Genomic DNA, 57,671 nt, shown 5'->3' with positions numbered 1-57,671 from the left:
TGCTGGATTTCGACGACGAGGACGGCAGCGGTGGCGGCGGCTACGCCAAGCAGATGAGCGACGAGTTCATCAAGGCGGAGATGGCGCTGTTCGCGGAACAGGCCGAAGAGGTGGATATCATCATCACCACTGCCCTGATTCCCGGCAAGCCTGCGCCCAAGCTGATCACCGCCGATATGGTGAAATCCATGAAACCCGGCAGTGTGATTGTCGATCTGGCGTCGGAACGCGGGGGCAACTGCGAGCTGACGGAGCCCGGCAAGGTCGCTCACCATCATGGCGTAACGCTGATTGGCTACACCGATCTGCCCAGCCGTATGGCCAAGGTGGCCAGCGATCTCTATGCCACTAACCTGGTACACCTGATCACTGAACTGACACCAGAGAAAGACGGCCAGCCCCAGGTCAACATGGAAGACGATGTGATCCGTGGCCTGACGGTGGTGCGAGAGAACGACGTTACCTGGCCACCACCTCAACCGGAAGCGCCGGTCAGCCCCAAGCCGGCGCCCGGCACTGAAGAACCCACGGCTGCCGACAAGGAGGCCGCGAGGCAAGACGCCAAACGCCGCAGCCAGTTTGGCAAGGGTGCGCTGCTGCTGGTCACGGCCCTGGCGCTCTACGGGGTTGGTGCCCATGCGCCAGAAAGCTTCCTGCAGCACTTCACGGTGTTTGTCCTGTCCTGCTTTATCGGCTGGCAGGTTATCTGGAACGTGACGCCGTCCCTGCATACGCCTCTGATGAGCGTGACCAACGCCATCAGCGGCATCATTGTGATCGGTGCCATTCTCCACCTGGCCCAGGCGGAGAATCTGGCCGTTGGCATCATGGCCTTTTTCGCGGTGCTGATTGCCAGCATCAACGTGGGGGGCGGCTTCCGGGTCACCCATCGCATGCTCAAAATGTTTCGCAAGTAGGAGGCGCCCGATATGAGCACAGGATTGGTGAGCGTGGCCTACGTGGTCGCAAGTATCTGTTTTATCCTCAGCCTGGGTGGCCTTAGCCATCAGGAATCCGCCCGGCGCGGGAACCTTTATGGTGTCGCCGGCATCATCATCGCTGTTGGCGCCACCCTGGCGAGCGTGGACGGTGGTGTTATCGCGATCGTGATTGCGGTGCTGCTGGGCGCCGGTATTGGTATCCCCATCGCCAACAAGGTGGAAATGACCCAGATGCCGCAACTGGTTGCCTTGCTGCACAGTTTTGTGGGCCTGGCGGCGGTATTGGTCGGTTTCTCAGGCTATATCGAGCCCCTGGTAGCCACCACGGGTGCCGAACACACCATCAAGCTGGTGGAAGTGTTTGTCGGTATCTTTATCGGCGCCGTGACCTTCACCGGGTCGCTGGTGGCCTGCGGCAAGCTGGATGGCCGCATCGACAGCAAAGCCCTGACCCTGCCGGGCCGACACCTGATGAACCTGGTGGCCATCATTGCCTGCGTATTGCTGGGCGCCTGGTTCCTCGGTACCGACAGCATGGCGCTGGGGCTGATTTCCCTTGTCATCATGACGGTCATCGCCTCGGTGCTCGGCATTCACCTGATCATGGCCATCGGCGGCGCCGACATGCCGGTAGTGGTGTCCATGCTCAACAGCTACTCCGGTTGGGCGGCGGCCTCTATCGGGTTCATGCTGGGTAATGACCTGCTGATTGTGGTGGGTGCCCTGGTGGGCAGCAGTGGTGCCATCCTCAGCTACATCATGTGCAAGGCTATGAACCGGTCGTTTATCAGCGTCATCCTGGGCGGCTTCGGCCAGACCAGCAGCAGCTCAAGCGCCGCCGATACTGACCAGTCCGTCTATGAGTCCTCCGCGGATGATGTGTGTGAGGAACTGCGCAATGCCGATTCAGTGATCATCGTGCCGGGTTACGGCATGGCTGTGGCGCAGGCTCAGAACGGCGTCAGCGAAATGACGAAAATCCTGCGGGACCGTGGCGTCAACGTGCGTTTCGGCATTCACCCTGTGGCGGGTCGACTGCCCGGACACATGAACGTGTTGCTCGCCGAGGCCCATGTGCCCTATGACATCGTGCTGGAAATGGACGAAATCAACGACGATTTCCCAAGCACCGATGTGGTGCTGGTTATCGGTGCCAACGACACCGTAAACCCGGCCGCCGCAGAAGACCCGGGCAGCCCGATTGCCGGTATGCCGGTGCTTGAGGTGTGGAAAGCGCGCCAGGTGGTTGTCCTCAAGCGGGGCATGGCCACGGGTTATTCAGGCGTGGAAAACCCGCTGTTCTTCAAAGACAACACCCGCATGCTGTTTGGCGATGCCAAGGAAAGCATCGACAAGCTGGTTGGTGGGTTAAGGGGCTGATTCTTCAGCCCCGGATTCCTTCTCAAAAAACCGCTCAATCTGCCGGGACTGGCTCTGGCCGTCCCGGTAGCCCAGCTCAATCAAATCGCGACAGAAGCGTTTGTCGAACAGCAGGAAGCTGGCGAGATTGGCGCTGGAAAAAGGCGCGTTGTCCGAAGCACCGGTCAACCGTCGCAACACCAGCGGCATGGCGTCAATGTATTTCATGGCGATTTCGTTGATGGGCTCGGAGGGGGAAATTTCCAGAATATCCACCGGGTTCAGGTCCAGCCCGGATTCCTTCAGTTTCTTCTCGGGGATCAGTTCCAGCAACTGGTTGATCAGCCGTGAGCGATCGATGTCGTAATCCAGCGTATCCAGGAACATGCCGTTGAACACGTGGGCCAGTACCTGGGTCAGCGTTGGCATACCGGGTTTTTCCGGGCGCCTGGACGGGCACATCGCGTTGGCACTAACCCCGATCACCAGCACCTTGCGCGCACCCAGTCGCAATGCCGGACTGATGTGGGCCATCTGGCGGGTCACGCCATCACCAAAGTACTCGCGGTTGATCTTCACCGGCGCAAACAGAGTGGGAATAGCCGCAGACGCCATGATGTGGTCCACTGCCAACTCTGTGCGGGTGCCGCCACGCTGTCCGACCGACCAGCCTTGCAGCCCTTCAGCCCCTTCAAAGAAACACACATTCTGGCCAGTCGCGTAACCGCAGGCATTCAGGCCCACAGCGTCGATGTGGCCCTCCTGAATGGTTTGCCGAATGCTCTGCAGGTCGATCTCCCGCTCCAGCAATTCCCGCAGTGGCGAATTATCCAGAAAGGAAACCGGCCCGCTCTCAATGGGGCGACTGATCATCTTGCGGGCGATGGCGCTGAAGCTGCGCATCAGGCTAAAGGTATCCGCCCGGAATACCCGGTCCATGGTCAGTTCCGACCAGACTTTATCGAGATGATCAATACTGTGGCGAAACAGCCCCCGGTTACCGGCAAGGGCCATGGCATTGATCGCCCCGGCCGAGGTACCGATAATGACATTGAACGGGTGGTTCCAGTCCGGATACATGTCAGCGATAGCGCGAAGCACGCCGACCTGATACGCCGCCCGCGCGCCACCGCCGGTGAGAATGACACCGTTCTTTGTCATGAAACCATTCCGTTTTGAACAGTGCCTCGCATCAGGCCTGTTTGATCTTATGCCGACGCCGGCCGGCAAACGGATTGTTAATGCTGGAATCCTTGCCCTGCAACTTGGCCTCGGGGTGGTTCTTCGCCATCAGTTCCTTGACCTTGGGAATGTGGTCCTTCGGGGCATCCACCATGATCAGGTACTTCCCTGCCTCAATATCATGATGGAACGGCTCGATACGGTAGTTTTCACTCTGGATACCACCAAAGCCACCAATCCAGGCGCCCGCTACCACCACAAAGATAAACAGGGCTATCCAGGCCGCCGCCGGCATGTTCAGAACTTCCAGCAAGGCCAACGGTACAAGGAAGGCCAGCGCCAGCACAAAGCCGGCTATGGCGCCGCGCTCCACGTACCTGGGCAGATCCGTTCGGTCCAGGATGGACGCGGTGTGTAACTGGTGAGTGTAGAGGCCGGCCTCGTCCTTGCTGACAATGTGGAAGCGCCAGTCAGTGACGTCGTGCTCGTGAAGGTCGTCGGAGATTTCTTTTGCACTGTCAATCGAAGATACCAGATAGAATAAACGTATCATGGTGTTTCTCCTCTTTCGCCTGTGAATGAGGCGTTCTTCTACTGACAATTTAGTTCATAACCCCCGACTTTACGTAATCTGGCCTTATTCAGCTGCCGATGGTTCGCACCAACATCACCGGCCCCGCCAGCGAAACACCCCAGGCAAGCACGGCAAGGAGACCATCTTTCGAAATCATCGCAAGGCCGAATGTCATCAGCGCCACGCCAGCAATACTGGCACTGAATGGCACGAGCTCCGTCGCCGGCATCACGATCGCAATCACCATGCACGCAAGCGCCATGGCGTAGAGGCCAGGACCCTTGACGAGGAAAGTGAATCTTGGGCGTATCAGGCGGTCGATCCGCCGTGCGGCCGGGCGCAGTAAATGGAGCCCCTGTACAAGCTTCTGGCGGGGAACCTGACGCCGGAGCAACAAGCTGGGCAGCCAGAACTGGGTCCGACCCAACAGAACCTGCCCCAACGTCAGCAGTGTGAGCAGGCCCAACAGGGTCGGCATTCCCGGCACGCCACTGAGGGGCGTCACCAGAATAAGGCCAACCAGAAGCACCAGCGGCCCAAAGGTCCGGCGCCCGACTGCATCCATCATTTCACCGATGGAAACGTGAGAACGACCAGCGGCCCCTGCTTCTATACGGTCCAGTAACTGTTCGATATCCGCCGGATCACCCTGGTCATCCATTCACCAGCCTCCGGAAATCTGATCGTTACTTGGTGGTGTTGTAGACGTAGGAAGACACTGTGCCATCTTCGTTGAATCGCACCACCAGGTCCGTTGTCTCGGCGTCACCGAAAGCAGACCAGCGATACTTGCCGTAGGTCCAGGTGCGCTTGCCGTCCTCGATACCGGTGCGCCAGGGCTCACCAAACATCTCCTGGATATCGGCGCGGGTGGTATCGCCGATCTCGATCTGGTCAACGTTATGGGTGGCAAAGTCCTGGCCGACCGTGGCGCAGCCGGCCATAACCAGAGTCAACGCAAGCAGGACAATGGCTGAAAGAGAAGTTACAGACTTCATGGTGTATCCCTTTAGTTGAAAACAAGAGCATTAATCATACGGGTTTCGGCAACAGGTTAAATTACAGCCCGGACAGACACAAAAAAGCCCCGGTGTCTCGCCGGGGCCTGTTGTCAACGCCTTGTCTGATCAGTAGAGCTTTGCCAGCGACTTTTTCGCGAACGGCTCGACCTCGCCAATACGGCCGTCCTTCACTTTCACCAGCCACTCGGGGTCCTGCAGCAATGCGCGGCCAACGGCGATCAATTCGAACTCGCTGTTGTTCATGCGCTCAACCAGTTCGTCGATGCCGGACTGCTCCACCGCTTCCTTCTTACTGGCGAAAGTACCGCTGATGAAGTCCTCCGTCAGGCCCACACTGCCAACGGACATGGTCGGCTTGCCAGACAGTTTCTGGGTCCACCCTGCCAGGTTCAGGTCAGAGCCTTCGAATTCGGGCTCCCAGAAGCGGCGCGTGGAGGCGTGGAAGATATCCACACCGGCATCCACCAACGGTTTCAGAAACTGCTCCAGTTCCTCGGGTGTGTTCACCAGCTTCGCTTCGTAATCCTGCTGTTTCCATTGGGAGAAACGCAGCATGATGGGGAAGTCCGGGCCTACCCGATGGCGGACCGCTTCAACGATCTCAACCACGAAGCGCAGACGGTTCTCCATGCTGCCGCCGTATTCATCATCACGCTGGTTGGTGCCTTCCCACAGGAACTGATCCAGCAAATAACCGTGGGCGCCGTGAATCTCCACACCGTCAAAGCCCAACGCTTTGGCATCCTGAGCACCGTCGGCAAACGCCGTGATGACGTCGTCAATGTCGTCCTTGCTCATCGCCTTGCCGTTGGGTTTGCCCGGTGAAAACAGACCGGACGGGCTGTAACCGGGTACTGCTGGGTCCGGCTCGGTGCCTTCCTTGCGTACGGCACCCACGTGCCACAACTGCGGGAAAATGGCCCCGCCAGCCTCGTGGACCGCATCAACCACATCCTTCCAGCCGGCGAGAGCTGTGTCGCCATGAAAGAACGGCACATTCGGATAACCGTTGGCGCCAGGATGATTCACTGTAGTGCCTTCGGTAATCAGCAAACCAACACCGCCTTCAGCGCGACGGCGATAATAGTCCACCACATCCTGGCTCGGGGCGTTGCCCGGCGAGAAATTGCGGGTCATCGGAGCCATCGCCACGCGATTGCGCAGGGTCAGGTTGTGGAGTTCAAAGGGTTCAAACAAAGGGCCAAGATTCATGCTCATGGTAGATCGCAACCTTACTAATCTGGTTTCTTTAAGCAACCATATTGAATCTGGTTTTAAAATGCAACCCTATTAGGTACACTCCGAAACATGGCCAGAAAACGTTTTGATGACTCCAATTGCTCCGTCGCCCGCGCCCTTAACGAGGTGGGTGACTGGTGGTCTCTGCTTGTAGTGCTGCACGCGATGTATGGCACCCGCCGCTTTGTGGACTTCCAGCAAGAGCTGGGTATTGCCCGCAACATTCTCTGCGACCGGTTAGCGAGGCTGGTGGACAACGAGGTATTGAAGAAGGTGGATGTGGGCGAACACGGCTCACGATTCGAGTACCGACTGACCGAAAAAGGCCGGGACCTGTTTCCGATTGTGATCGCCCTTCGCCAGTGGGGCGACAAATGGAATCCGGCGCCAGATCAAACACCGCTGGACCTGAGGGACCGCGAAACCGGGCGTGCCATTTTACCGGTTGAAGTTCAGGATGCCGACGGCAAGCCGCTGACCGTACGCGATGTGTTTGTGCCGGAAGGCGCCGACACCGGCCTCGAGGAAAAGACACCGGACGGCAAAAAGTCAGCTTGAGCCAATACCCAAAACGGGGCCCTGGGGCCCCGTTTTCAGTGGAGTAGGCAGGACTACGCGTTTTCGCGCTGGGGTGAGCGCCTTGCCTGACCACCGTTGCCATTCTGGCTACGGCCGCCACTGCGACCACCCGGCTTACCGCCAAAACTACGGCCATTTCCGCCGGGCTTACCATTGCCACCACCGTTACCGCCGCGACCACGGGCCCGGCTGGGGTCTGCCTTGGCTTTTGGCTTCAATGGCAGGTTGTTCTGGGGCTCGAAGCCTTCAACAGACTTGCGCGGCAACTGCTTCTTGATCAGCCTCTCAATCCCGGCAAGCATCTTGCCCTCGTCAGCGCTGACCAGCGACAGTGCATGGCCGCTTTCACCGGCACGACCAGTACGGCCAATGCGGTGAACGTAGTCTTCCGGCACGTTCGGCAATTCGAAGTTCACCACCTGGGGCAGCTGTTTGATGTCCAGGCCACGGGCTGCGATGTCGGTTGCGACCAGTACACGCACTTCACCCTGTTTGAAATCAGCCAGGGCGCGGGTACGAGCACCCTGTGACTTGTTGCCATGGATCGCAGCAGCGGTAATACCGTCACGCTCCAGCTTCTGGGTCAGGCGGTTGGCACCGTGTTTGGTACGGGTGAACACCAGCACCTGCTCCCAACCATTGTCTCGCACGAGCTTGCTCAGCAAGGCGGTTTTTTGGCTCTGATCAACCGGATAGACCGACTGCTTGATGCTTTCCGCAGCAGTGTTTCGGGCTGCCACTTCCACCTGCACCGGGTTATCCAGCAGGCCTTCGGCCAGGGTGCGGATTTCATTGGAGAAGGTGGCGGAGAACAACAGGTTCTGGCGCTTGGCGGGCAACAGCGCAAGAATCTTGCGGATGTCACGGATAAAGCCCATGTCCAGCATGCGGTCGGCTTCGTCCAGCACCAGGATTTCCACTTCGTTGAAGCGAACTGCATTCTGCTGATACAGGTCCATCAGACGGCCGGGTGTGGCCACCAGCACGTCCAGGCCCTTGCGCAGCTTCATCATCTGCGGATTGATTTTTACGCCACCAAACACCACGGCGGACTTGGTCGGCATGTATCGGCTGTAAAGGGCCACACTGTCGTGTACCTGGGCCGCCAGCTCGCGGGTAGGCGCCAGGATCAGTACACGCGGGCCTTTGCCAGTGCGGGGGTTTTCCGCCAGGCGCTGCAGCAATGGCAGGGTGAACCCTGCGGTTTTACCGGTACCCGTCTGGGCAGCCGCCATCACGTCCCTGCCGGATAAAACGGCGGGAATGGCCTTGGCCTGGATGGGTGATGGGGTTTCGTAACCCTGGTCGGCAGTGGCACGGACCAGTTGCTCGGACAAACCGAGTGAAGAAAAACTCATAGTGGATCAACTCTTGATTAGTCTGCCTCCACGAACTCCGTTCTCGGCGAATGCGGGCAGATGCCATGAAGATTCATGGAATAAAAGACGACTACGGCCACACACCGTTAACGGGGTGACGTCCTCTGACAGGTCGTATGGATGGTTCGCACGGGCTTGAAGCCTTGAATTGCGGAAATCCCTAGAGGCAGGATGCTGGGCACACTAACAGAGTGATTCGGGAATAGCTATAAGGAACTTTACCGGGCAGGGATCTTTGATGTGGTCCCCCGTCGGGGATAACCCTGCCAAGCCAGGCAGGGTTATCGGTCCGCCATTAACGATTAACGCACACCGTCCCGGCGTAACGCAGCCGGCGTGTATTCACGGGAGCGACGCTCGGTACCATACTGGTAAGGCTCGTCTTCCTCGTTGGTCAGCCCCATCACCAGATAGCGCCCTGACAACAGGTCATACAGAGTTTCAAAGGCATAGGCCGGAATGTTGGCATCGTAGATCTGCATCGCGTGCGCTTCGGCAACACGCCACAGGTTGCCACGGCCGTCGTAGTGATCCACCGCTGCAATCTGCCAGGTATCCTCATCAATGTAGAAGTCCCGTTTGCCGTAGACATGCCGCTCACCATCCTTGAGTGTCGCTGTTACATGCCATACCCGGTGCAGCTCATAACGCGTGAGGCCCTGGTCGACATGGCCGGGCTTTATGATGTCGTCATAGCTCAGGCTCTCGTCGGTCAGGCGATAGGAATTGTACGGAATGTACAGCTCTTTCTTGCCCTTGAGTTCCCAGTTGTAACGGTCTGGCGCGCCATTGTAGAGGTCCAGGTTGTCAGACGTGCGCTGACCATCTGCGGCGGTACCCGGCCCATCGTAGGCCACATTGGGAGCACGGCGAACACGACGCTGCCCGGAGTTGTACAACCATGCGCGGCGGGGCTCCTTAACCTGGTTGATGGTCTCATGCACCAGCAGTACGTTACCCGCGAGGCGAGACGGAGCGGTGATGGCCTGCTTGAAATAGAACATCACATTGGGATCTTCGCTTGGATCGAAATCCTCCAGCGCCACCCGCTCGGTAAACGATTCGGTGAACCTGACCGGGCTGAAATCGCCGTTTGGCTGTGGTGTTACCTGTGCCACATTGCGGGTAAAGGAACCGCCGCGGTAGCGGGTGATATGGTTGAAAATCACCTCAAGGCCATTTTGGGGGATCGGAAACGGGGTCGCTGTTTTGTAGTTCTTGAGACCGTTCCCGCTTTCCACCAACTCCACTTCGGTGGCATTGGCTTTGGTTTTCTCCAGCACGTCGGCAGGATAGGTCGCCGTTCTCCGGGTCTGGTAGATCGGCATAAAATAGTCGTCGTACGTCCTGATCATCGCAATCTGGCCGGGCGTCAGGTTGTCCGCGTACTGGTCAACGTTGCTCTGATCGATACGAAACAGCTCTTTGTCTTTGGGAAACGGGTCCACGTATCGGCCGTCGCCCTGGTACGCACCCGGTGCCTGAAGCAGCCCCCCGTCCCAGGCAGGAATTTCATCGCCATTACCGGACTTCTCGGCGCCCATTGGCGTGAGCGTATCTCCCAGTTTGGCAGCCTCCTGAGCCGACACCGCTGCGCCGGCTGACGCGGAATACAGCATCGAGCACGCTAATGCACTGTAAAGCAGGTTTTTTCGGTTAATCATGGATTACTCCTCGGTTTTCAGACAATGGTTCAAAATGAATAGGACACTGAGGCCGACACGAAATCCCGGTCATTGATGACGTTGTAATCACCCCCGAAATAGTTGGTGTAGCTCAGATTGGCTTTGTAGGCGTTTTGATAGGTGGCTTCGACGGCCAGGCCCAGTGACTTGTTGCCTTCCTGGAAGTTGCCACCAGGATCTGGTGCGTAGCCCTTCACGTCGTGAGAGAAAAAGAGCCGGGGGCGCAAGTTGACGCCAGCGACGGCATCCGGATAGTCCCAGACAAACAGCGTGCGATAGCCCCAGGAGAAGGACGTGGTAAACCCACCACCTCCACAGTTGCTGGGGTTGATGTTCAAACGCGGGTCACTGTCTGTGCCCTGGCTGCAGTAGTCACCGGTAAAGTTGTCACCCTCCAGCGGCACCGGCCCCACACCGTAGATGCCCGATCGCCCGTAGCGGGCTTCCGAGGTGCTGGGCAGATCGTGGATATAGGTGGCACCAACCTCACCAACAATGATGAAACGGGCGGCGCCCATTACCCGGTCAATGAAGTGAATGAATGTGGCCTGGGCCTGGGAAACGTTGTAACGGTCGTAGCCATCAACAGCCTTACCGGCATAGTTGAAATTGGGATCCTTCTCACGCTGGCGTTGCTCCAGCTTACTCACTACCTGTCCATCCGGACCACGCTGTTGCAAGCCTCCGTAGATCAGCTCAAACGTGTTCCACTGGATGGGAAGGTTTGGCCGGAAGCTGTATTCCGCCCCCAGCGAAGTGCCCGTTGGCAGTGTGGTGTTGATACTGATGCCATAGAGATCAATGTCTTCCGGATACTCGATGAAATAGCTGGGAAACCTGGAGTTGGGCAGGTTGGGGTCGCTTTTCTGGTTTGCCGATGGGTCCGAGGGATTGTTGACCACACCACTGATGTACGGAAGACGGCTGTGATAACGGGTGTAGTAGAACCCCAGCTCGGCCCCCAGGTCGGTCAGATACCAACGCAACGCGGCACCGAACTGATCCTTGTCCCCGGGCTCGCGATCGCCCAGGCGCGGAGACACGAATCCCTCTTCCAGCGCCTGGGAGTCCGGCACCTGGCCCGCCAGTAATACCGGGCCACAGCCATCGGCCGCCACGTCGGCGGAGGAAAAATAGGTACCACAGTCGTCAATCCTGAAGCTTTCCCAGTCGGTCTGAACAAACGCCTCCATGGTGATTTCAGGCGTCAGGCCAACCGACGTATACAACATCTCCACCGGTAACAATACGTCTTTCAGCTCCGCGCCGGGAGCACGAAACGCGGGAACGTCGATCGGATTGACCGCGTTGATACCGCCCAGGATGAACGTGCTTTCGCCCCAGTTCACCACCTGACGGCCGTAACGGATCGACACCGGCGTATCGCCGAAGTACCAGTCCGTAAACACGTAGGCGTCGAGAAGATCCACACCGGAGGCGTTATCTTTGGCCTCATCATTCAATTCACGTCGCTGGCCGACCGGGTCCTTGGCGCGACGGTTATCCTTCAGTTCGTGATCGTAATAATAAGTGCCTCGCACCAGCGCCCCGACCCGCGTCAGCGTGTCACTGTCGGGGGTGTAGTCCAGGAACAGTTCACTACGGCCACGCAGGATCTGGGAATATGGCTCGTTCTTTTCAAAGTTCAGGTTGCCGTCGTCGAAGTTGTTGGACGAGGCGCCCGTGTTACTGAATGCGAATTCCGGGCCCAGGTTGCCCTGGGAGATCAGATCTTTGTCCTGATCTTCCAACCGATAGGCAATCCCTGCCGTCAGGGTCGTTGAGAGCGAGGCGTCGATCTCGTAGATGTCGAAATCGAATGCCATCGCCGGGGCTGTGGATACGATTGCGCCGATAGCCAGCGCCAGGCGTTTACGGTCTCGGTTTTTTGTTGTCATTGGTCTGTAGCTCCAGTTTTTCAGGCAAAGCTTCCCCATTGATGGAGAGAATCGCCATCGACATACACGTGTTTATCGGGAACGGGCGCTCCGGGATCTCCGAAGCGCTGGTTGTCTGGCCGTTGGGTTTCTAGATCAGGCCGCCACCAATCAGGCCACCATCACCCCCACCATCTCCGCCGCCGTCCGGCTCACTGCCTGGATCGGTGTTGCCCTCGGCGGAGCAGTCCGTACCTGAGGTATCGGCATCCTTTACGACACAGGGGTTGCTGACAGAAACGGTGCCATCACTGAACAGCTCCAGCATCTGCGCGATCATCTCGTCGAAAACCCCACGTGAAGAAAAGGCATCCGCCGCTTTCTGACCGGCAGACACGGGGTTGCCATGTGACCCTTCCAGATAGCGGGTTATAGCTGGGAGGCCACTTGCCAGCGGCGTTGACTCAGCGCCCATACCCGCAGCCAGGGGATCCGTACCCGCCAGAGGTGCGCGCTCACTACTGATCACAAATCCGGTTTCCGGAACCGTGGTTTCAAGGGGCCCCATGGCGTAAAGCTGATCATCCGCGGCATTGGGAATCGTGTCGTCAGTTGGGCGCTCAGGGTCATCATCAACACCAACGATTTCAGTCAGCAACGTGTTGGTGTTCTGATAAAAGCCGGCATAGGCGACAGGGTCTGCCGAATCCAGCTGCGACTGGAACACATTGAAGTAGATGTTGAGTTCCGTACGTCCCTGCGCCAGCACGCCGTCAGAGGCGGCGTCCAGCACGGGAAGAAGCTGTGGTGCCAGTGACTGCGAGTTTTCGAACAGACGTGTGAACTGACCGCCGGTGTTCAGCAGATTCGAGGCCAGAACCGGGCTGAGATTGGAGTTGCCCGCAGCACTCGCTGCATTGTTAACCGGTGGGAAGGCCGCGCCACCCATACCACTGAGCGAATGGCTCATGAAATAGACCCGGCTCGGATCAATGCTCAGGCCCTGGGCACAATCGCCGGCGGCCTGACACGCGTTGATGGCGTCCTCGATCGCCTGCAACGAGGCGTTCACGTTAAGCAGGTCGAGGGTGCCCTGGCGCATGTTGTCACGGGTGTTGGCGTAGTTAGTGAAATTCAGGTACAGACTTCCCGATTCGGGCTCCTGCAGTTCACCCGCCGGTACCGGATTAAGATCCGCGTCAGCGGCGAAGCCAAAGTGACGCTCGACGGCGTCCGCCGAAGCACCATCCTGAGTGGTGATGGGATTAAGACCAACCACGCCCTCTCCGAAAATACCGTGCAGCGGCTGATCGATACCGATGGTGACGAAGCAGTCAAAGGTATTGCCAGGGTCTGCGCAGGACAACCCAGCGGCTGTCGCCAGAGGGAGGATCGCCGAACGGTCGGTGGTCACGGCATGCTGATAGATGATCACCGGAAAACCATTTGCCGGGGTCTGCGGGGCAATCAAGGCCTGGTTGGTGTCGGGCGCGGCAACCACAATGGGGACCGTTGTTTCACCGGACTTTTCAACAAACGGGAAACGGTAGGTCACCCGATCGGAGGGCGCCTGGTCGAGTGACTCCTCGGCGCTGAAGTCCGCCGGGAGCCAACTGGCCGAGCGTACAGCTGAACCATCCGTCGCCTCCGGCACGCCCTGAAAATACGGCAGGGTAATCTCGCCCTCATAGACATGGATATTAAGAGGAGTGCCCTGAACTTCCTGAGCCAACGCCGGATTTATCTCACCACCGTCGCGCTGGTTGAACATTCTTACTGTTCGCGGCTTCGGGGCATCAATAAGGTTGTCAGCGGCGGTTGCAAGCGCCTGCGCTTCACCCTCGTTGTCGGCGACAGTATCGACGGCCATCGCTGTTGCGGCCTGCAAAGCATAGGCGACCCTGCGGTCCGCCTGATCATTGCTGACAAGGTCCTGATATTGAACGACCATGCCAGCGTCCCGGGCATCACTGAGCAGGCCGGCGAGCTCGGCGTCGTAGAGGCGGAAATCTGTGTCCGTCAGCGTTGCATGGATTTCATCGTTGATGTTCTGCTGTTCCGCCGTCGCGGCCCCCTCCAGCGGCTGTTGAGTCAGGTTGTAGAATCCGGAGATCAACTGCTGGAGCCCTTCCTGTCGGGCAGCAATACCCAGGCTGTTGCGGAAGAACGTCACCGGGGCTGTATTTGCCAGCAGCACGTCGTCTACCGCCGTTGTGGTGATCGTTGTGGAAAACACAACGTCATCGAACGTCTTTGGGAATCCAGCGATGGAAAACGCCTGCTTGAACTCAAAATAGTCGGAAGCGAGTCGGCGGGCAGGTAACAACGCCTCGCGGAATGGCTCGAACGCAACATTGGAAAGCACCGCTTCCGGGTCCGCCACCGACTGGTAGGTCGGAGCGCCAACGAGCGGGTCGCCGTTGGTGTCTACAATGTCGTCGGTGATGGCCAGGGCGTACCGGGTTTTCTCAGCCAGTGGCTTGACCGGCAGAATCCGGATCATATTGTTCTGGCCACCATCGATATCCAGCAGCTCAACCCGAAGTCTGTCCTCAACCAGGGCATCGAAAATCGCATCGGCTTCGGCGGTATTACCGCTTTCCTCAAGTGCCAGTGCCCGCCGGTACTGAATCGCCGATGAAATTCCGGCGACCTCTCCGGAGGTTTGACGGAGGCTATCGCCACCGGCATATTCCAGGGGAATCAGGAACACATTCTGATCCGGGTTGGGGACAACTTCGCCCTCCACGGAGATAAAGTCACGTGCATCAAGGGTCTGCTGGCTGTCCAGGCTGCCACTGATCTTGATATCAATGGGTGCCAGCACTGAATTTCCATCGAGAAATCCAATGCCCGTGGTCACTGGGTTGGCAGGATCGCTGCCGTTCAGCATGGTGCCGTCGTCAACCTCACTGAGATAGAAAAGGGAATCGCTTGGAATCGGGAATTGGGTGGTCAACGGGTCAAATAATGGGTGAGTTCCCCGCTCCACGGCCGGATTGGTAATGTCGTAGTCTGGGTCCGCATTCTTTGTAGTCTGGCTGCTGCTTTCAAAACAACCCGTCAGGCTGACCGACAAAATGACCATCGACATCAGTCGCGTTTGGCGCATGAACATACTTGTTTACCTCTGTACGTTTTTTTGTAGTTCGAGACTCGTCCTGTGTCTTTCGGCCTAACACGGAAGTCTAATTGCGGTGGTTCCAAAAAAATTTTCCCGAATAGACGAGAATTCGCAAAAGGAAGGGCTAACTGGTTCTTGTAGCGAGAAATTTGTCTCGAACAAAAGGCAATAATGATGGTATGTTCAGAATCTGACATCCGAACACCTACAAGAATGGCCTGAGGACGGGGCACCCGCCAAACCGTGCCAACCACAGACCGAGGGAATCAGATTGGCTTTGCTCCCATTTCGTTCGTCGTCGTCAAAGCGATTTGACCGGCTGATTCTGCCTTACATGAAAGGCATGTATATTTTCGCCTACCGCCTGACTGGCCAGAAACAGGACGCAGAGGATCTGGTGCAGGATGTCGTGGTCAAGATGTACCCCCGGCTGGACGAACTGGAAAACGTGCAGCAACCCCAGCCATGGCTCAACCGTGTGTTGTACCGGCACTTTGTTGACCTCACCCGAAAACAATCCAGCCAAAGAGAAATCAGCGTCAGTACACTGGTCGCTGCGGAGAGCCAGACCGCCTTCATAGAATCCCTCGGCGAGGCAAGCCCGGATGCGTCCGCCGGTATCGACCAAACGCGCATTGGCGAAACCGTCAAGCGGTTACTGAATACCCTGCCACCAGACCAACGAACCCTGTTATTGCTTCACGACGCGGATGGCTGGCGCCAGGAGGACATTGCAACGGTTCTGGATGTGCCTGTCGGTACGATAAAATCACGCCTGCATCGCAGCAGAGCGTTTATGCGGGAACGGTTGAAAAAACAAATGGAACCTTTCGAAAAGCAACAACGTGAAGGGTGAAGAGGTGAATGCCATGACGTGTCGTCAGTTCCATCAGGAGGTCGACAGCCTGGTTCGCGGCGATCTTCCGCTGCATGAACAGGAAGCCCTCCAAGCTCACGCATCGACGTGTGCCAGTTGCTCAGAACTTTGGGAGGATGAACAACGCCTGCAAAAAGGCATCATGGCCCAGACCGTTCCAGAGCCCAACGACGATTTCGAATCCCGCGTTCGTGCAATGGCACTCGCTGGCGAGACACCTCGGAATTCCACGTTACGCAAAACGTCACTCTGGGCTTCATCAATTGCCGCCGTGCTGGCACTCGGTATCTTCATCGGTATGCAGGTCGGCCCGGCAGATACGGGATTGCCCGAAGACATCGCAGATGCTCCCGGGCAGACAGCAACAGAAACCGTTGCTGAACCCGAAAGTGGAGCGGAACTGAAAACCGTCAGGCTGGCGTTCAATTCCCGCAAGGCGATGGACAACGTCACCCTGACCCTGGAACTACCGCCCAACGCAGAACTGGCACCCTTCCCGGGGCGCCAGACCATCAGCTGGACGGTGGATCTCAAGCAAGGCGATAACGTATTGGCGTTGCCCATCAACGTACTGTTCCCTGGTTCCGGCAAACTGGTTGCGCACCTAGACGATGGAACCCGGCGCAAAACGTTCAGCACCGCCATTCCAGGAAACACGGAGCCTTCATCATGAAAAGACATATCCATATACGCTGGCTTGCTCCGGCCATGCTCGGCCTTCTGCTTGCTACACCGGCTCTGTCCTGGGCTCAGGACGATCTTGATGTGACCATGAGAATGGTCGCGGACGATCAGGAGCTGGACGATTCCTTTGTGCAACAACTTGAGCTTCCGGAGTCCGTGGACGCGCCCGCCGGCGCAAACGGGTTCGGTGATATGCAGACGGATTCCGGCGACTTCGCTTCCGATACCCGGGAAGACATGCTGGATATCGAGAGCACTCTCTCCGAACAGTCACGGGAGTCTCGTGACGCGCTCGGCATCGAACTGCCTGGCGAGATCATCCAAGACGAACCAGAACTGGACCTGCCGGGCATCGAAGACCCTGGACTGGACCTGCCAGGCACCGGCGATACCGATCTGGACCTGTTAAACGACAGTGGCCTGAATCTGGAGGAAACCGGACAGCAGTAGATTAGATACAGACGTCACACCTGATCCCTTCAGGACTGGCGCTCGCCCGTCCAATGGCTGTTATACTCTGAGTCCGAGTTCAGACTATTCCGGAGAGAGTATTTGCGCCGTCTTCTGACCATCGCACTGGTGTTGTGTCTCGCGCTGTCAACCGCCCATGCTCAGGAGCATACGACCGAGGCTAAGACGCTCTTCCGTGAGGGTATCCAGGCGTTTAACGCCGGTGACCTGGATGAAGCTCGCCGCTTACTTGAGTCCGCCGTCTCGAAGGGGTTGAGCTCCCGCTCACTCAATTACAACCTGGGCGTTGTCTATTACAAACTCGGGCTTTACGAGGAGGCGGAGCAAACCTTCCGGACCCTTATCCCCACCCGTCAGAAAGCGCTTGCCTACTACAACATCGGGTTGACCGCCCTGGCCCGTGAAAATCAGAACGCCGCAACACAAGCGTTCCAGAACGTGCTTGCGTCCGATCCTGACGACAACCTGATATCGCTCGCCACCCGTCAACTTGAACGCCTCGATCCAACGATGCATGCTGCCTCACCCAGAAAACGTTGGGCTGGCCTGGTTTCCATCGGGGGTGGCTATGAAGACAACGTTGCGCTGTTCCCGGATACCGCCCCCCGAAAGCTCGACAGCGGCTTTGTGGAAACTCTGGCGGCTGCCTCCTATTACCTCTATGGCGACTCTTCGGCGGGACTGCGTTCGGACATCAAGTTCTATTCGCGTCAGTACCCTTCCGAGCACACGTTTGACCTGCAGGTGATTCAGGCGGGTGCAAAATGGGTTCAGAGAACCGCACCGGGAGTGATCAGCGTAGGCCTTGGCGGCGACTATATATGGAGGGATCGGCGATCAAGGGAACGTCGCGCTCGCCTGATGGCCGGCATAACCACCCTCGACTGCCCAGGCCCCGGCGCGCGATGCCTGGTTAGAGCAGAGGCCACCCAGATTTTTCCGTTACCTGGATTCGATGCCTATCGGGGCCAGATGTACCGGCTTGATGCCCATTACCGTCTCCGGCCCGGGAACTGGACAGCGGAACTCAAATACCGGGCTGACTACAATGACCGGGACAATCTGGATACCGGAGAGGAGTTCTTCAGTGTGTCGCCCGAGCGACATGGCCTTGATGCAGGCATTGAGTACGACCTGACTGACCAACTGAGTGTTGAAGCCGGGGCGGGCTTTCGCTTCAGTTACTATCGTACGCCACACCAACTGATTGTTCCCGAGGGCCGACAAACGATACGTCGTGAAGACAAGCGTCATACACTGTCCGTTGGCACCACGTATCGTTTCTCTCGTCGAACATCTCTCAGTCTGGATCTGGACCGTACCGACAACAACAGCAATATCGATCGCTACAGCTACGATAGCCACACCGTCACCGCCAGCCTGGCCGTCGGATTCTGACACCAACCCACGTGCGCACGTGACTGCCGGGCATCAGTAAACGTTATTCCGTTGCCGCTTTTGCGAAACCGGCCAGTGCTCCCTCTATCTTTTTGATGACCTGATCACAGCCTTCAATATCGTGACGCTGTTTCAGATACTCCGGGTCATTATAGCCTAACCAGACCGTTCCCTCACTGTCTTCCCAGATCAGCGCTTTCTGCGGCAAATCAATGGCTACACTCTGGGCACATTGCATCAGGGGTGTCCCCACCTTCGGGTTGCCAAAAATCACTACCTCGGTTGGGCGTAGTTCCAGCCCCGCCTTGCTGGCCCCCTCAGTGTGGTTAATGCGGTTCATCACCGTCATACCCTTGCTCTTAAGGGTCGAGACCAACTTGTCTGCCGTCATCGCAACGCTGTGATTGCTTTGCGTCGTCACCATTCCATCGGCCCCATCGGCACCGACCGCAGCCAGTGGCAGACTCAGCAGGGCTGCAAGAATCGGGATCCTGGTCCAGACTTTCATTACGCATCTCCTTGGAGTATCGAACCTCTCCAGCATAGGCCAGTTAACCCCGGCCTGCACAGGCCACGCAAAATCAAAGTGATACGCTTCCACACTGAGTACGTAGAAACCCGTATAATTTCATAAATCCAAAATAACGAGGTCTTAATGACTCATGCGCTGAAGGGAGCCGTGCTTCCACTTATTGTTATAATGGCTGGCTGTAGCCAGGGTGAATCTGAATCCGCATCCATCAGTAAAACGGCCGAACAACTCGCGCCGCCGCAAGAAACCGGCGTACTGGAAGTGGCGACTCGCAACGGCGCCACCACCTACTATCTCGACCGCCACCAGAACCCCATTGGCCCAGAGTTCAGCCTGGTTTCACGTTTCGCCGAGAGCAAAGGCTGGACCGTCAACTGGACCATGCACGATTCAACCGCTGAGGTTCTGCAGGCACTGGAAGCCGGCAACACGCATCTGGCGGCCGCCGGGCTGACCCACCTGCCATCACGTACAGAACGGTTCACACGCGGGCCCGCCCACACCGAAATCACCGAGCAACTGGTGTGTCATCGTGACATGCGGCCCATGCCCAGGAAACCGGAAAGCATGCCTGAGGTCAGCATTGCGGTCACCGCCGATTCCAGCTACGTAGAAACTCTGAACAAGCTCGCCAGCGAACACGAAGGTATCACGTTCACCGAAGATGACAGCAGAACGACCGAAGTTCTGCTTTCTGAAGTCGCTGAGCAGGACATCGACTGCACCGTCGCTGACTCCAACATCGTTCAGGTCATGCGCCGCCACTTCCCCCACCTGGAAGTGGCCATGAACCTCACCCAGGGCAATAACCTGGGCTGGTACCTACCAGCCGGTTCCGACGATCTGGCGGGAACCACCCGGGAATGGATGAACAGCACCGACGGTGACGAAGCCATCGGCTATATCGAGAGCCGCTATTACGCGTACATCGGCGAATTCGATTTCGTCGACCTGCGCGCCCTCAACCGCCGGATAGATGAGCGACTTCCCGACTTTATTGATCGCTTCGCCGAAGCAGAAACCACAACCGGCATGCCGGCTGACTTGCTGGCGGCGCTATCCTATCAGGAGTCCCACTGGGACCCGGCTGCCGTATCACCCACCGGCGTTCGCGGCATTATGATGCTGACCCGGAACACCGCCGAATCCCTTGGCGTAATGGACCGTCTGGACCCCGTGGCGGCCATTGATGGCGGTGCCCGCTACCTGGCGGATCGCCATCGCCGGTTACCCGAAACCATTCCCGAGCCAGACCGCACCTTCCTTGCCCTGGCCAGTTACAACATTGGCCGTGGTCACCTGTTGGATGCCCGCCAGCTTGCGCGCGAACTGGGCAAAAACCCCGACTCCTGGGACGATATGAAAGAAGTCCTGCCGCTGAAAGCTGACAAGCGCTATTACCCGAGTACCCGCTACGGCTACGCCCCTGGCTACGAACCGGTACACTATGTACAGCGCATCCGGAACTACCGTGATGTGATCAGCTCAGCGTTTGACTAACTTCCTGACAACACGGACTTACCCATGAAACGATGGATCTCACGGCTTGCCCTGCCCCTCCTGCTGCTGCTGTTTACCAGTCAGGCGGCGGGACAACCGGAGCCGATCAAAGTCGGCATCACCACTGTCCCGCCCTTTGTCATGGAAACCGACAGCGGCGAGTGGGAAGGCATCAGTATCGATCTGTGGCGCCAGGTTGTCGAAGGCCTGGACCGGGAATACACATTCGTTCCTCTCTCCTTCAGTGATCTACTGACGCAGGTCGAAAGCGGACAAGTCGACGTGGCGGTGGGAGCTCTCACCATGACCGCCGAACGGGAAGCGGCATTCGACTTCACCCACCCCTTCTACCAGACAGGCCTGTCCATCGCCGTACCTCCGGCGCCGGAGCAGGGGCTGCTCGCCAGCCTTCGCGCGCTGATCAGTTGGCAATTTATGAGCGTGGTTATCGCCCTGGGTGGCTTGCTTCTGGCTGTGGGATTTGTGCTTTGGCTGTTTGAGCGTCGGCGCAATCCGGAGCAGTTTGGTGGCACCGCGGTACAGGGAATAGGAGCGAGCTTCTGGTGGGCGGCTGTGACAATGACCACTGTTGGTTATGGTGACAAGGCTCCGGTGTCGCTGGCGGGCCGAATGGTTGCGTTAGTGTGGATGTTTGCCGGGTTGATCATGGTGGCGAGTTTTACCGCAGCGATTACCTCATCGCTCACCGTCAGCAACCTGCAATATCAGATTCAGGGCCCCGACGACCTCAACCGCGCCAACGTAGCCACCATCGCTAACACCGCCAGCGAGCAGTATCTGCAAGATCAGCGCATTCGGCACCAACTCTATCCAGACCTGACCAGCGCCATGCTCTCAGTCGCCAATGGTGAAACCGATGCCGTGGTCTACGACAGGGCCCTGCTGCAATACCGCAACCTGCAACTGGGGGACAAGAGGTTGACCCTGCTGCCCGGTATTTTCCAGCAGCAACTCTATGGGTTGGCCCTGCCGTCAGAAAGTCCATTGCGTGGGCCGGTGTCCGAGCAGATTCTTGAGGTCACGGAATCATCAGGCTGGAAGGACATTGTCCGGCGCTACCTGGGCCGCGAGTAATCCTGAAAACAGCCCGAGGCATCAATAGACCTTGGCACACCCCTCGGGCCGGGTTTTGAAGCGCTTGTGCAGCCATAGGTACTGGTCTGGCTGTTCACGAACGGTGTCTTCGATGTAACGACTCCAGGTTTCCGTATCGCTCTGTTTGCAGACACCAAATCCCTCCTGGATTGGCGAGAATATCACCCGGTAACGACCATCAGGCATCCGCAGATGGCTCACACAGATGACTGAGGCACCGGACACTCGAGCAATGTAGCTGGGTGAGGTAATACACCCGGCCTCGGTGCCAAAAAACGGCACAAACAGCTCGGTTTTCTTGCCAAAGTCCTGATCGCAGGCAAACCAGACTTCCCCGCCTTTTTTGAGGAACGACACCAACGGCCTCAACTCACGCTTGGTGAACGGGCGGATACCGAAGTGACGCCGGCGACCGTTTTCAATCATCCGGTCAATCACCGGATTATTGTTGGGGCGGTACATATACCCCGGTTTCTTCAGGTGACAGGCAATCAGCGGAAGCGCAAAGTCGAAAATACTGTAGTGCCCGCCGATTAACAGCACACCTTTACCTCTGGCCTGGGCTTCTCGCAGGTGCTCCAGCCCCTGAACCTCGGCGCCCTCGCAAAAACCCGACATATCCCGCCACCAGGCGTGAATACTTTCCAGGAAACCACGGGTACAGGCCACAAAGTTATCCCGCACCAATCGCTCACGAGCGGCGTCATCAAGCTCCGGAAAACAGGTCGCAATATTGGTATTGGCCACCTTGGCCCGTGACGTCAGCTTGCCTTCCAGAAAACAGCCCAGCCGCCGGCCAAAACGCTGTTTGGCCGACATTGGCAGCAGGGCAAGCAGATAAAGCGTGAAGACCAGAAGCCACGAAGGCCAGAGAACCGGATGCCACAACGGCATATTCTTCTTATTCTTACGGCCGGACATACATCATTGCCTGTTCAAAAACGGGCAATGAGACTGCCATATTTTGCGGCAGATTTGTAGTTGCATTCATCAATGATCGAGCTGTGTCACACCTTCAAGAGCCAAACAGCGCTGAACGCAACGGCCTCATGAAACCGCGTTTCGGTTTGGATTGCTGAACCGGCCGGCGACCATCGAACTCCAGGTAACCATCCTCGATAGGCTCAAACCTGAGGGTTTTCACATCCTCCAGATAGTTCTGGCTGACCTTCCAGGGGCCATGGGTTCCCTGCCTTGGCAACTTGTCGTCAGCCCGGCGGATATAACCGGAATCCAGGCCGCCCATCATGGTGTCTCCGGCGCGACTGTCGCCGGTGTCACGGGGTATACAGACGCTCTGCCCCTTGCTATCCATATGATTGAACAGGCGGCACAGGTATTCAGCCGCGATATCGGCTTTCAGGGTCCAGGAGATGTTGGTGTACCCGAAAATCATGCCGGCGTTGGGTACGCCCTCCACCATTACGTTCTTGTAGATCACCTTGTCCCGCAGCGTGACCGGATGACCATCCACCACCAGGTCCATGCCACCCAGCATCTGGATATCCAGCCCCGTCGCCGGAATGATGATGTCGGCCTCCAGTTCCTTGCCGGATTTCAGCAGAATACCGTTTTTGGTAAAGCGTTCGATATGGTCCGTCTCCACCGACGCCTTGCCCGCCTTGATAGACTCAAACAGATCACCGTCCTTCACCACACACAGGCGCTGATCCCAGGGGTTGTAGCTGGGTGAGAAATGGCGCATATCGACCTTGCCATCCAGTTGCCGGCGTACCATGGCCAGGAACAACCGCCGCATGGCCTTGGGGTTCTTGCGGGAACGATTGAACAGCAGCCGTGCAATGCTGACGTTACGGGCACGGGTCAGCCGATAGGCGACATTGGCGGGCAGAACCTTCTGAAGGCCCAGCGCCACGGCGTCCCGGGATGGCAGCGGCATCAGATAGGTGGGCGAACGCTGCAACATGGTTATGTGAGCGGTTTCCTCCGCCATCGTTGGCACCAGGGTGATGGCCGTGGCACCACTGCCAATCACCACCACACGTTTGCCGGTATAGTCCAGGTCCTCAGGCCAGTGCTGCGGATGCACAATCTGGCCGCCAAAATCGGCCTCGCCAGGGAAGTCAGGCTTATAGCCGGCATCGTAGTTGTAATACCCTGTACAGCCCACCAGAAAGCTGGCGGTAAAGGTAACGGTTTCGCCGGTGGCTTCCTTGCGGGCCGTCAGTGTCCAGCACTTGTCTGCGCCTGACCACTCAGCGGAAACAACCGCCAGGCCATACTGGATATGCTGTTCAACGTTGTTTTCCCTGGCGGTATCGTGAACGTACTGCTTGATCGACGGGCCATCCGCCAACACCTTGCCCCCGGTCCAGGGGCGGAAGTTGTAGCCAAAGGTGTACATGTCGGAATCGGAACGGATACCCGGGTAGCGGAACAGATCCCAGGTGCCTCCAAGGGACTCACGGCGCTCAATGATGGTGAAAGACTTACCCGGGCACTCTCGTTTGAGGTGACAGGCCATGCCAATGCCGGAAACGCCGGCGCCGACAATCAGTACGTCTACATGTTGTTCGCTCATAACCACCCTGTCGGCATTTGCCGTTGTTTTATCAACATTTCAGCGCGGATCACACGCCAACAGGATGAGAATAGCCCAGGAGGGAAAACGCCGAAATTGGCCCCATGCGATGAATTCGGCGCCGTTTCGGTCAGTTCTGTCAGCTCGTTTGAGCCTGTTGCAGTCTGCCTCAGTCCGGGCGCGGCACGTTGAGAATATCGCCCAGGGTGCCGTATTCGCTGCCACCCAGCCGCGAAATAGGGTCGATGCCTTTGGCATCAATAACGTAACGCCCCTGATCGTTAATGCTGGCAACCTGATCGTCCACAAACACCTTCTTGATATTGCCAAACACCAGCGACTGCGGCGTGTCACCCATTTCAATGACCTCTCGCAACTCGCAGTAAAACGCCACCAGGCACCCCTCGACCCGGGGCATCGGCCAGCCTTCTTCCTGCACCAACTTCATATCCAGTCGGTCCAGTTCAGACTGGCCGTGGTCCAGATGGCGGGACGACTCCGTCATGGCCTGAGCCTGGCTGCGGCTCCCAATGTGCACCACAAACTGCTTGCGGGCTTCGATGTTCACCCTGGTGTCCTTGAAGCTGCCATCGCTGGGCTTTTTGCCCACAGACACCATCAGAATTGGAGGCTTACCGGTAACCACAGTAAAGAACGAATAAGGCGCCAGATTGTAGTCATCCCCCGGGTTCTGCGACAACACCCACGCCACTGGACGCGGAACTACGGTCTGGGTCAGGATGGGGTGGACGTGCTTTGCTTCGATCGACCCGAGGTCTATAAGCATTCGTGTTTCCTTCATGCAGTGAAAAGTAGGAAAAGGAGGTTACCGAATGAGCAATGTTGTAGGAATAGGCCTTGTTAGGCCAAGACGTTGGCATCGGCACTCTCCGCCTGGACAGCCAGAATTGCACCAAACATAAAACCAATTGCTGTAAGCCATTGAGGCTCAGCCTTTTGCTTGGGCTCAACCATAATGACACCTTCCGCCCAATCCTCGTCTACCCAGTATCCAAAGGAGTTGATGCAATCGTCTTCAGTAAAGGGAGCTTCAGAATCTCGCGGCATAAATCGAAATTCGCTAACTCCTCTGAACTCGATGGTTAATGCCTTGGGCGTATCGAAGCTCACCCAACCCCCATTCGATCGTTGCCAGTGTAATACAAGCGAACGCTCCTCCACGGAGTAATCTAAGTCCTTGAAGTCAAAATTATTATGCAAATCAAGCTCGTGACTTTCTTGCACGAGGTAGATTCCGTCTACTATTTCGAAGTTTCGATTCATAAGGGCCTAACAGCAGTTAGATCGACGTCTCAGTGATTGCAGAAACTTATAAATCAACAGTTTAGCCCACTACATACACCATGCCATGTAATCATTAGAGATCTGAGATATACGCCACCAAAAACACTGTTTAAATATACGGTTCGTTTTGGCAAGGAGCCTCTCGAATGCAAGGAAAGCAGCCCCGCCTGCGTGACCAGGTCCGTACGCTCATTCGGGTGGATCATTACAGCATCCGGACTGAAAAGACGTACTGGTACTGGATCCGCTATTTCATTCGCTTCCAGAACATGAAACATCCCAGGGACATGGGTCCTCGGGATGTTATTGAGTTTCTGGCTTGGCTAGCGGTGAATCGCAATTTTGCGGCAGCTACACAAAAAGCCAGGCCCTGAATTCCCTGGTCATTTTGTATAACAAGCTCCTGGATAATCCGTTAGGCGATATCGGTACGGTCGTTCGCTCGAAAAAAGCCCCCGAAGTGGGGGCAAACACGTGACAGTGACTTTCGGTTTGCTACAGCCTTAGTGGCTGATCATCCAGGGCCGCATGGAGGGGAACATTTTCTTCCCGTCTGCGGTGTAGAACAGCATCGACTTTCCGGGTTTTGGCGAGCCACAGCCGCAGCTGCGGCTGTGCTCAGGGTCCTGCTCCCGGCGATCGGCGGTGGAGAACACCGGTTCGTGGCGGGACTTTTCGTTGCGGTCCTGGGCGGCGCGCCTGGCTGGGTCCATGTTTGCGATTTCCGGGGGCAGCACAATCACTCGTGGCGAAAGCACCTGGCAAGTGGGGCATGCCACCGGTTTTGCGCTGTTTTCCATCGTCGCCAGGGTGTTGAACAGGCCGTGTTCCCGGCATTTGTAGTCATATACGGGCATGATAACTACTCCTTGTCTTTCGACAGAGGTACGTCCATACCGCCACTGGTCATTTTCTTCGGTCCCTCTGCGGATGGGTTGATGTCAAAATCAAAGATACCTGTGGGCAGCCAAAGCGTGGCGCAGGCGTTTGGAATATCCACCACGCCACTGATGTGGCCCTCTACCGGTGCGCAACCAAGAATCGCGTAGGCCTGGGCCCTGGTGTAGCCGAACTTGGTCATGTATTCGATGGCATTCAGGCAGGCTTGGCGATAGGCCACATGCACGTCCAGGTAATGCTGGCCACCGTCTTCATCAACCGAGATCCCTTCAAAGATCACGTAATCGTCGTAACGGGGTTTGATCGGGCTGGGTTTGAACACCGGGTTCCTGATGCCGTATTTCTTAACGCCATCCTTGATCAGGTTCACCCGCAGGTGAATCCATCCAGCCATTTCGATGGCACCACAGAAGGTGATTTCACCATCGCCCTGGCTGAAGTGCAGGTCGCCAACCGACAGGCCCGCACCATCCACGTAGACCGGGAAGTAAACCTTGGAGCCGCGGGAAAGATCTTTGATATCGCAGTTACCACCATGTTCCCGGGGCGGTACGGTGCGAGCGCCCTCAGCGCCGGCCGCTTTGGCGGCGTCTCCTTTCAGCTGGCCCATGTGGGCGGTATCGCCGTTGGGCAAGGTGGCCAGTTCCGGCACCCGCTCCGGGTCTGTCGCTACCAGTCCTGCTTCACGTTTGTTCCAGGTATCCAGCAGGTCTTTAGAGGGCAGGCAACCTATCAGCCCCGGGTGAATCAGGCCGGCAAATTCCACGTTGGGAATATGGCGCGATTTGGTGAACATTCCATTGAAATCCCAGATGCTCTTCTGGGCGTCCGGAAAGTGTTCGGTCAGGAAGCCTCCGCCGTTCTGCTTGGAGAAGAAGCCGTTGAACCCCCACTGGCTTTCTTCAAAGGTGCCGATGTCGAGAATATCCACTTCCAGCAGGTCACCCGGCTCGGCGCCTTCCACCCCGATCGGGCCAGACAGGAAGTGCACCTGGCTGAGGTCTACATCGCGCACATCGTCTGCGCTGTCGTCATTTTTGATCTGGCCACCGGTCCAGTCATAGCATTCCACGATGAAGTCGTCACCGGGTTTAACGGTGGCCACCAGCGGAATATCCGGGTGCCAGCGGTTGTGGATTTTGTCGTTCTCGTAAGCCGACTTGTTCAGATCAATCTTGATAATGGTTTCAGCCATAACGGGCGCTCCTTGGTGTTGGCTTGTACAATTAGGTAACGGTTTTACTATCCGAGATCCCGCGCCCCGGAGGTATTCGCGAAATGCCCCCCACACCTACGTCATTCGACGTATTGGTGCACGGTGACCGCCCCATTCTGCGCATCGGCCTCAAACCGCTGACAGTCAGGATGCGCCAACAGTGCTCTGGCTACCGCGGGCTCCAGACGCTGGCGAAAAGCCCGCAACATCTCCCGGGCTCCATAACGGGCATCGTAGCCACAGCACAGTTCGCCCCTAAGCTTAGTTGACAGTGACAGCACTGCGTGTTTTTTGCCCAGCCGCCGGTTGAGCCCCACCAACTCGATGTCCAACAGTGCTTCGAGCCAGTTATCAGCAAGGCTGTTGAAGGTAAGGATCTGATCAATACGGTTCAGAAATTCAGGGTCGAAATGCCGACGCAGAGCAACATCTCGCAAGTACCCACCCTCACCGGCCGACAACCCGAGCCAGCGGCGCCAACCTTTCTGATAACGTTGTTGGTGCGCCTCAGCATCCAGAGCCCCGGCATTGCTGGTCATGAATATCAGAGTGTTGCTGAAATCGATTTCCCGGTTACCGGAGGGAAACATCAGCCGACCGGTGTCCAGAACGTTCAACAGGGCGCGGACGACTTCCCGGCTGGCTTTCTCGATTTCATCAAACAACACAATGCCGGGCTTGCTGAACGAGCCCTGTACTTTGTCTAGATCAAACAGGCTGTAGCCTTCCTTACTGCCCACGTAGCCCGGCGGCGCGCCGGTAAGAGCGGCGGTATAGTGCTCCTGAGCCAGGGTGTTCATATCGATGCGGCACAGGCCATCCCGGCTGCCATGAATGGCTTCTGCAGTCAGCCGAACGGTTTCGGTTTTACCCACACCTGTGGGCCCAAGGAACAGATGCACCGAGAGTGGCCGGTTTTCCTCGCCGATGTCGGCTTTCACTCGCACCAGCATGGATTCCATGGCTGTCAGGGCATCGTCCTGGCCAACGATGTTCTCCCGCAGGCGGGACATGACGGCATCTGGCTCAAAGCGAAACCGGGAAGCACGAACCGGGCCTGAGGCAGCCCGGTTTTGTTCTATGGACTCCCGGTTGGCTTCCAGCCGTTCGTTGATAAACGGCATCAGCAACTCCCGGCATTAAGCGCCTGCAGATTTTTCTTTACCGTCGAATGGCAGCTCACCCACCGGACATTCAGCGGTGCCCACGGTTTTGCGAGTCATTGCTTCAACGTTTTCCTGTGCCTTTTGAGCGTCCATCACCCAGGTGCGATAGAACTCAAACGGGCAGTCGGCTACGCCTTTGTCGCCATCGCCGGAGTTGTGAACACCGGTGTAGCCCCGGTGCAGCAGTTTGAACAGGTGGTTTTGAGACTGGTCATTCTGGCGTGCGTCGCGGATCTGACTGATCGAAAGCTGGGCATACTGAATTCCCATATCTTCCTCGCCACACTCTCCGAGAGTGCGGCCATCAAAGCCGATAATGGCGGAGTGGCCGAAGTAGGAATACACCCCATCAAAACCGGAGGCGTTGGCCACGGCCACATAACAGTTGTTGGCCCACGCCATGCTCTTGGACATCATCACCTGCTGCTCCTTGGCCGGATACATATAGCCCTGGCAGCGAACGATCAGCTCGGCACCTTTCATTGCACAGTCCCGCCATATTTCCGGGTAGTTGCCGTCATCGCAGATGATCAGGCTGATCTTCATACCCTTCGGGCCTTCGCTGACGTAAGTGGTGTCCCCCGGATACCAGCCTTCAATCGGGCACCAGGGAATACATTTGCGGTATTTCTGGACGATCTCACCTTCATTGTTGATGAGAATCAGGGTGTTATAGGGTGCCTTACTGGGGTGATCCTCATGCCGTTCGCCGGTTAGTGAGAAGATACCCCAGGTATTGGCCTCACGGCAGGCGGCAGAGAAGATGGCGGTTTCGTCGCCGGGAATCGTGGCAGCCGTTTCCATCATCTCGTCATTGTCGTACATGATGCCCATGGTGCTGTATTCCGGAAACACCACGAGGTCCATGCCGGGCAGGCCCACTTTCATACCCTTGATCATGTTGGCAATCTGGCGGGCGTTGTCCAATACCTCGGCTTTGGTATGCAACCGGGGCATCTTGTAGTTCACCACCGCCACACCGACGGTGTCGTTACTGCTGGAAATATCACCGTGTCTCATTAATTCGCTCCTCGTTAAACCGCCAGGTAACTGGCAATCTTTTCCTGGTCTGCTTCAGCCCTGTTCTCTTCGTGCACGATGGTTCCCTTCTCGATCACCAGAATCCGGTCCGCCGCGTCCATCACAAAGCTCAGGACCTGCTCAGAGACAACTATCGACAAACCGCGCTCATCGCGGATACGCCGTAGTGTCTGAGCGATCTCTTTGATGATATTGGGCTGAATGCCTTCGGTGGGTTCGTCAAGCAGCAGCACCTTGGGCCGCGTGGCCAGTGCGCGGGCAATGGCGAGCTGTTGCTGCTGACCACCAGACAGATTACCGCCGCGCCTGTTCTGCATTTCCTTCAGTACCGGAAACATCTCGTACAGATCCTCCGGTACCTTCTTTTCACCCACGGCGGACAGGGCCGTTTCAATGTTTTCCCTTACCGTAAGGGTTGGAAAAATCATCCGGCCCTGAGGCACAAAACCAATGCCAGCCCTTACCCGCTGGAAGCTCTTCAGGTTGGAAATGTTGGAACCATCCAGGCTGACCTCACCGCCTTTGGTGGGGGTCATGCCTACCAGGGATTTCATCAGCGTGGTCTTGCCCATGCCGTTGCGGCCCACCACGGCCACAATCTCGTTTTTTCCCACCTCAAGGTTCAGGTCCCCGATGATGGTGCTTTGGCCATAGGCCACCGAATGATGTTTGACGCTTAGCATGTTCAGTGTCCCAGATAGACTTCGATGACTTTCGGGTCCGACTTCACGTGCTCAATGGACCCTTCCGAAAGAACCTTGCCCTGGTGCATCACGGTCACCCGGTCGGCGATGTCACCAACGAACTGCATGTCATGCTCGATCACCAGTACCGTATGGTCCCTGGTGATCACCCGGAGCAGTTCGGCGGTTTTCTTGCGCTCGGCCACCGACATTCCGGCTACCGGCTCATCCAGCATCAGCAGATCCGGCTTCTGGATCAGCAGCATGCCGATCTCCAGCCACTGTTTCTGACCATGGCTGAGCGAGGCCGCCGGTTCGTTCAGGGCGTCCGTCAGGAAGATGGTTTCTGCCACCTCTTCCACGGCCTCAATCACCGCCCGGTCCCTCTTGAAGGCCAGCGCCCCCATCACGCTGTGGCCCTGCGGGTAGGACACCTCGAGGTTTTCAAACACGGTCAAATCTTCAAACACCGATGGTGTCTGGAACTTCCGGCCCACACCGGAATGAACGATCTGGTGTTCCTTGAGTTTGGTCAGCTCCTTGCCGGCAAACTTGATCGAACCGGCAGTCGCCTTGGTTTTGCCGCAGATCAGATCGAGAACGGTGGTTTTGCCAGCACCATTGGGGCCGATAATGACCCGGATTTCCTTGGGGTCGAGGTAGAAAGACAGGTCATCCACGGCCTTGAAGCCGTCGAATGATACGGTCAGGCCCTCAACCGCCAGCAGAAAATCCGTGCCTTTGCTTTTGGCTGCACTCATCAGGATTTCTCCGGGCAGTAGGTATTGATCATCGGATCATAATCGTCAGCCTTTTCAGCACCAGGCTTGGTGGCCGAAGGCTCGGCGGTGGCGTTAGCCACAGGCGCTTTGCGTTTGAACAAGCGCTCTTCCAGGGGCATGACATAGCTGCGGTAAAGTCCTGCCAGGCCGTTCGGGAATGCCAGCACCACACCAATAAACAGAGCCCCCATGGCAAAAGGCCAGAGTTCCGGGAAGGATTCGGAAAAGCCACTTTTGGCGGCATTCACCAACAAGGCACCGTAAACCGCTCCGAGAATGGACAACCGGCCTCCAAGCGCACAGAAGATGACCATCTCGATGGAGGCAACAATGCCGATGAAGGACGGCGACATGAAGCCAACAATCAGGGTGAACATCGCGCCGCCGATACCAGCGAAGGCCGCCGCCAGGCAGAACACGAAAATCTTGAAGGCAGCCACGTCGTAGCCTGAAAAGCGCACCCGCATTTCCTGGGCATTCATGGCCACGAGAATGCGGCCCAGTTTCCGGTTCTGGACAAGCCGTGCCACGAACAGACAAAGGAACAGCATTCCGACGCAGACGAAGTACAGGGTGGTCCGTGCCTCATCGGTGCGGATATCCCAGCCCTTCAGGGTCTGCAGATCGGTAATGCCGTTTACGCCACCGGTGTAACCCTGTTGTCCGATAATCAGGATGGTCAGGATTGCGGCAATGGCCTGGGTGATGATGGCAAAGTACACGCCACCCACACGGCGGGTGAACATTGCAAAACCGATCACGAAAGCCAGCAGAACGGGCACGCCAATGACCGCGATCAACGTGAACGAGAAGCTATGGAACGGTTCCCAGAACCACGGCAGCTCGGTGAGCTGGTTCCAGTCCATGAAATCCGGAATGCCCGGGGTGGACTGGATCGCCGTCGCCTCTGGCGTGGAGGCTTCCAGCTTCAGGAACATCGCCATGCAGTATCCGCCCAGGCCGAAGAACACGCCCTGGCCCAGGCTGAGGATGCCGGCTTTACCCCAGCACATCACCAGTCCGATCGCCACGAAGGCGTATGTCAGGTACTTACCCACCATGTTCAGCCGGAACGGGTCCAGAACCAGCGGCAGGATGACAACCAGCAGAAACGCCAGCGCCAGGTAATACAGGCCCTCGCGGGAGCCGAACCATTTCAGGGGGGATGAACTCTTCATGACAATCTCCTAGCGACGGACCTTGAGGGCCATGAGTCCTTCTGGACGCAGCATCAGAATGCCGACGACAACCAGCAGGGTGAGTACCTTGGCCATGGAACCACTCAGGAAAAACTCCATGGTGGACTGGGCCTGGGAAATGCCGAAGGCGGAAATAATGGTGCCAATCAGGCTTTGGGCGCCGCCGAAGACCACCACCAGGAAGGTATCGACAATGTAGGCCTGCCCGGACGACGGCCCGGTGGAGCCGATCATGGTGAACGCGGCACCAGCAATCCCGGCGATACCGCAGCCGAGGGCAAAGGTTGCGCGGTCGATACCAGCACTGTTGATACCAACAGCCTCAGCCATAGGACGGTTCTGAACCACAGCCCGCACGTTCTTGCCCCAGCCGGAGCGGTACATGAGCAAGTAAACGGCGACTGCAATGGAGAGCGCGATGATCATCACGAACAAGCCGTTGATCGGCAGTTCCACCAAATCGGTCACCTGGAAGGCGCCCATCATCCATTCAGGAAGATCAACGCCCACTTCGCGGGCACCAAAGATGGAGCGGTAGGCCTGCTGCATGATCAGGCTCAACCCCCAGGTGGCCAGCAAGGTATCGAGTGGCCGGTGGTAGAGATGCCGTATCATCAGCCACTCAACGAGTGCTCCCAAGGCAGCGCATATCAAAAAGGCCAGGATGATGGCGAAGAAGAAGTAACCGCCAAACAGTCCGGGCAGGTAGGACTGGAAAAAACTCGACGTCAGGTAGGTGGTGTAGGCACCGAGGATCATGAATTCCCCATGGGCCATGTTGATCACGCCCATCTGACCAAAAATGATGGCCAGGCCCATTGCCATCAGTACGAACACTGAAAACAGGGAGAGCCCGGCAAACCCCTGCATGGCAAATATCGACATCAATTCACTGCTGGTGTAGCCATCGAACATGACCCTTCTCCCCTTCAAACCAACATGCTTTGCGTTGCGGAGGCGATGAAGGCCGGCGCGCGGTGGCGCCGGCCATTCCGTTTTACTGGTAACCTTCCGGGAACGGGTCTGGCTCCATCAGCTCTTCTGTTTCGTGAACCACCTTGTACTGACCATCAAGCTGGGCCTGGCCAATCCGGGTCTTGGACCACAGGTGATGGTTTTCGTGGATGCGTACGTAACCTTCCGGCGCCTTGGTGAATTCGATGCCTGCGAACTCTTCGCGAATCTTGTCGATGTCGAAAGAGCCGGCCTTTTCAACCGCCGCTTTCCACAACCAGGGACCGAGATACGCGGCCTGGGTAACGTCGCCGATCACCATGTCATCGCCGTAGGTTTCCTTGAAGGCCGCAACAAACTCCTTGTTGTTGGGGTTGTCCAGGCTCTGGAAGTACTTCATGGAGGCGTAGATACCTTCCACGTTGTCGCCGCCGATACCGCGGATTTCGTCCTCGGTTACGGAGATCGTCAGCAGCAGCGGTTTCTCGTCGGTGAAATCAACACCGGCGGCTTTCATCTGCTTGTAGAAGGCCACGTTGGAACCGCCCACCACGGAAGCGAAAATCACGTCGGGCTTCTTGAGCTTGATCTTGTTGATCACCGAGTTGAACTGGGTGTGGCCCAGAGGGTAATACTCTTCACCCACAACTTTCAGGCCCAGCTTATCGATGTGCTTGCGGGCGATCTTGTTGGAGGTTCGCGGCCAGATGTAGTCGGATCCGAGCAGGTAAAAGCTCTTGGCGCCCTTTTCCTTTACCGCCCAGTCGATACCCGCAAGAATCTGCTGGGTAGCTTCCTGGCCGGTGTAAACCACGTTCGGGGACTGCTCAAGACCTTCATAGAAGGTAGGGTAATACAGCATGCCGTTGTACTGTTCGATCACCGGCAGGATGGCCTTGCGTGACGCGGAGGTCCACGCGCCAAAGATCGCGGCCACATTATCCTGACGCAGAAGCTTGCGGGACTTTTCGGCAAACGTTGGCCAGTCGCTGGCGCCGTCTTCCTGAACAAACTCTATCTGGCGACCCAGAACACCACCAGACGCATTTATCTGTTCAATCGCCAGCTTTTCCGCCTGCACCGAGCCAATCTCACTGATTGCCATGGTGCCGGTGATAGAGTGCAGTATGCCAACCGTAACGGTGTCATCCGTCACCGCCAGATCGGTTGTATTGACTTCTGCCGTACTGGGTGTCGCCGCTTGCGCGGAGGTAGCCAGCATAACGGACGCCGCCAGTGTCATCAGACTTTTTCTAAACCCTGGCCTCTTGCCAGGCGATCGTATGCTGGCGTTTTTATCTGTCGTACCCATGGTGATTCCTCGCAGTGTTTGAAATCCGGTACCGCGCTTTTCATCGAAAGCACAGCGTCCACATCAAACATTCTGCTTGCGCCCTTTAAGGGAGCCCATTCGGCAATCACCCCAGCACACTACGTCATTTGACGCATTCCTGATTCCGGCAATACAGGCTAAAACGCGGGTACACGATTTAAATGTGTCCGCTTTTTCTTGCGTTCCTGTCCATGGCACGAAAATTGTTGGTGTTTTCAGGTCCGGTGCACCGCGCCACGCAACCGCACTTATTTTCGGGCACTCCTTATCCAGCGACACAGGCAACACAACGATGGCCGCACGACAAAGCATTTTCCGTGTAAGGCGCAATTACAATCAGTGGGTGGCTAACCAGACGCTCGAAGACTACGCCTTGCGGTTTACCGCAAAGAGTGCCCGGCGCTGGTCCGCCGCCCGCGTTACTAATACGGCTCTGGGAGCGATTTCCTTTCTGGCGCTGGAAGCCATCGGTGGGGCCATCACTATCCACTACGGATTCAACAACGCAGTCGCGGCCATCTGCGCCGTAGCGCTGATCATCTTTCTGACCGCTATACCCATCAGCTACTACGCCGCTCGCTATGGTGTTGATATAGACCTGCTTACTCGAGGCGCCGGCTTCGGCTACATCGGCTCCACCATCACCTCGCTGATCTACGCCTCATTTACGTTTATCTTTTTCGCAATCGAAGCGGCGATCATGGCCATGGCGCTGGAGCTGCTGCTGGATATACCGTTGGTAATCGGTTATCTCATTTGTTCGGTGGTGATTATCCCCCTGGTCACCCACGGCATAACCGCCATCAGCAAGTTCCAGCTCTGGACCCAACCGGCGTGGATTGTGCTGCAGCTGCTGCCGTTTGTTTTCATCATCTACATGGACGCCGGCTCGGTGTCAGACTGGACGCAGTTTGAGGGCACTGCCCCCAATCAGGGCGGCGAGTTCAACCTGCTGCTTTTTGGGGCAGCGTCGGCCGTGGTGTTCTCGTTGATTGCACAGATTGGCGAACAGGTCGATTTCCTGCGTTTTGTGCCTGAGCCTGAGCAAGGGCAGCGTTTGCGGTGGTGGACGGCGGTGATGGCCGGTGGGCCTGGATGGATCGTCATTGGTGCGTTGAAAATCCTGGCGGGCTCGTTCCTGGCTGTACTGGCCCTGAACCATGGCGTGTCGGCACTGGATGCCTCCGACCCCACCCGCATGTACATGGTGGCATTCGGCTATCTCTCGTCGTCTCCGGAAGTGGCGCTGGCCATCGCGGGCATCTTTGTCATTCTTTGCCAGGTCAAGATCAACGTCACTAACGCCTATGCAGGCTCCATTGCCTGGTCGAATTTTTTCTCACGTCTGACGCACAGCCATCCGGGCCGTGTGGTGTGGCTGGTCTTCAACGTGACCATTGCCTTGCTGGTGATGGAGTTGGGTGTTTATCGCGCCCTGGAAGAGACTCTGGGCTTCTATGGCGTCGTAGCGGTGGCGTGGGTGGGCTCCCTGGTGGCCGACCTGGTGATCAACAAACCACTGGGCTTCAGCCCGAAACACATCGAGTTCAAGCGGGCACACCTGTACGACATCAACCCCGTTGGTGTCGGTGCCATGATACTGGCCTCGGTCATTGGTATGGTGTGCCACGGTGGCGCCATTGGCGACGTACCCCAGGCGCTGTCACACTTCATTACCCTGGGTTCAGCATTGGTGATCGCGCCCGTCATTGCCTGGCGTACTCGTGGGCGCTTCTATACCGCACGCCCATTCGTGCCCATCGCCACTGACCGACAACTTGTCGCCTGCTGTATCTGCGAACACGAATTCGAGCCGGAAGACGTGACTGGCTGCCCGGCCTATGCCGGCAATATCTGCTCGCTGTGCTGCTCCCTTGATGCCCGCTGCGGCGATTTCTGTAAACCCGGTGCAGGTTATCGGCATCAGCTGCAGCAGTTTTTTGGCCTGTTTATTCCCGAGTCAGTGCTCTCAAAACTACACTCGCGCATTGGCCACTTCCTGACGTTGTTGTTCCTGATCAACGGTCTGTCCGGGCTTCTTCTGGCACTGATATACGCCAAGACACCGGTGAACTCGCCCACCGAAGCCGCGCTGCTGTCGATCACCCTGTGGAAGGTGTTCTTCGTGCTGATCATTATCACCGGCGTGGTGTGCTGGCTGTTTGTGCTGGCCCATGAAAGCCGCGTGGTGGCCGAGGAGGAGTCCCAGCGACAGACCCGTCTTCTGACTGAGGAAATCGTGGCCCACGAGCGCACGGATCAGGCCCTGCAACAGGCCAAGGAGCACGCAGAAGCGGCCAACGGCGCAAAGAGCCGCTACCTGACTGGCATCAGCCACGAGCTGCGTTCACCGCTGAACGCAATCCTGGGTTACGCCCAGCTGATGGAGAACGACACCGCTATCCCCGACAACCGCAAGGACGCGCTGGGTGTCATACGCCGCAGCGGTGAGTATCTGGCAGACCTAATCGAAGGCCTGCTGGACATCTCCAAGATCGAAGCCGGGCGGCTGGACCTGCACCGGGACGAAGTGCGTATTGACCTGCTGATGGAGCAACTGGTGCACATGTTCCGGCTGCAAGCGGAAGAGAAAGGGCTGGCTTTCAGTTACCACGGCCCTACCCGCTTACCCGAACTGGTGACCACGGATGAAAAGCGCCTGCGGCAGATACTCATCAACCTGCTGTCCAATGCGCTCAAATACACCGACAACGGCAGCATTTCGTTAACCCTGAAATATCGCAGCCAGGTGGCTGAGTTCACGATAAAGGACACCGGTGAAGGTATCGCCGAAGAAAACATCGAGCGCATATTCCGACCTTTCGAGCGTATACGCACCCCCGGACAAAGTCGCACCGGCACCGGGCTCGGGCTCACCATCACCCGGCTGTTGACCGAAATCATGGGCGGCGATCTCTCTGTAGAGAGCACGCCCGGGGAAGGCAGTACCTTCCGCGTCAGCCTGATGCTGTCCAGCCTGCATACCCCCCGCCCGGAATCCATGACATCTCCGGCCCGGCGCATTTATGGCTACAAAGGCCCGCGACGCAAGATCATGGTGGTGGATGACGAGTCCTCCCACCGCCAGGTGATCCGAGCCATGCTAGCTCCGCTGGGTTTTGAGATTGTCGACATCGGCAACTCCCTGGCGGTGGTGGATGCCATCGACAACAGCCATCCCGACTTGGTGTTACTCGATGTCTCCATGCCCGGTTACAGCGGCTGGGATATCCTTACGCAATTGCGAAGCAACAACCATCAGGTGCCCGTGGTCATGGTATCGGCCGACGCCAGCGAAGGACGCAACCGGCCGGAATCACCCACCCTGCACAACGGTTACATCATCAAGCCGGTGCGCTTGAACCTGCTGCTGGACCACATCGCCCGGCTGCTTACCCTCGACTGGCGCTTCGAGAAAAGCCCGGAACCGCTGGCAGCCACCATTACGCCCGAATCGGAAACGCTGATTCTGCCCGCGGCTGAACATCGCGCCGCGCTGGTGGGGCTGGCCACCATCGGCCACAAAAAAGGACTTCTTGAGGCACTGCACGGACTCCGTTACCGGAGCGAGGCCGATCCGGTGTTTGTAGAAGAACTTGTGAAGCTCACCAACGACTTCCAGTTCGAAAAAATCATCGATTTGATCAAGGTGACGGAACATGAGCACACCTGAAGCCCGAAAGACGGTCGTTATGGTGGTGGACGATGCAGTTGACTGCATTCGCATGATCAACGACGCCCTGGAAAGTGCCGGCATGACGGTATTGATTGCGCTGGAAGGCAGCCAGGCCCTGACCATCAGTCAGAACATCACCCCGGACATTGTGCTGATGGACGCCATCATGCCCAACATGGATGGCTTCGAAACCTGCCGTCGGCTGAAGCAGAATCCGGACTTCGCAAATACCCCCATCATTTTCATGACCGGCCTCAGCGATACTGAGCACGTGGTGATGGGGCTCAAATGCGGCGGCGTGGACTACATCACCAAACCCATTAACACCACCGAACTGATGGCCCGCATGCAGGTACATCTGACCAACGCCCGCATGGCACACAGCGCTCGGGCCGCACTGGATACCGCCGGACAGAACCTGTTTGCCGTGGACCGTCACGGAGCCATTCTGTGGTCCACCCCCCAGGTTCATCAGCGGCTCACTGGCGGCGGCTCCAACAACCTTGAGCTACTGACCAATAACCTGGCCAACTGGTTGAGCCACAATCCGGAGAACGGCCACAGCCTTACTCTGGATTTCCTGCCCGAGCTCCACGCGGTGGAGTTCCTCACTCTGGTCGACGAAAGGGAATACCTGTTGCGCCTGCAAGAGGTGCAGAAGCCCAGCGAGGCCACGGGCGCTCTGCGGACGCGCTTCAGCCTGACCGGCCGGGAGTCCGATGTGCTGTTGTGGATAGCCAATGGCAAAACCAACCGCGAAATCGGACAGATTCTGGAAATGAGCCCGCGCACGGTGAACAAGCATCTGGAGCAGGTATTTCGCAAACTGGGCGTGGAAAACCGCACGTCGGCCGCGGCTGCCGCCATCAAATGTCTGGCACGAACCTGACCACCACAGGCAACGAAAGGGGCGTAGCCGCAGGGAGGAGCCTTACCCGTTCCACACCGGATAAGATGGGCTGATCTTCCTGCCGAGACCAACCCCATGAACAAACCCATCGTCGTCATCGGCGGCGCATCGCTGAATACCATCATTCAGTTGGATGCCCTGCCAACGCCAACACCGCAAACACTGTGGCCCAGGCACAGTTACAAAGCCGTCGGCAGCACCGGTGCCGGCAAAGCGCTGAATCTGGCAGCTTTGGGGCATCCGGTTGTCCTCCATACCCTGCTGGGAAAGGATACTGAAGCCGATCGGGTGCGCCACGCACTGGCAAAACCCGGCATCGAGCTGCTTGCAGAAATCACCGACACGCCGACAGAGCAGCACGTGAACCTGATGGACCCTCACGGTGGCCGGATTTCCCTGTTTGTACAGCCACCGGCTGATCCAGCTGTCGTTGACTGGGTACCGGTGGCCGCCGCAATCTCCGACTGTACGTTGGTGGTGATCAATATACTGGGCTACACCAAGCCGGCGATGACACTGGCAAAAAACGCCAACAAGCCCATCTGGACGGACCTTCACGACTACGACGGCCGTAACCCCCACCATCAGCCGTTTATTGAGTCCGCCAGCGTGATTTTCCTGTCCAGTGACAATCTGCCGGACTATCGCGGGTTTATGGAAAGGATGATCGGCGATGGTAAGGAATTGGTAGTATGCACTCACGGCAGTGACGGCGCCACGCTGTTGAGCCGAGACGGGCAATGGGTTGAACAACCGGCTTTTCAGGTTCGCCAGGTGCAGGATACCAATGGAGCAGGTGATGCATTCTTCAGTGGCTTTCTGTGCGGCTACCTGCGCGGTGAAAACCTGCAAACCTGCCTTCGACTCGGGGCCGCCTGCGGTGCACTCTGCGTATCTTCGCGCTCATTGGCGGCGGAAAACCTGAGCCTACAGCAGCTTCACGACCATTTGCGGGACGGCGGCTGATAGTTTTTCAGCGCCGTTACCAGATCCACTGGCTGGTCCGCCACGATGACCATCTCGGCGTACTCCGGTTTCAGGAAGCCGGCGCCCGACATCTTGCGGATGAAAGCCAGCAAATCATCGTAGTAGCCATCGACGTTGTAGAAGGCACACGGCTTGCTGTGGTACCCAAGCTGGCCCCAGGTCCAGGCCTCGAAGATTTCATCCATGGTGCCTGGCCCACCGGGCAAAGCCACGAACGCATCGGCCATGTCTGCCATCAGCGCTTTGCGCTCATGCATCGAGCCAACCACATCCAGCCGGGTCAGCCCCTGGTGGGCGAGCTCACGATCACGTAAAGACTCGGGGATCACCCCGTACACCTGACCGCCGCCAGCAAGCACCGCATCGGCCACCACCCCCATCAGTCCCACCTTGCCACCGCCGAACACAAGATCCATACCCTGGCTGGCCATGTACTGTCCGAACACTTCGGCGGCTTCAGCAAAACCTACATCATTGCCCCGGCTGGAACCACAGAAGACAGCGATTTTCATGACGGCATCCTGTAACAGGTTCGTTGTTTGGTTAGATGGGTAATATACTGTCAGATATCGGCCAGGGACCGCCAGCGAACGACACTTTGCAACCAACACTGAATCGTTTTCCATGAAGACCGTTTTTTCCCCACTGCACAACCGCCGTACCGCCACAACTGAGCTGGACGGTGGCATGCTTATCGCGCCCCACGAGAAGCCCTCCCGGGCGGAAACCATACTGAGCCGGGTCAAACAGGAACAACTGGGAGACGTCCTTCCGCCAGAAGACTTCGGCCTGGAACCGATTCTGCGCGTGCACACCCCGGATTACGTGAACTTCCTTCAAATCTGCTGGGAGGATTGGGAAGCCGAGAACAAACCCGGCGAGGCCATTCCCGCCGTCTGGCCGGGCCGGGGTATGCGGGAAAGGGTACCCAAAGACATCGACGGCCGCCTGGGCTACTACAGCTTTGCCGCCGAGACCTCGATCACCGAGGGTACCTGGGATGCTGCCTGCGCCTCGGCAAACGTAGCGCTGACCGCACAGTCACTGGTGGCCAACGGAGACCCTGCCGCGTTTGCACTATGCCGCCCACCCGGGCATCACGCCCATGCCGACCTGTTCGGAGGCTACTGCTTTTTCAATAACGCGGCTATTTCCGCCCAGGCATTTCGAGACCAGGGCGCCAAACGCGTGGCGATATTGGATGTCGACTTCCATCATGGCAACGGTACCCAGGCCATTTTCTACCAGCGCAGCGACGTCCTGACCATCAGCCTGCACGGCGACCCGGACCTGGTGTTCCCTCATTGGGGGAGCGGCTGGCGAAACTGAACCTGCCCACCCTGTTCACCATGGAAGGAGGCTACGATGTAGATGCCATTGGCGTGAATGTGGTGAACGTACTGAAGGGTTTTGAACGCGGCCGGCTATGAGTCCGGCTCGTTCAGTTTGGCGAAGGCCTCCGGATAACGGCGCTTCATTCTCGCCAGGCGGAAGATGGTGATGAAATTGGTCACCACCACCATACCCTCTGCCAGCGTGCCGCCGACAGAGCCAATCAGCAGGTTGTTCAACATCCAGCAGATCGCAGCAGCGGCCAGCGTCAGCCGCATGGGAATGCCGCGCAGCATAAACATGCCGACGGTGCCGAACATGGCCGCGCCAATGGCAAAGAAATCGACGGGCGTCCGCCAGGTCAGAGCCGCTGCCAGCAGGTTTACCGCGAGCACCGCCAGCATGACTTTCCAGTTGCCCAGGTATCGCCGGGCCAGCACGATACGGCCGATCACCAGCAAACTCAGCACCGCCGCCGTCCAACTGCCGAACAGGGCAAACTGAAGGGCAAAGGCCACATTCGCGGAGATCAGCAGCACCATCAAACGGTCGTCCCGCTTGCTGGCAAAGCCGACAATGCAGAAACCCAGTGCAATCAGGCTGACCGCCTGGCCCGCCATCTCTGTCAGGCTCATTCCCTCAAACATCGCGGGCAGCCCGACCTGGCATTTGATGGCTGCGGTTAACCCGGATCACCGCCTGCGGTAATCCGGGTCCGTCCAGCACTGCGGCAGGGATTCCCCGGAGGGGAAATTCAGGCCGGCCTTGTCGAAAAACTCCGGGTCCTGGGCTTCTTCGCCAAAATGCAGACTGCCCTTAACGGTCGATTCGTTGGGGTCGATCAGCATTTTGGTGTCCAACACCTCAATCATGTGTCCGGTCGATTTCTCGGCGAGAAACATAAAGCCCTCCCGGGTTTCCCCTGATGGTGTGTGATGCTATCTAGCTCGCTAACTCAATCTTCCTGAAGTCGAGTGTATTCTCTTTGGGCGAACCTTCAATGCCCATCACCTCAGCGCGACGTTTCGTGACAATGTACACGAAGCAGCCGAAGTACAGCGCAATCACCAGAGCGCCCACCCACTGAATGCGCAGGAAGTCGAGCTGGAACAGCAGCGTCAAACCACACATCGCAATCAGATTGCCGAAGTAATATTTCCACTGGCCCAGCCGGCTTGCGGTCAGGTTGAGATTGTCTGTGTAGAGCCGGATCAGCGAGTCCAGTGAGTTGATCACCATCAGGATACCCACCGTGATCATGGCTATGTTGATGTAGCTGGCGATGTTCAGGCCTTCAGCGTGGTAATGGTAGAGCACCGAGAACCAGGTACCGATGGCAATGGACGGAAACACCAGCATCGCGATCATCAACTGCCAGGTGCGCAGGCCACTGACAAAGCGCGCAGTGAACTGGCCGATCATGATGCTCCAGGAGAACCACCAGAACAGGTAAAACTCGTGGTAGTCGTTCAACGGCAACATGAAGTGATGCAGGTTGGTGAAGTACTCACCAATCAACCCTGCCGTGCCAAAGAAGTCGCCGACACTGCCGTTGCCCGTCAGGAAGGCACGGCCCCACATTACCGCAATCAGCGCGATAAACAGCCAACTGGAACCCAGGCTGAGTATGCGCACGTATTTGATTTTACTGCTGGAATAAACCGCCGCCGCAATCGCCGCGAAGACGATCAGGTAGAACGTAGGCACGACGGTTTCGCCGTCACCAATTTCCGGCAGATACCAGGGCAGGTTGACCAGCAACAGGAACGCGGTAAAGGCACAGGTGCCGATGATCACCATATTGTTGACCACTCGCACCAGCGGTATGTCGAAGAACTTCACCCGCGGCTCGATCACACAGAAGTAGAAGCAGGTAAGGAAGTAGAACCCCCAGATCAGAAAGGCCCAGAACCCGAACTCAATCGCCAGTGGGTTAGCGAAGCCGTATTCGGGGCTTTCCGTCAGGTTGCCGTAACCGGCAAATTCCGTCAGCGGAAACATGATCAGGCCGACATCCAGGCCCGAGGTAAACAGAATGGCGATAAACGTGAAGGTACGTACCGGCGTCACGCCGATGACTTTCAGGTCCCACCATTTGAACAGGATCAGCGCGATAGCCGCAAAAGTGAAAATCAGGCCTGTGGATAACCAGAGTGTCATACACACCTCCAGTTTCTGGCGTTACTTATTATATGGGACAACATGGGTGTTCCTCCTCTACTTTGAGGCACGTGTTCATTCGAATCGGACACAAACCCCCGCGTTGACGGGTCAACACTTAACTATCGCGCGCTCAGAACGACACGGTTATCGCGCCGCAGCGACGATAGGTAAGTCCTGATGGTTTGCATAACAACCGGCGGCCATTGCGCCGCCGGGAACGGTATCAGGCGATCTCGCGCGCGGCCCCTCCGGGGCGCTGGCGATCTCGCCATTGCTCGTCCATCGCCACAGGGGCGTCAGACGGATTCAGTGGCGCCAGGCCACGAATGAGGTCAGCGGCACGCTCCGCCACCATGATGGTGGGAGCATTGAGGTTGCCGTTGGGAATAGTGGGGAAGATGGACGAGTCCACTACCCGCAGGCCGGTGAGGCCATGAACCAGCGTATCGGGCCCTACCACCGCCTGATCATCCACACCCATCTTGCAGGTGCAGGACGGGTGATAGGCGCTTTCCACCGCCTGGCGGACAAAGGCGTCTATTTCCTCGTCACTCTGCACATCAACGCCGGGCTGGATTTCGGAGCCTCGATAGGCGTCCATCGCCGGCTGGCTGACAATCTCACGGGTCAGGCGCACGCAATCACGGAAGCCTTCGCGGTCATCCTCGTGCTGCAGGTAGTTGAACTGGATGCGCGGCGGCTGGCGCGGATCGTCTGACTGCACAGTTACCGAACCACGGCTCTTGGGCTTGTTGTGGCCGATATGCAGCTGGAAGCCGTCGCCATCGAAGGCTTCCTTGCCGTCGTAGCGCATGGCCGCTGGCAAAAAGTGATACTGCAGATCCGGCCACTCGACGCCCGCCTTGGAGCGGATAAATCCGCAGGACTCAAAGTGATTGGTGGCACCCAGGCCGTCTTTCTTAAGTAACCAGCGAACACCGATCTTGAGCTTGTTCCACCAGTCGAGCTTGCCATTGAGAGAGACCGGCTGCTTGCAGCGGAACTGGAAATAGAACTCCAGGTGATCCTGCAGGTTGCCGCCCACACCGGGCAGTTCATGATTGACCGGGATCTTGGCCTGCTCCAGTACGTCGCGGTTGCCAATGCCGGAAAGCTGCAACAGATGGGGCGAACCGATAGACCCGGCGGACAGGATCACTTCCTCTGACGCCATAACATCCACCAGCTTGCCGTCTTTTTCGTAGCGTACACCGGTGGCCTGTTTGCCTTCCAGCAACACCTTGTGCACCAGCGCATGGGTGACCACGGTCAGATTGTCCCGCGCCATGGCGGGGCGCAGGTATGCGTTGGCGGTAGACCAGCGGCGACCATTCTTGACGGTCATGTGCATGGCGCCGAAACCTTCCTGGCGCTCGCCGTTGTAGTCATCGGTGGCGAAGTAGCCAGCATCCACACCTGCGTCCACAAAGGCCTTGTAGAGCGGGTTCTGCATGTTATTGCCGTTATTCACGCCCAGCGGGCCCTGGTCACCACGGTAGTCATCAGCGCCAAAGGCCCAGGTTTCCGCCTTCTTGAAATAGGGCAGGCAGTGGCGATAGTCCCAGCCCTCGGCGCCCTGCTCCTGCCACTCGTCGAAATCACGGGCATGGCCACGTACGTAAACCATGCCGTTAATGGAGGAAGAGCCGCCCAGCACCTTGCCCCGGGGGCAGTGCATGCGGCGGTTATCCAGGTAGGGCTCCGGCTCGGTCTCAAACTGCCAGGCGTATTTTTTGGTGTTCATGGGGATGGACAGCGCCGTGGGCATCTGGATAAAGATGCTCTTGTCGCTGCCGCCGGTTTCCAGCAGCAGCACCCGGTGGCGGCCATCCTCGGTAAGCCGGTTGGCCAGCACACAGCCTGCAGACCCCGCGCCGACAATGATGTAATCGTAGTTCACTTCTTTCATACGCAACTCCTGACAACCCGCTTAAAAAGGGCTGTCTATGTCCTCCATGCCCACGTACACCGCCTTCAGTTGGGTGTAGTGGTCGAGTGTGACTCGGCCGTTCTCGCGGCCAACACCGGAGAGCTTGTAGCCACCCACCGGCATTTCCGCAGGCGATGCTCCGTAGCTGTTGATCCAGCAGATGCCAGCCTGGATGCGATGAATGACACGGTGGGCCCGACGAATGTCGCTGGTGAATACCCCGGCTGCCAGGCCCGTATCCGTGCTATTTGCACGGTCGATCACTTCCTCCTCGTCGGAGAAGGTCAGTACCGACATCACCGGCCCGAAAATTTCCTCGCGGCAGATGGTCATGTCATCGGTACAGTCGGTGAAGATCGTGGGCTCCACAAAGTAACCCCCGGGCGCGGAGGCCGGCTTCGCGGCCTTGCCGCCGTGACTGAGGGTTGCACCCTCGGCAATGCCTTTCTCGATGTAGTCCAGCACCAGTTGCTGATGCTTCTGTGAGATCAGCGCGCCGAAGTTGGTGTCCGGATCGGTGGGATCGCCCATACGGATATTGTTCAGTGTCCGCTCCAGCAGGCGGTCCATGAACTCCGAATAGATGTCTTCATGCACAAACACGCGCGTCCCGTTGGTGCAGACCTCTCCCTGGGTATAGAAGTTACCCAGCATGGCGGCGGACACCGCGTTATCGATATCCGCGTCATCGAAAATAATCAGCGGTGATTTACCACCCAGCTCCATGGTGACGTCTTTCAGGGTTGAAGCGGCAGCGGTCATCACCTTCCTGCCAGTACCGACCTCCCCGGTAAACGACACCTTGGCGATATCGGGGTTGTGGGTCAGCCAGGCACCGACATCGCCCGCGCCCTGGACCACGTTGAACACGCCGGCCGGTACGCCGGCTTCGACAAAGATCTCCGCCAGCTTGAGGGCGCCCATTGGTGTTTCCTCCGAGGGCTTGAAGATCATGCTGTTGCCGGTAGCCAGGGCCGGGGCGGACTTCCAGCAGGCAATCTGCAGCGGGTAGTTCCACGCACCGATACCAGCGCACACGCCCAGCGGCTCACGACGGGTGTAATAGAAATCCCCGCCAAGGTCCTGCTGGTTGCCCTCTACCGAGGGCGCCAGCCCCGCAAAATACTCCAGGGTGTCTGCACCGGTTACCACGTCTACGACCTGAGCTTCCTGCCAGGGTTTGCCGGTGTCCTGAACTTCCAGGGCAGCCAGTTCGTCATTACGCTCCCGCAGCAACGCCACGGCACGCTGGAGAATACGGCCACGCTGGGCACCGGTCATCGCAGACCAGACCTTGAAGCCGTCCTGGGCGCTGTCTATCGCGGCCTTTTGGACAGCTTCATCGGCGATTTCCATTTCATAGATCACTTCGCCCGTGGCCGGATTCACAACCGGGAAGGTTTCACCGGAGGCATTGGCCATGGGCTGGCCGTTGATAAAATTCTGATAACGGGGCAATTCAGTCATGGGATTCAAACCTGATCGTGTGAATTCGGGGTTAATTAAGGGCGGATTCGAGTGCGTTCAATGCAAATCGTTTACACAGCGTTTCCGCCGCTGAGAAGCCTTCCTGGGGATCGGTGCTCAGGGCACTTCGCAGCCAGAAACCGTCGATCATCGACGCCAGCTGGCGGGCGGCTTCGGTGGCGGCCTGTTTTGGCAAACGCTGGGCGAAGGAGTAACGCAGATTACTGTACAGCCTGGCGTTGTTGATCTGCTGCAGGCGCTGCAAACCCGGCTCGTGCATGGAGCGGGCCCAGAAGCTGAGCCAGGTCTTTGCCGCCAGATCGGTACGCTGGAACTCGGAAAAGTTGGCTTCCACGATGCACTGAAGGCGTTGTTCAGGCGACCCGTCGGTGCGGGCCATCCGCTCCCGCAATTCCTTCCCCAACTGGTCCAGCAAATAACGCAACGCGGCTTCGATCAGCCCCTGCTTACCACCGAAATAGTGGCTGATGATGCCGGACGACATGCCGGCACGACGGCTGATGGAGATGATGGTGGTGTTCTGCAGCCCCAGCTCGGCAATAGACGCCATGGTGGCATCAATCAGTTGCTGCTTTCGGGTGTCTTTCACGCCAACAATCGGCATCGCGCTTCCTGTCCGTTTTATTAATTGAACGTTCAATTAAAATAAAGTGTACAGAAAGTAATCGAACCATTCAACCTGGCCTATGTGCACGGAATAGACGTCCACAAAAAAGCCCGCTATCCAGAAGCTGGACAACGGGCGGAATTTGTAGCCAGTCAGTTTGAGAAGCTCTCGACTTCGGACTGACTGCTACTCGACCAGCACCTGCCAGCCAACATTCGGCGTCGCGCTACCCGTTAATGCAACCGTTGTAATAGTCCCGTTTCGACCTGCAGCACTACCAACAATGTCTTCAAAGGTCAGAACCTTTTCGAAAGTAGCTAGCTCATCGACCTCTACAGGAGCTCCAGCAGGGCAAAATCCACCGCTCCCGTCGATCTCTCTGACTGTCCCGTTTAACACAATGGCATCCCCCGCCTGCATCACAAACGTCTGGTCTGCATAACTGCCGCTAAAGTAGAGAGTCGCAAGGTTCCCGACTTCAATGTAATTGCAGGCCGGTGCTTCCACTAACACGAAAGAAGAGTTATCGGTGAATTCTCTTGTGTTTACGACAACTCTACCTGGATACCGATCGCCGCCTCCCTGGGCATAAAATGTCCAATCCCATTCGTTGTCACTGCCAGCAGCATTCAACGATAAGAAAGTGTAGCGAAGAGTGACCACTGCATCGGGAACAAACGGATTGCTGCTCGCTGCCCTTTCCTGACCGTCATTACGATTGTCATCATCCGTATCGGGATCTGTCGGATCCGTTGGCTCAGGATTCAATCCGCCGCGATTCACCTCGTCACCATCGTTCACGCCATCAAGATCGGTATCAGCCAGCAATGGGTTGGTGTAAAACGTACTTGCGGTCGAGCGACCAGGGATAAGCAGGAGAAAACCCTCTTGCGTTTCTGCTTTATCCGACAAGCCATCCGAATCGCTGTCGGAAAGTAACGGATTGGTTCCCAGGCCCCCGGTCGAGCTCGGGAAATCCAGAACCGGATAGAGCTGCCCAAGCTCGGCATACTTTCTCAGGTCATTCACTTCCTCGTAGTCAGACAGTCCGTCACCATCAGTATCCTGATTATTGGGGTCGGTCCGCAGGTCCCGTTCAATCACATCCGGCAAGCCGTCGAAATCGGTATCGGGCAGCGACGGGCTCGAATTAACCTGACGGCCTATGGCTCCGTTCACGCTCACCACCCATCCCAGCGTGTCTTCTTCCCGATCTGAAAGACCATCGAGATCGGAATCGATGAAGTCAGAACCGTCAAACTCTGTCGGGTTCGACCCCAGCGCCAGCTCCAGGCCGTCTACAAAAGTATCCGCATCAGTATCCCGTCGCAACGGGTCACTGACCAGGCCCTCAATAGCAGGGCGAACTCTGTCATCACCTTTGGTGACACTATCAATCAACTGATTGTTTCCCGGAAGAATAACAACACTTTCCGGATAGACAGGGTTGCCTGAAAACACGCGCTGAATATCGTCACCATTCTTTAACGAATCGGCAATTCCGTTGCCACCATCCACGATCGCCAGTCCAGCATCAAAGCCCTCAAGCTCGATGAAGTCCGAAATGGCATCCCGGTCGGTATCCCGCTGAGTCGGGTCCGTCGCCGGCGGGATGCTGTTGATCGATTCGTAAAGATCGTCGCCCGCCAGGCTGGTTGTCAGAATGTTATCCGTACCAGGACCAACCACCGCCGTACCATACGCCACGATGGCCCCCACCGGCACCAACTGCTCATCGGTATCGCTCGCCTGGCTCTCTGCTACACCATTTCTGCCGGCAATGATGCCAATGGCCTGATCTATGACCACAGGGTCTCGTTGTAAAAATGCACACAAAGCGTCCGTTCGGGAGTCATTCGCCTCGCAGTAACGACGCAAGTCCTGCTCAACGGGGTCGAGCAACCCGTCGCCATCGGTATCCCGAAAGCGCGGTGATGAGAAGGTTTGCCTCAGGTTGCCGCCGTCCACTGCAACCTTCCAGCCCACATTGATTTCTGCGAAATCTCCCAGGCCATCCCGGTCGGTATCCCTGGAATCCGGGATGCCGTCGCAGAAAGGCTCCGGCAGCGGGCACCCTCCGGCCACATCCGGATCAAAACCTTCCCCAAAGGAACCGTTGACGTAGTTGTCCGTTCCGCTGTCCGTGGATCCTGACAGGAACTCGTTGCGGGCAAACAGACCATCCCCGTCCAAGTCTTGCAGAAACGCCAGAAACAGGTCGTTGCCCGCTTCCACCAGAATTTCATTGAAATCCGCTGCAGGCGGTAGGCTTTCAGCCGTCAGTACGACCCAGCCCCGGTTCAAGTCACCATTGCGCATGGTGTTAATGCGCACCAGTTGTTCCGGTCCGCTACAGGCATTGACCGGTTCCACAACCGGAACCAGGCACCGAACGTCTGAGTCGCCTGCCTCGCACCCGCAGTCTGCAGCGACCCGACACACGTCACCCGCTTTGTTGGAGCTAACCGCACAAGTGCGACTGGTCTCATAGCCACTCACAAACTCAACTTGATCGTCGCCGAAGCGCCCCGTGTCCAATCTGCCGTTGGCTCCTGGACCGATCACCAGCGTTCCGATACTTAAACCGGTGGTATCTCGGGGCACAATCTGGACATCGTCCCCCTGAGCCAGACTGTCGGCGCGTTTGTTCAAACCTGCAACAATGCCGCTGGCGACATCAGGGTTGAGGATTAAATCATCGCCTGCAGGTCGGCTGTCCAACCACCCATTCGGACCAACAGTAACCACCGCCTCTCCATTAAACTGGGTGACGATGTCGTCGCCGCCCACCGATGTCGGGTTATCGGTGTCAAGAAAACCATTAACACCGGAAACGATTCGGTCAAGCGTGGTGTCGTGCCGCGGAACGTCCATGATAGCCTCCAGCACATAACCAATCGGCAAACCGATCGCGTCGCCATTTGGGGCATAACCTCCCAGATACCCGCCACCGGAGACCCCGCCATCATCCAACACGCCGCTGGTTGCGACCAGATAATCCGTTGCTGAATCTGCATCACCAAAATCTAGCGCGATACGGGCGGTGCGGTCGCGGGCCACTTGGTTGATAAAGGTATAGGTACGGCCCAGTTCATCGGTCACCCGGTAATTGGCCACTCGAAAGACCAAGCCGTCCGGCTTGCGCATTATGTCCTCAACTAGGTTCGGGAACACTTCACGGCTGGCGAACAAAAATGGTCCGCGCTCGGTGCTGAACGCCCCCAGGCTAACACTCAGTGGCGTCCCTGAAATTAGCTCTGAGTTCGACACCAGCGTAGCGACCGGCAGGAAGTTGGTCCTACTACCGACTTGTTGCAACACCGTAATTTCAATATCGCTCACGTTAAAAGGAACGTTGCCAAGATTGAGAATCGACAGATCAACATCAATCCGGGCCCCGACGACTTCCCTCGCTACCGTATTGGTAGTGGACAGCTCTGCCCCCTTGACCAGGGAGTTCTCGTAAACTTCCTGGCTTTCCTGCGCCGACTCGTCATCCGTGGCCACCGTGCTGGACGCACTGTAACCGCCAGTAACCGTCAGCTCAGCGCCACCACTTAAGTTATTGCTACTCCCGCCGAAGAAATTGCCACTTCCAAGTCCCGCCCGAAGTGACGCCTCGACGCCCCACTCCGTGGTATCACTGCTTGAACTTGTAAACGAAGTGCTCTCGCTGGTCACCAGCGTCGAATTGGAGCTTGACTCCTGGGAGATCACTTCGCCGGTCTCGTCCGTGTAGCTGTAGCGCTCGTCAATCTGCAGTCGAACATTCCCCACATCAATGCGCAGTTTGGGCAGGTCCGCAAGCAGTGGGTTCCGGTTCAACTCAAACAGTTCGGTATAGTCAGAGAGTTGGTCACCGTCGGTATCAGCAAGCAGTGGCGATGTCTTCAAGTCGAAGTGTTCGAAGCCATCCTGCAAGCCATCGTTGTCAGAGTCCTGCGCAAACGGGTTGCTGAAAATAGTGTTGAGTTCGAGGTTATCATCGAGGCCGTCGCCATCGGTGTCGGTGGCGCGGGGGTTCATGCCGTACTGCAGTTCCGCGCCATCACTGACACCGTCGCCATCGGTGTCGGCCACGTCCGGGTCACTGGTGACCTGGCGTTCTACGATGTCGCCGTTGGCCATCTCAATGATCACGGTATAACCGCTCTGTTCTTCGTTGTCGTAGAGGCCATCGCCGTCGGTATCAACCAGCGTACCGGCGTCCGGCCCGGTGCCGGCAAAGGTGGTACTGTTGGCGACAATCACATCGAGGGTGCCATTAGCGACACTGAACGACTGGCCGTTAATATCCCGGACGTTGCCCACCGTCACCCGGTAGGTCAGCGAATTCTGGGAACGGGTGGTCAGCACAACGGCACTGCGATCAGCGCCGGAGAATTCAGCAGAGACAACCGTCAGGCCACTGGCTTCAGGATTAACGTTTTCCTGGCCAATCGCATAGTTGGCCGGGTTGATGGCGCTTATTCCCATTGGCTTGTTGAAGTCAATCACCACACCAGTATTGCCAGACGAGCGCGCGCTGGTCACTGCAGGAGCCGTGGACGCTGCCGTATTGCGGGAAAGGCCTGAGAAATTCAGGTTACTGGCGGACGCAAGCAGTGGTAGAGCGCTCACCTTGCCAGAAACGCCGGTCAGCGTGACGGTGTAGGGCACATCGTCCTGCGGCCCGGTGGTCAGAATCACGCTATCACCGGAAGCGCCCATAGTGGCCGCCAGAATCTCCAGCGTTTCGCCCCCTGGCGTTTCAATCCGGTAGTTTTCCAGAAAGCCCGCATTGTCTGACACCGGCTCATTGAACAGCACCTCGACCACCGTATCGCTCAGGGAGGCGACGGACTCAATGATCGGCTCATTTGTGCCGTTGCCGGTGAACACCGTTGCCGGATCATCCACGCCCACCAGATCGAACTCCAGGGTGCCGTTGGGCACCAACTGGAGGTCTGACCGGGCGGGGGCAATCTCAAGAAGCACCGTTCTGCCATCTGCCGCCATGTTTGCCGCAACAACCGGCGCAGAGTTTCCGTTGGAGAGTACAACGTTGTAGTTTTTTATGTTTTCAGCCGCGTCTTCGGAGGCCGCCCGTTCAAACGTCACCTCAACATACCGCTGGCTGAGCGATTTGACGTCGCTGACCGGTGGAAGCTCCTCGGCATTCGGTTCAATCTGGCTTGCTGAATCTGTGTCATCATCGCTACTGCTGCCACCGCAGGCGCCGAGCAGGAGCACAAACGCCAGAACCGTCAGGCGGGACAGTTTCTTCCAGACTCCAGGGGATAAAACAGGGCCAGACCGGGCATACCCGGCCTGCATTGATCCGTTGCCGCTATTCACAGTGGGGGTGTTCATCATCGCTCCGAGTTCCGTTCAGCGTACGCTGGTATGGTTCGGAGCTGATGCAGCCATAATTGCGGCAGACCAAGCTCAACAGACTGAACGATACCTTCGTGTTTATGGTTGTTGTTAACAATTTGTAACTAAACAAGTATCCGTAAGGAGCGCGAACGAATCATTAGCCATAAGCGCTAATTTCAACGGAATAGGGGTATTTGCCAGCGTATTTGCTACACTTCTGCTCAGTTTCGATGGCCCAGATCAGGCGATTGCTATGAAGATACTCGTCGTGGACGACCACCAGCTCTTTATCGACGGCATCTGGCACGTTCTCCAGAAAATTCATCCCCAGCCTGATATCACCGAAGCAAGCCGTGCCGAGCAGGCCATTGCGCAACTCGAGTCTGACGAATCATTTGATCTGGTACTGATTGATCTTGTGATGCCGGGACTTAATGGCCTATCGATTATTCAGAGAATGCATGAGCAGGGGATCTGGTATCCCGTCGTCGTGGTATCCGGCGAGGAATGCGCCCGAACCATCAAGACGGCATTGGAAATGGGCATCCTCGGGTTTATTCCCAAGAGCTACAGCAGCCAGAAAATGCTGGCCGCGCTGGCCTGCGTACTGTCAGGTGACACCTACATTCCACCCGGCATCCAGAAACAGATCGATACCCTGAAACCAAGACGGACGCCGCTCGCCGGCAATATCACCAGACGCCAGCGCCAGGTTCTGGAACTGATGGCCAGGGGCTATTCCAATCGCCAGATTGCCACCGCGCTTTTCCTGACCGAACACACCGTCAAAGCCCATGTGGGCTCCCTGCTACTTGAGCTGAATGCGGTCAACCGCACCGATTGCGTTCATATCGCCAGAACACGGGATCTTATCGAACGCTGAACCGCAGGAGCCAGGCCGCTATGTCTGCACTGGACATTGAGGAACGCATTACGTTTGAGTCGCTCTCTCCGTATTTTCCAAGTCTGCGCAGGTGGTCGATCGTAACCGCGATCGTGCCACTCACAGTCGTGATCGTTCTATGGCCCCGCAATGAAGCAACGCTCTTGGTTGGCTGGCTTTTGGCTGCATTGGCGGGCATTTACGCGAAATACCTGTTATCCCGGCACTACCAGTTACACGCCTCACGAGACAAGAGCGCCAGCAAGTGGCACGTGGGGCTGCTTCTGAGCACCGCCTTCATGGGTTCGCTTTGGGTAATTGCGACTTTTGCGTTTTTTGATGAACATTCTGCTCCTCACCAGGTGTTCATGATTACCGTTGCTGTGACGCTTGGCATCGGTTCCATTACCTCCGGTACGCACTGGCTGCCGCTATACTATGTGTACGGCGTCCCCATTCTGATCGCATTGATACTGAGATTGGCCTTCGTCGGCAGCCTGCCTTACCTTGCACTTGCGTGCCTTATGGTGCTGGCCTTGCTGACGGCGATAAACATCGCAAAGCAGCTCAACGCCACCGTTCGCTCGGAAATGCGATTGCACTATTCCAGCGCTGATCTCGCCCGTGAGCTGCAACACAAGACCAGAGAGGCACAGGAGGCTGTGTTCGCCAAATCGCGAATCCTCGCTACAGCAAGCCATGATCTGCGCCAGCCATTACACGCCATCTCGCTGTACATTGATGCACTAAGAGATACGCCAAAACACAACCGACAGGAAGGCAATCGGATTTTTCGACGCCTGGATACCTGTCTGGGCATACTGAGAAAACAGTTTGACGGCATTCTTGATATTTCGAGACTGGACGCCAACGCCGTGCAGCCGGAACCCTATCACTTTGACATTGCGGAGTGTCTCGAAGGATTAGAGCGTGAATACCGGGAGGAAGCCAGGAACAGGCACCTTAGCCTGCGTATGCATTCATCAAGAACCGTCGTTTATTCCGACCGCGCGCTGCTGGAGCGCATCCTGCGAAACCTGATAACAAACGCTCTGCGCTACACCAACACCGGTGGCGTACTCATTGCCTCGCGACGACGCAAAGACCACGTCCTCATCCAGGTGATCGACACCGGCTCAGGGATACCGCCGGATAAGCAGGAAACGGCGTTCATCGAGTTTCAGCAACTGGACAATGCAGGCCAGGAACAGGAAAAAGGACTCGGGTTCGGCCTGGCCATCGTACGCAGGTTGTGTGAATTGCTGGGCCTCCCGCTTTCACTACGATCCAGGGTGGGGTACGGATCCACATTCGAAATCCGCTGCCCTCTAGGAAGCGAGGCCCAGGCAGAGAATCATGTAAAGCACGATGCCAACCATCCCCACGCGCACGACAGGCAGAAACTCGTGCTTGTCATCGACGATGACCCTAGCGTTCTGGATGCCATGCACACACTGCTATCCCGCTGGGGTCTCACCGTGATTGTGGCTGAATCACTCGTTGATATGCTTCAAAAAATGCCCGAATCACAAACCGCTCCGGATCTCATCCTGACCGACCTGAGCCTGCTTAAAGGACCCGACGGCATTGGAATCATTAGCCAGTTGAGAGATCATTTTCGCACCAATATCCCCGGCGTGCTTATCAGCGGCACCACCGATCCGGATAAACTGAAGCAGGCCAGATCCAGCGGTTACCGGCTGGTGCAGAAGCCCATTAATCCCAGTGAGTTGCGCAGCCTTGTTCAACATCAGTTATACGCTCACCACTGACGTTTCGGGACGCCCATAAAAAAGCCCCGCTATCCGGAAACCGGACAACGGGGCGGAAAAACACGAACTGGTTAGGGGTCAGCCGTGTGTGAACCTGTTTTCACGCCGAATTTCAGGCGGAGCTTCAGGCCGCAGCTTCGTCACTCTCGCTCTCATCAACGGAGTTTCGAATCAGGAAGTCGAACGCGCTCAGGGCGGCCTTGGAGCCTTCACCCATAGAGATCACGATCTGCTTGTACGGCACGGTGGTAGCGTCACCGGCCGCAAACACGCCCGGGATGGAGGTTTCGCCCCGGTCGTCGACAATGATCTCGCCATGCTGGCTCAGCTCGATGTCACCTTTCAGCCACTCGGTGTTCGGCACCAGGCCAATCTGGACGAACACACCTTCCAACGATACATGGTGGCTCTCTCCGGTTGTGCGGTCGGTATACTGAAGGCCGTTCACCTTGCCGTTCTCGCCGGTAATCTCAGTGGTCTGGCCCGAGGTAATGATTTCCACGTTCTTCAGGCTGCGCAGTTTCTTCTGCAGCACATCGTCTGCGCGCATGGCAGCGCCGAACTCAATCAGAGTCACGTGGCCAACAATACCCGCCAGGTCGATGGCCGCTTCCACGCCGGAGTTACCGCCGCCGATCACCGCCACACGCTTGCCCTTGAACAAGGGGCCGTCGCAGTGCGGGCAATAGGCCACACCTTTATTGCGGTATTCCTCTTCTCCCGGAACACCCATCTGGCGCCAGCGAGCGCCGGTGGACAGAACCAGCGTGCGGCTCTTCAAAGAGGCGCCATTGGCCAGACGCACTTCGTGGTAGCCACCCTTGCGGGCCGCCGGAATCAGTTTTTCAGCGCGCTGCAGGTTCATGATGTCTACATCATATTCCTTGACGTGCTGCTCCATGGCCGCCACCAGCTTGGGGCCCTCAGTGTAGGGCACAGAGATCAGGTTCTCGATGCCCATGGTGTCCGCCACCTGGCCACCGAAGCGTTCTGCGGCGATACCGGTAGAGATACCCTTGCGCGCAGCATAGATAGCGGCTGACGAACCCGCCGGGCCACCTCCAATGACCAGCACCTCGAACGGGTCTTTTTGCTGGAGCTTCTCAGCGTCACGAGCCTCTGCACCAGTGTCGACCTTCGCGATAATCTGCTCCAGAGTCATGCGGCCCTGGCCAAACGGCTTGCCATTGAGATAAACGCTGGGCACTGCCATGACTTCACGCTGCTCCACTTCATCCTGGAACAGGGCACCGTCGATCGCCGTATGCTTGATCCTTGGATTGAGGACGCTCATCAGGTTCAGCGCCTGGACCACGTCCGGACAGTTCTGGCACGACAGCGAGAAGTAGGTTTCAAACTCAAAGTCGCCGTCCAGGTCTTTGACCTGTTCAATCACTTCCTGGCTGGCCTTGGGCGGATGACCACCTACCTGCAACAGCGCCAGAACAAGGGAGGTAAATTCATGGCCCATGGGGATGCCGGCGAATCGCACGCCGATGTCGCTGCCAACACGGTTAATGGCAAATGACGGGCGACGTACTTGCTCTGACTCTTCCGTGCGCAGGCTGATCTTGTCAGACATGGGCTCGAGCTCGTCCAGCAACTGCTTCAGTTCCTGGGACTTTTCGCTGTCGTCATAAGCGGCAACCAGCTCGATCGGCTGCTGCAGCTTGTCCATGTAAGCGTTCAACTGTTCCTTGATACTGGCATCCAACATGCTCTCTTTTCCCCTCTGGATAGCGTAAAACTGAATGTGCGAACTCGGTTTGAGTCGTGAATCGAATATAGGAGAACGATACGGACTGGCCTTCCACAGCTCAAATTAATTGATCCAAAGTATTTGATAGGTCTTTGCTATTCGACTCGGTAAATCAATTGGATAGAATCGAGTAGGAGGGGGAGTTA

The 57,671-nt window shown here is 57.3% G+C and carries 47 protein-coding genes and 1 pseudogene (1 of these 48 running past the window's edge); 16 read left to right on the top strand and 32 right to left on the bottom strand.

Annotated elements, in window-relative coordinates:
• Together B3M52_RS19765 and pntB are read left to right on the top strand one after the other, a co-directional pair.
• Positions 1–917, top strand: the 3' portion of a protein-coding gene (locus B3M52_RS19765; protein WP_075194642.1) for a Re/Si-specific NAD(P)(+) transhydrogenase subunit alpha. It extends 661 nt beyond the left edge of the window; 917 of the gene's 1,578 nt are visible here — the last part of the coding sequence; its start codon lies off the left edge, out of view; the stop codon is at positions 915–917.
• 12 nt (positions 918–929) lie between these two features.
• Positions 930–2,321, top strand: a complete 1,392-nt coding sequence (gene pntB / locus B3M52_RS19760; protein ID WP_075194641.1) for a Re/Si-specific NAD(P)(+) transhydrogenase subunit beta — start codon at positions 930–932, stop codon at positions 2,319–2,321.
• Here the strand turns inward: pntB and B3M52_RS19755 are convergent.
• The 5 genes from B3M52_RS19755 to B3M52_RS19735 all read right to left on the bottom strand — a co-directional run bounded on the left by B3M52_RS19755 (position 2,310) and on the right by B3M52_RS19735 (position 6,296).
• Positions 2,310–3,461: a patatin-like phospholipase family protein gene (locus tag B3M52_RS19755; RefSeq protein ID WP_036211581.1), complete on the bottom strand. Its 1,152-nt coding sequence runs from the start codon at positions 3,459–3,461 to the stop codon at positions 2,310–2,312. The two genes, pntB and B3M52_RS19755, sit on opposite strands and share 12 nt — an antisense overlap.
• Positions 3,462–3,492: 31 nt before the next feature.
• Positions 3,493–4,035, bottom strand: a complete 543-nt coding sequence (locus tag B3M52_RS19750) for a hypothetical protein (RefSeq protein ID WP_075194640.1) — start codon at positions 4,033–4,035, stop codon at positions 3,493–3,495.
• 88 nt (positions 4,036–4,123) lie between these two features.
• A complete protein-coding gene (locus B3M52_RS19745) occupies positions 4,124–4,717 on the bottom strand; it encodes an exopolysaccharide biosynthesis protein (protein ID WP_075194639.1) in 594 nt (197 codons plus the stop codon).
• A gap of 25 nt (positions 4,718–4,742) precedes the next feature.
• A complete protein-coding gene (gene bamE, locus B3M52_RS19740; RefSeq protein ID WP_041332932.1) occupies positions 4,743–5,054 on the bottom strand; it encodes an outer membrane protein assembly factor BamE domain-containing protein in 312 nt (103 codons plus the stop codon).
• A gap of 129 nt (positions 5,055–5,183) precedes the next feature.
• Positions 5,184–6,296: an NADH:flavin oxidoreductase gene (locus B3M52_RS19735; RefSeq protein WP_075194638.1), complete on the bottom strand. Its 1,113-nt coding sequence runs from the start codon at positions 6,294–6,296 to the stop codon at positions 5,184–5,186.
• Positions 6,297–6,386: 90 nt separating this feature from the next.
• On the opposite strand from B3M52_RS19735, the gene B3M52_RS19730 reads away from it, so the two are divergent.
• Positions 6,387–6,875: a winged helix-turn-helix transcriptional regulator gene (locus B3M52_RS19730; RefSeq protein WP_075194637.1), complete on the top strand. Its 489-nt coding sequence runs from the start codon at positions 6,387–6,389 to the stop codon at positions 6,873–6,875.
• Between the two features lie 53 nt (positions 6,876–6,928).
• On the opposite strand, the gene B3M52_RS19725 is transcribed toward B3M52_RS19730, so the two are convergent.
• The 4 genes from B3M52_RS19725 to B3M52_RS19710 all read right to left on the bottom strand — a co-directional run bounded on the left by B3M52_RS19725 (position 6,929) and on the right by B3M52_RS19710 (position 14,955).
• Positions 6,929–8,254, bottom strand: coding sequence for a DEAD/DEAH box helicase (locus B3M52_RS19725; RefSeq protein ID WP_036211594.1), 1,326 nt, complete (start codon positions 8,252–8,254; stop codon positions 6,929–6,931).
• A gap of 323 nt (positions 8,255–8,577) precedes the next feature.
• Entirely contained in the window at positions 8,578–9,939 is a 1,362-nt protein-coding gene (locus B3M52_RS19720; protein ID WP_075194636.1) for a DUF1329 domain-containing protein, read from the bottom strand.
• 29 nt (positions 9,940–9,968) lie between these two features.
• Complete coding sequence (locus tag B3M52_RS19715) at positions 9,969–11,858, bottom strand: DUF1302 domain-containing protein (RefSeq protein ID WP_041332926.1); 1,890 nt, start codon at positions 11,856–11,858, stop codon at positions 9,969–9,971.
• Positions 11,859–11,988: 130 nt separating this feature from the next.
• Positions 11,989–14,955 (bottom strand): hypothetical protein, encoded by a 2,967-nt coding sequence (locus tag B3M52_RS19710; RefSeq protein ID WP_075194635.1) that lies wholly within the window; start codon positions 14,953–14,955, stop codon positions 11,989–11,991.
• Positions 14,956–15,238: 283 nt separating this feature from the next.
• On the opposite strand from B3M52_RS19710, the gene B3M52_RS19705 reads away from it, so the two are divergent.
• From B3M52_RS19705 to B3M52_RS19690, 4 genes are all read left to right on the top strand, one after another.
• Complete coding sequence (locus B3M52_RS19705; protein WP_075194718.1) at positions 15,239–15,817, top strand: RNA polymerase sigma factor; 579 nt, start codon at positions 15,239–15,241, stop codon at positions 15,815–15,817.
• Between the two features lie 13 nt (positions 15,818–15,830).
• The gene (locus B3M52_RS19700) at positions 15,831–16,511 is read left to right on the top strand and encodes an anti-sigma factor family protein (RefSeq protein ID WP_075194717.1); all 681 of its coding nucleotides are present in this window, start codon (positions 15,831–15,833) and stop codon (positions 16,509–16,511) included.
• Positions 16,508–16,972 carry a hypothetical protein gene (locus B3M52_RS19695; protein WP_075194634.1) on the top strand — a complete coding sequence of 155 codons (465 nt, stop codon included), beginning with the start codon at positions 16,508–16,510 and terminating at the stop codon, positions 16,970–16,972. The genes B3M52_RS19700 and B3M52_RS19695 overlap by 4 nt, the downstream gene beginning before the upstream one ends.
• 102 nt (positions 16,973–17,074) lie before the next feature.
• Entirely contained in the window at positions 17,075–18,391 is a 1,317-nt protein-coding gene (locus B3M52_RS19690; protein WP_075194633.1) for a tetratricopeptide repeat protein, read from the top strand.
• A gap of 43 nt (positions 18,392–18,434) precedes the next feature.
• Here the strand turns inward: B3M52_RS19690 and B3M52_RS19685 are convergent, their stop codons facing one another.
• Positions 18,435–18,899 (bottom strand): DUF302 domain-containing protein, encoded by a 465-nt coding sequence (locus B3M52_RS19685; protein ID WP_075194632.1) that lies wholly within the window; start codon positions 18,897–18,899, stop codon positions 18,435–18,437.
• 147 nt (positions 18,900–19,046) lie between these two features.
• Between B3M52_RS19685 and mltF the strand changes: the two genes are divergently transcribed.
• Both mltF and B3M52_RS19675 read left to right on the top strand, forming a co-directional pair.
• Complete coding sequence (gene mltF, locus B3M52_RS19680) at positions 19,047–20,423, top strand: membrane-bound lytic murein transglycosylase MltF (RefSeq protein WP_075194631.1); 1,377 nt, start codon at positions 19,047–19,049, stop codon at positions 20,421–20,423.
• Between the two features lie 24 nt (positions 20,424–20,447).
• On the top strand, positions 20,448–21,518 hold the full coding sequence (locus B3M52_RS19675; protein WP_126810959.1) for a transporter substrate-binding domain-containing protein: 1,071 nt from the start codon (positions 20,448–20,450) through the stop codon (positions 21,516–21,518).
• A 21-nt stretch (positions 21,519–21,539) separates the two neighbouring features.
• On the opposite strand, the gene B3M52_RS19670 is transcribed toward B3M52_RS19675, so the two are convergent.
• The 4 genes from B3M52_RS19670 to B3M52_RS19655 form a co-directional block, all read right to left on the bottom strand.
• Positions 21,540–22,460, bottom strand: coding sequence for a lysophospholipid acyltransferase family protein (locus tag B3M52_RS19670; RefSeq protein WP_036211605.1), 921 nt, complete (start codon positions 22,458–22,460; stop codon positions 21,540–21,542).
• Between the two features lie 94 nt (positions 22,461–22,554).
• Complete coding sequence (locus B3M52_RS19665; RefSeq protein WP_036211608.1) at positions 22,555–24,081, bottom strand: flavin-containing monooxygenase; 1,527 nt, start codon at positions 24,079–24,081, stop codon at positions 22,555–22,557.
• Positions 24,082–24,250: 169 nt separating this feature from the next.
• Positions 24,251–24,868, bottom strand: coding sequence for a flavin reductase family protein (locus B3M52_RS19660; protein ID WP_075194629.1), 618 nt, complete (start codon positions 24,866–24,868; stop codon positions 24,251–24,253).
• Positions 24,869–24,942: 74 nt separating this feature from the next.
• Complete coding sequence (locus B3M52_RS19655; protein ID WP_143743778.1) at positions 24,943–25,326, bottom strand: hypothetical protein; 384 nt, start codon at positions 25,324–25,326, stop codon at positions 24,943–24,945.
• A 206-nt stretch (positions 25,327–25,532) separates the two neighbouring features.
• On the opposite strand from B3M52_RS19655, the gene B3M52_RS19650 reads away from it, so the two are divergent.
• Complete coding sequence (locus B3M52_RS19650) at positions 25,533–25,760, top strand: site-specific integrase (RefSeq protein WP_256713522.1); 228 nt, start codon at positions 25,533–25,535, stop codon at positions 25,758–25,760.
• A gap of 129 nt (positions 25,761–25,889) precedes the next feature.
• Here the strand turns inward: B3M52_RS19650 and B3M52_RS19645 are convergent, their stop codons facing one another.
• From B3M52_RS19645 to urtA, 9 genes are all read right to left on the bottom strand, one after another.
• Entirely contained in the window at positions 25,890–26,243 is a 354-nt protein-coding gene (locus B3M52_RS19645; protein WP_075194627.1) for a zinc ribbon domain-containing protein, read from the bottom strand.
• A gap of 5 nt (positions 26,244–26,248) precedes the next feature.
• Positions 26,249–27,481, bottom strand: a complete 1,233-nt coding sequence (gene fmdA, locus B3M52_RS19640) for a formamidase (RefSeq protein WP_075194626.1) — start codon at positions 27,479–27,481, stop codon at positions 26,249–26,251.
• Positions 27,482–27,582: 101 nt separating this feature from the next.
• Complete coding sequence (locus tag B3M52_RS19635) at positions 27,583–28,626, bottom strand: AAA family ATPase (RefSeq protein ID WP_075194625.1); 1,044 nt, start codon at positions 28,624–28,626, stop codon at positions 27,583–27,585.
• Positions 28,627–28,641: 15 nt separating this feature from the next.
• Positions 28,642–29,688: an aliphatic amidase gene (locus B3M52_RS19630; protein WP_075194624.1), complete on the bottom strand. Its 1,047-nt coding sequence runs from the start codon at positions 29,686–29,688 to the stop codon at positions 28,642–28,644.
• A 14-nt stretch (positions 29,689–29,702) separates the two neighbouring features.
• On the bottom strand, positions 29,703–30,392 hold the full coding sequence (gene urtE / locus B3M52_RS19625; RefSeq protein ID WP_075194623.1) for an urea ABC transporter ATP-binding subunit UrtE: 690 nt from the start codon (positions 30,390–30,392) through the stop codon (positions 29,703–29,705).
• 2 nt (positions 30,393–30,394) lie between these two features.
• Positions 30,395–31,153, bottom strand: a complete 759-nt coding sequence (urtD, locus tag B3M52_RS19620; protein WP_075194622.1) for an urea ABC transporter ATP-binding protein UrtD — start codon at positions 31,151–31,153, stop codon at positions 30,395–30,397.
• Complete coding sequence (urtC, locus tag B3M52_RS19615) at positions 31,153–32,352, bottom strand: urea ABC transporter permease subunit UrtC (RefSeq protein WP_075194621.1); 1,200 nt, start codon at positions 32,350–32,352, stop codon at positions 31,153–31,155. Before urtC ends, urtD begins: the two co-directional genes overlap by 1 nt.
• A gap of 9 nt (positions 32,353–32,361) precedes the next feature.
• The gene (gene urtB / locus B3M52_RS19610; protein ID WP_007153046.1) at positions 32,362–33,288 is read right to left on the bottom strand and encodes an urea ABC transporter permease subunit UrtB; all 927 of its coding nucleotides are present in this window, start codon (positions 33,286–33,288) and stop codon (positions 32,362–32,364) included.
• Between the two features lie 82 nt (positions 33,289–33,370).
• Positions 33,371–34,570 carry an urea ABC transporter substrate-binding protein gene (urtA, locus tag B3M52_RS19605; RefSeq protein ID WP_007153045.1) on the bottom strand — a complete coding sequence of 400 codons (1,200 nt, stop codon included), beginning with the start codon at positions 34,568–34,570 and terminating at the stop codon, positions 33,371–33,373.
• A gap of 382 nt (positions 34,571–34,952) precedes the next feature.
• Between urtA and B3M52_RS19600 the strand changes: the two genes are divergently transcribed.
• The 3 genes from B3M52_RS19600 (at position 34,953) to B3M52_RS19590 (ending at position 40,212) form a co-directional block, all read left to right on the top strand.
• The gene (locus B3M52_RS19600) at positions 34,953–38,333 is read left to right on the top strand and encodes a hybrid sensor histidine kinase/response regulator (protein ID WP_007153044.1); all 3,381 of its coding nucleotides are present in this window, start codon (positions 34,953–34,955) and stop codon (positions 38,331–38,333) included.
• Positions 38,320–39,225 carry a DNA-binding response regulator gene (locus B3M52_RS19595; protein WP_075194620.1) on the top strand — a complete coding sequence of 302 codons (906 nt, stop codon included), beginning with the start codon at positions 38,320–38,322 and terminating at the stop codon, positions 39,223–39,225. The genes B3M52_RS19600 and B3M52_RS19595 overlap by 14 nt, the downstream gene beginning before the upstream one ends.
• 96 nt (positions 39,226–39,321) lie before the next feature.
• Positions 39,322–40,212 (top strand): carbohydrate kinase family protein, encoded by an 891-nt coding sequence (locus B3M52_RS19590; protein WP_075194619.1) that lies wholly within the window; start codon positions 39,322–39,324, stop codon positions 40,210–40,212.
• On the opposite strand, the gene B3M52_RS19585 is transcribed toward B3M52_RS19590, so the two are convergent.
• Positions 40,185–40,745, bottom strand: a complete 561-nt coding sequence (locus B3M52_RS19585; RefSeq protein WP_075194618.1) for a TIGR00730 family Rossman fold protein — start codon at positions 40,743–40,745, stop codon at positions 40,185–40,187. The genes B3M52_RS19590 and B3M52_RS19585 overlap by 28 nt on opposite strands.
• 112 nt (positions 40,746–40,857) lie before the next feature.
• Here B3M52_RS19585 and B3M52_RS19580 point away from each other — a divergent pair.
• Positions 40,858–41,663: pseudogene (locus tag B3M52_RS19580) on the top strand (histone deacetylase family protein).
• Here the strand turns inward: B3M52_RS19580 and B3M52_RS19575 are convergent.
• The 7 genes from B3M52_RS19575 to B3M52_RS19545 all read right to left on the bottom strand — a co-directional run bounded on the left by B3M52_RS19575 (position 41,658) and on the right by B3M52_RS19545 (position 53,105).
• Positions 41,658–42,212, bottom strand: a complete 555-nt coding sequence (locus tag B3M52_RS19575; protein ID WP_036211628.1) for a YgjV family protein — start codon at positions 42,210–42,212, stop codon at positions 41,658–41,660. The pseudogene B3M52_RS19580 and the gene B3M52_RS19575 sit on opposite strands and share 6 nt — an antisense overlap.
• Before the next feature lie 45 nt (positions 42,213–42,257).
• The gene (locus B3M52_RS19570; RefSeq protein WP_041332895.1) at positions 42,258–42,467 is read right to left on the bottom strand and encodes a hypothetical protein; all 210 of its coding nucleotides are present in this window, start codon (positions 42,465–42,467) and stop codon (positions 42,258–42,260) included.
• A gap of 40 nt (positions 42,468–42,507) precedes the next feature.
• Positions 42,508–43,725, bottom strand: coding sequence for a choline transporter (locus B3M52_RS19565; protein ID WP_075194617.1), 1,218 nt, complete (start codon positions 43,723–43,725; stop codon positions 42,508–42,510).
• Positions 43,726–43,951: 226 nt separating this feature from the next.
• Positions 43,952–45,637: a choline dehydrogenase gene (gene betA / locus B3M52_RS19560; RefSeq protein WP_075194616.1), complete on the bottom strand. Its 1,686-nt coding sequence runs from the start codon at positions 45,635–45,637 to the stop codon at positions 43,952–43,954.
• A 21-nt stretch (positions 45,638–45,658) separates the two neighbouring features.
• Complete coding sequence (gene betB, locus B3M52_RS19555; RefSeq protein ID WP_075194615.1) at positions 45,659–47,125, bottom strand: betaine-aldehyde dehydrogenase; 1,467 nt, start codon at positions 47,123–47,125, stop codon at positions 45,659–45,661.
• A 31-nt stretch (positions 47,126–47,156) separates the two neighbouring features.
• Positions 47,157–47,750: a transcriptional regulator BetI gene (gene betI, locus B3M52_RS19550; RefSeq protein WP_036211644.1), complete on the bottom strand. Its 594-nt coding sequence runs from the start codon at positions 47,748–47,750 to the stop codon at positions 47,157–47,159.
• Between the two features lie 189 nt (positions 47,751–47,939).
• Positions 47,940–53,105 (bottom strand): hypothetical protein, encoded by a 5,166-nt coding sequence (locus B3M52_RS19545; protein ID WP_143743776.1) that lies wholly within the window; start codon positions 53,103–53,105, stop codon positions 47,940–47,942.
• 259 nt (positions 53,106–53,364) lie between these two features.
• Between B3M52_RS19545 and B3M52_RS19540 the strand changes: the two genes are divergently transcribed.
• A complete protein-coding gene (locus tag B3M52_RS19540) occupies positions 53,365–53,994 on the top strand; it encodes a response regulator (protein WP_075194613.1) in 630 nt (209 codons plus the stop codon).
• Positions 53,995–54,014: 20 nt separating this feature from the next.
• Entirely contained in the window at positions 54,015–55,766 is a 1,752-nt protein-coding gene (locus B3M52_RS19535; RefSeq protein WP_075194612.1) for an ATP-binding response regulator, read from the top strand.
• 124 nt (positions 55,767–55,890) lie between these two features.
• On the opposite strand, the gene ahpF is transcribed toward B3M52_RS19535, so the two are convergent.
• Positions 55,891–57,483 (bottom strand): alkyl hydroperoxide reductase subunit F, encoded by a 1,593-nt coding sequence (gene ahpF / locus B3M52_RS19530; RefSeq protein WP_036211647.1) that lies wholly within the window; start codon positions 57,481–57,483, stop codon positions 55,891–55,893.
• Positions 57,484–57,671 lie beyond the last annotated feature (188 nt).

This window comes from Marinobacter sp. UBA2688 (assembly GCF_002352785.1).
Classification (GTDB): domain Bacteria; phylum Pseudomonadota; class Gammaproteobacteria; order Pseudomonadales; family Oleiphilaceae; genus Marinobacter; species Marinobacter salarius.
The sequence above is the reverse complement of the archived record's forward strand: the minus strand, read 5'-3'. Positions and strand labels throughout refer to the sequence as shown.

Coding starts and splice junctions, on each gene's coding strand:
- pntB (WP_075194641.1), top strand. CDS start 930: ATGAGCACAGGATTGGTGAGCGTGGCCTACGTGGTCGCAAGTATCTGT.
- B3M52_RS19755 (WP_036211581.1), bottom strand. CDS start 3,461: ATGACAAAGAACGGTGTCATTCTCACCGGCGGTGGCGCGCGGGCGGCG.
- B3M52_RS19750 (WP_075194640.1), bottom strand. CDS start 4,035: ATGATACGTTTATTCTATCTGGTATCTTCGATTGACAGTGCAAAAGAA.
- B3M52_RS19745 (WP_075194639.1), bottom strand. CDS start 4,717: ATGGATGACCAGGGTGATCCGGCGGATATCGAACAGTTACTGGACCGT.
- bamE (WP_041332932.1), bottom strand. CDS start 5,054: ATGAAGTCTGTAACTTCTCTTTCAGCCATTGTCCTGCTTGCGTTGACT.
- B3M52_RS19735 (WP_075194638.1), bottom strand. CDS start 6,296: ATGAGCATGAATCTTGGCCCTTTGTTTGAACCCTTTGAACTCCACAAC.
- B3M52_RS19730 (WP_075194637.1), top strand. CDS start 6,387: ATGGCCAGAAAACGTTTTGATGACTCCAATTGCTCCGTCGCCCGCGCC.
- B3M52_RS19725 (WP_036211594.1), bottom strand. CDS start 8,254: ATGAGTTTTTCTTCACTCGGTTTGTCCGAGCAACTGGTCCGTGCCACT.
- B3M52_RS19720 (WP_075194636.1), bottom strand. CDS start 9,939: ATGATTAACCGAAAAAACCTGCTTTACAGTGCATTAGCGTGCTCGATG.
- B3M52_RS19715 (WP_041332926.1), bottom strand. CDS start 11,858: ATGACAACAAAAAACCGAGACCGTAAACGCCTGGCGCTGGCTATCGGC.
- B3M52_RS19710 (WP_075194635.1), bottom strand. CDS start 14,955: ATGTTCATGCGCCAAACGCGACTGATGTCGATGGTCATTTTGTCGGTC.
- B3M52_RS19700 (WP_075194717.1), top strand. CDS start 15,831: ATGACGTGTCGTCAGTTCCATCAGGAGGTCGACAGCCTGGTTCGCGGC.
- B3M52_RS19695 (WP_075194634.1), top strand. CDS start 16,508: ATGAAAAGACATATCCATATACGCTGGCTTGCTCCGGCCATGCTCGGC.
- B3M52_RS19685 (WP_075194632.1), bottom strand. CDS start 18,899: ATGAAAGTCTGGACCAGGATCCCGATTCTTGCAGCCCTGCTGAGTCTG.
- mltF (WP_075194631.1), top strand. CDS start 19,047: ATGACTCATGCGCTGAAGGGAGCCGTGCTTCCACTTATTGTTATAATG.
- B3M52_RS19675 (WP_126810959.1), top strand. CDS start 20,448: ATGAAACGATGGATCTCACGGCTTGCCCTGCCCCTCCTGCTGCTGCTG.
- B3M52_RS19670 (WP_036211605.1), bottom strand. CDS start 22,460: ATGTCCGGCCGTAAGAATAAGAAGAATATGCCGTTGTGGCATCCGGTT.
- B3M52_RS19665 (WP_036211608.1), bottom strand. CDS start 24,081: ATGAGCGAACAACATGTAGACGTACTGATTGTCGGCGCCGGCGTTTCC.
- B3M52_RS19660 (WP_075194629.1), bottom strand. CDS start 24,868: ATGCTTATAGACCTCGGGTCGATCGAAGCAAAGCACGTCCACCCCATC.
- B3M52_RS19650 (WP_256713522.1), top strand. CDS start 25,533: ATGCAAGGAAAGCAGCCCCGCCTGCGTGACCAGGTCCGTACGCTCATT.
- B3M52_RS19645 (WP_075194627.1), bottom strand. CDS start 26,243: ATGCCCGTATATGACTACAAATGCCGGGAACACGGCCTGTTCAACACC.
- fmdA (WP_075194626.1), bottom strand. CDS start 27,481: ATGGCTGAAACCATTATCAAGATTGATCTGAACAAGTCGGCTTACGAG.
- B3M52_RS19635 (WP_075194625.1), bottom strand. CDS start 28,626: ATGCCGTTTATCAACGAACGGCTGGAAGCCAACCGGGAGTCCATAGAA.
- B3M52_RS19630 (WP_075194624.1), bottom strand. CDS start 29,688: ATGAGACACGGTGATATTTCCAGCAGTAACGACACCGTCGGTGTGGCG.
- urtE (WP_075194623.1), bottom strand. CDS start 30,392: ATGCTAAGCGTCAAACATCATTCGGTGGCCTATGGCCAAAGCACCATC.
- urtD (WP_075194622.1), bottom strand. CDS start 31,153: ATGAGTGCAGCCAAAAGCAAAGGCACGGATTTTCTGCTGGCGGTTGAG.
- urtC (WP_075194621.1), bottom strand. CDS start 32,352: ATGAAGAGTTCATCCCCCCTGAAATGGTTCGGCTCCCGCGAGGGCCTG.
- urtB (WP_007153046.1), bottom strand. CDS start 33,288: ATGTTCGATGGCTACACCAGCAGTGAATTGATGTCGATATTTGCCATG.
- urtA (WP_007153045.1), bottom strand. CDS start 34,570: ATGACACTGGCGGCGTCCGTTATGCTGGCTACCTCCGCGCAAGCGGCG.
- B3M52_RS19600 (WP_007153044.1), top strand. CDS start 34,953: ATGGCCGCACGACAAAGCATTTTCCGTGTAAGGCGCAATTACAATCAG.
- B3M52_RS19595 (WP_075194620.1), top strand. CDS start 38,320: ATGAGCACACCTGAAGCCCGAAAGACGGTCGTTATGGTGGTGGACGAT.
- B3M52_RS19590 (WP_075194619.1), top strand. CDS start 39,322: ATGAACAAACCCATCGTCGTCATCGGCGGCGCATCGCTGAATACCATC.
- B3M52_RS19585 (WP_075194618.1), bottom strand. CDS start 40,745: ATGAAAATCGCTGTCTTCTGTGGTTCCAGCCGGGGCAATGATGTAGGT.
- B3M52_RS19575 (WP_036211628.1), bottom strand. CDS start 42,212: ATGTTTGAGGGAATGAGCCTGACAGAGATGGCGGGCCAGGCGGTCAGC.
- B3M52_RS19570 (WP_041332895.1), bottom strand. CDS start 42,467: ATGTTTCTCGCCGAGAAATCGACCGGACACATGATTGAGGTGTTGGAC.
- B3M52_RS19565 (WP_075194617.1), bottom strand. CDS start 43,725: ATGACACTCTGGTTATCCACAGGCCTGATTTTCACTTTTGCGGCTATC.
- betA (WP_075194616.1), bottom strand. CDS start 45,637: ATGAAAGAAGTGAACTACGATTACATCATTGTCGGCGCGGGGTCTGCA.
- betB (WP_075194615.1), bottom strand. CDS start 47,125: ATGACTGAATTGCCCCGTTATCAGAATTTTATCAACGGCCAGCCCATG.
- betI (WP_036211644.1), bottom strand. CDS start 47,750: ATGCCGATTGTTGGCGTGAAAGACACCCGAAAGCAGCAACTGATTGAT.
- B3M52_RS19545 (WP_143743776.1), bottom strand. CDS start 53,105: ATGAACACCCCCACTGTGAATAGCGGCAACGGATCAATGCAGGCCGGG.
- B3M52_RS19540 (WP_075194613.1), top strand. CDS start 53,365: ATGAAGATACTCGTCGTGGACGACCACCAGCTCTTTATCGACGGCATC.
- B3M52_RS19535 (WP_075194612.1), top strand. CDS start 54,015: ATGTCTGCACTGGACATTGAGGAACGCATTACGTTTGAGTCGCTCTCT.
- ahpF (WP_036211647.1), bottom strand. CDS start 57,483: ATGTTGGATGCCAGTATCAAGGAACAGTTGAACGCTTACATGGACAAG.